This is a genomic window from Microcella sp. (assembly GCF_040286215.1).
GTDB lineage: Bacteria > Actinomycetota > Actinomycetes > Actinomycetales > Microbacteriaceae > Microcella.
On the sequence record NZ_JAVKCK010000008.1, the window covers coordinates 1 to 42,266 of the forward strand.

At 70.1% G+C, this 42,266-nt stretch carries 38 protein-coding genes and 1 riboswitch; of the genes, 19 read left to right on the forward strand and 19 right to left on the reverse strand.

Annotation, left to right across the window (positions count from 1 at the left end; translation table 11 throughout):
* Positions 1 to 179: 179 nt before the first annotated feature.
* The 5 genes from ribH to RJQ01_RS04155 all read right to left on the reverse strand — a co-directional run bounded on the left by ribH (position 180) and on the right by RJQ01_RS04155 (position 5,880).
* Positions 180 to 659 carry a 6,7-dimethyl-8-ribityllumazine synthase gene (ribH, locus tag RJQ01_RS04135; RefSeq protein ID WP_350475457.1) on the reverse strand — a complete coding sequence of 160 codons (480 nt, stop codon included), beginning with the start codon at positions 657 to 659 and terminating at the stop codon, positions 180 to 182.
* Positions 656 to 1,945, reverse strand: coding sequence for a 3,4-dihydroxy-2-butanone-4-phosphate synthase (gene ribB / locus RJQ01_RS04140; protein WP_350475458.1), 1,290 nt, complete (start codon positions 1,943 to 1,945; stop codon positions 656 to 658). The genes ribH and ribB overlap by 4 nt, the downstream gene beginning before the upstream one ends.
* Positions 1,942 to 2,562, reverse strand: a complete 621-nt coding sequence (locus RJQ01_RS04145) for a riboflavin synthase (RefSeq protein WP_350475459.1) — start codon at positions 2,560 to 2,562, stop codon at positions 1,942 to 1,944. The genes ribB and RJQ01_RS04145 overlap by 4 nt, the downstream gene beginning before the upstream one ends.
* A 4-nt stretch (positions 2,563 to 2,566) precedes the next feature.
* Positions 2,567 to 3,691, reverse strand: coding sequence for a bifunctional diaminohydroxyphosphoribosylaminopyrimidine deaminase/5-amino-6-(5-phosphoribosylamino)uracil reductase RibD (ribD, locus tag RJQ01_RS04150; protein WP_350475460.1), 1,125 nt, complete (start codon positions 3,689 to 3,691; stop codon positions 2,567 to 2,569).
* 83 nt (positions 3,692 to 3,774) lie between these two features.
* Positions 3,775 to 3,908, reverse strand: a riboswitch (FMN riboswitch).
* Positions 3,909 to 4,029: 121 nt separating this feature from the next.
* Positions 4,030 to 5,880 (reverse strand): alpha/beta hydrolase family protein, encoded by a 1,851-nt coding sequence (locus RJQ01_RS04155; RefSeq protein ID WP_350475461.1) that lies wholly within the window; start codon positions 5,878 to 5,880, stop codon positions 4,030 to 4,032.
* A 259-nt stretch (positions 5,881 to 6,139) separates the two neighbouring features.
* On the opposite strand from RJQ01_RS04155, the gene RJQ01_RS04160 reads away from it, so the two are divergent.
* The 4 genes from RJQ01_RS04160 to RJQ01_RS04175 all read left to right on the forward strand — a co-directional run bounded on the left by RJQ01_RS04160 (position 6,140) and on the right by RJQ01_RS04175 (position 11,649).
* Entirely contained in the window at positions 6,140 to 7,150 is a 1,011-nt protein-coding gene (locus RJQ01_RS04160) for a sugar-binding transcriptional regulator (protein ID WP_350475462.1), read from the forward strand.
* Positions 7,151 to 7,248: 98 nt separating this feature from the next.
* Positions 7,249 to 8,991, forward strand: coding sequence for a glycerol-3-phosphate dehydrogenase/oxidase (locus RJQ01_RS04165; RefSeq protein ID WP_350475463.1), 1,743 nt, complete (start codon positions 7,249 to 7,251; stop codon positions 8,989 to 8,991).
* A complete protein-coding gene (gene glpK / locus RJQ01_RS04170; RefSeq protein ID WP_350475464.1) occupies positions 8,988 to 10,502 on the forward strand; it encodes a glycerol kinase GlpK in 1,515 nt (504 codons plus the stop codon). Before RJQ01_RS04165 ends, glpK begins: the two co-directional genes overlap by 4 nt.
* A 277-nt stretch (positions 10,503 to 10,779) precedes the next feature.
* The gene (locus tag RJQ01_RS04175; RefSeq protein WP_350475465.1) at positions 10,780 to 11,649 is read left to right on the forward strand and encodes a DUF559 domain-containing protein; all 870 of its coding nucleotides are present in this window, start codon (positions 10,780 to 10,782) and stop codon (positions 11,647 to 11,649) included.
* 243 nt (positions 11,650 to 11,892) lie between these two features.
* Here the strand turns inward: RJQ01_RS04175 and RJQ01_RS04180 are convergent, their stop codons facing one another.
* The 9 genes from RJQ01_RS04180 to RJQ01_RS04220 form a co-directional block, all read right to left on the reverse strand.
* Positions 11,893 to 12,696 carry an HAD family hydrolase gene (locus RJQ01_RS04180; protein WP_350475466.1) on the reverse strand — a complete coding sequence of 268 codons (804 nt, stop codon included), beginning with the start codon at positions 12,694 to 12,696 and terminating at the stop codon, positions 11,893 to 11,895.
* Complete coding sequence (trpS, locus tag RJQ01_RS04185) at positions 12,693 to 13,697, reverse strand: tryptophan--tRNA ligase (RefSeq protein ID WP_350475467.1); 1,005 nt, start codon at positions 13,695 to 13,697, stop codon at positions 12,693 to 12,695. Before trpS ends, RJQ01_RS04180 begins: the two co-directional genes overlap by 4 nt.
* Before the next feature lie 184 nt (positions 13,698 to 13,881).
* Positions 13,882 to 14,727: an exodeoxyribonuclease III gene (locus RJQ01_RS04190; RefSeq protein ID WP_350475468.1), complete on the reverse strand. Its 846-nt coding sequence runs from the start codon at positions 14,725 to 14,727 to the stop codon at positions 13,882 to 13,884.
* 49 nt (positions 14,728 to 14,776) lie between these two features.
* Positions 14,777 to 15,844, reverse strand: coding sequence for a YihY/virulence factor BrkB family protein (locus RJQ01_RS04195; RefSeq protein WP_350475469.1), 1,068 nt, complete (start codon positions 15,842 to 15,844; stop codon positions 14,777 to 14,779).
* A gap of 76 nt (positions 15,845 to 15,920) precedes the next feature.
* The gene (locus tag RJQ01_RS04200; protein WP_350475470.1) at positions 15,921 to 16,676 is read right to left on the reverse strand and encodes a succinate dehydrogenase iron-sulfur subunit; all 756 of its coding nucleotides are present in this window, start codon (positions 16,674 to 16,676) and stop codon (positions 15,921 to 15,923) included.
* Positions 16,676 to 18,472, reverse strand: coding sequence for a succinate dehydrogenase flavoprotein subunit (gene sdhA, locus RJQ01_RS04205; protein WP_350475471.1), 1,797 nt, complete (start codon positions 18,470 to 18,472; stop codon positions 16,676 to 16,678). Before sdhA ends, RJQ01_RS04200 begins: the two co-directional genes overlap by 1 nt.
* On the reverse strand, positions 18,469 to 18,930 hold the full coding sequence (sdhD, locus tag RJQ01_RS04210; RefSeq protein ID WP_350475472.1) for a succinate dehydrogenase, hydrophobic membrane anchor protein: 462 nt from the start codon (positions 18,928 to 18,930) through the stop codon (positions 18,469 to 18,471). Before sdhD ends, sdhA begins: the two co-directional genes overlap by 4 nt.
* Before the next feature lies 1 nt (position 18,931).
* A complete protein-coding gene (gene sdhC, locus RJQ01_RS04215; RefSeq protein ID WP_502885224.1) occupies positions 18,932 to 19,393 on the reverse strand; it encodes a succinate dehydrogenase, cytochrome b556 subunit in 462 nt (153 codons plus the stop codon).
* Positions 19,394 to 19,499: 106 nt separating this feature from the next.
* Positions 19,500 to 20,651: a glycosyltransferase family 4 protein gene (locus RJQ01_RS04220; RefSeq protein WP_350475494.1), complete on the reverse strand. Its 1,152-nt coding sequence runs from the start codon at positions 20,649 to 20,651 to the stop codon at positions 19,500 to 19,502.
* 92 nt (positions 20,652 to 20,743) lie between these two features.
* Here RJQ01_RS04220 and RJQ01_RS04225 point away from each other — a divergent pair, with 92 nt between their 5' ends.
* The 9 genes from RJQ01_RS04225 (at position 20,744) to RJQ01_RS04265 (ending at position 32,374) form a co-directional block, all read left to right on the forward strand.
* A complete protein-coding gene (locus RJQ01_RS04225; protein WP_350475473.1) occupies positions 20,744 to 21,865 on the forward strand; it encodes a mannose-1-phosphate guanylyltransferase in 1,122 nt (373 codons plus the stop codon).
* Between the two features lie 222 nt (positions 21,866 to 22,087).
* Positions 22,088 to 23,215 carry a BMP family lipoprotein gene (locus RJQ01_RS04230; protein ID WP_350475474.1) on the forward strand — a complete coding sequence of 376 codons (1,128 nt, stop codon included), beginning with the start codon at positions 22,088 to 22,090 and terminating at the stop codon, positions 23,213 to 23,215.
* 262 nt (positions 23,216 to 23,477) lie between these two features.
* Positions 23,478 to 24,992: an ABC transporter ATP-binding protein gene (locus RJQ01_RS04235; RefSeq protein WP_350475475.1), complete on the forward strand. Its 1,515-nt coding sequence runs from the start codon at positions 23,478 to 23,480 to the stop codon at positions 24,990 to 24,992.
* A complete protein-coding gene (locus RJQ01_RS04240) occupies positions 24,989 to 26,362 on the forward strand; it encodes an ABC transporter permease (RefSeq protein WP_350475476.1) in 1,374 nt (457 codons plus the stop codon). The genes RJQ01_RS04235 and RJQ01_RS04240 overlap by 4 nt, the downstream gene beginning before the upstream one ends.
* The gene (locus tag RJQ01_RS04245; protein ID WP_350475477.1) at positions 26,359 to 27,639 is read left to right on the forward strand and encodes an ABC transporter permease; all 1,281 of its coding nucleotides are present in this window, start codon (positions 26,359 to 26,361) and stop codon (positions 27,637 to 27,639) included. Before RJQ01_RS04240 ends, RJQ01_RS04245 begins: the two co-directional genes overlap by 4 nt.
* A gap of 10 nt (positions 27,640 to 27,649) precedes the next feature.
* Positions 27,650 to 28,060, forward strand: coding sequence for a cytidine deaminase (locus RJQ01_RS04250; RefSeq protein ID WP_350475478.1), 411 nt, complete (start codon positions 27,650 to 27,652; stop codon positions 28,058 to 28,060).
* A 14-nt stretch (positions 28,061 to 28,074) separates the two neighbouring features.
* Positions 28,075 to 29,370, forward strand: a complete 1,296-nt coding sequence (locus RJQ01_RS04255) for a thymidine phosphorylase (protein ID WP_350475479.1) — start codon at positions 28,075 to 28,077, stop codon at positions 29,368 to 29,370.
* 80 nt (positions 29,371 to 29,450) lie between these two features.
* The gene (locus RJQ01_RS04260) at positions 29,451 to 30,872 is read left to right on the forward strand and encodes an MFS transporter (protein ID WP_350475480.1); all 1,422 of its coding nucleotides are present in this window, start codon (positions 29,451 to 29,453) and stop codon (positions 30,870 to 30,872) included.
* Positions 30,869 to 32,374 (forward strand): pyridoxal phosphate-dependent decarboxylase family protein, encoded by a 1,506-nt coding sequence (locus tag RJQ01_RS04265; RefSeq protein WP_350475481.1) that lies wholly within the window; start codon positions 30,869 to 30,871, stop codon positions 32,372 to 32,374. The genes RJQ01_RS04260 and RJQ01_RS04265 overlap by 4 nt, the downstream gene beginning before the upstream one ends.
* A 94-nt stretch (positions 32,375 to 32,468) precedes the next feature.
* Here RJQ01_RS04265 and uriH read toward each other — a convergent pair whose 3' ends face one another.
* Positions 32,469 to 33,416, reverse strand: a complete 948-nt coding sequence (gene uriH, locus RJQ01_RS04270; RefSeq protein ID WP_350475482.1) for a uridine-preferring nucleoside hydrolase UriH — start codon at positions 33,414 to 33,416, stop codon at positions 32,469 to 32,471.
* A 62-nt stretch (positions 33,417 to 33,478) separates the two neighbouring features.
* Here uriH and RJQ01_RS04275 point away from each other — a divergent pair, with 62 nt between their 5' ends.
* The 5 genes from RJQ01_RS04275 to RJQ01_RS04295 are packed head-to-tail and all read left to right on the forward strand — an operon-like array spanning position 33,479 to position 37,312.
* Positions 33,479 to 34,705: an adenosylhomocysteinase gene (locus tag RJQ01_RS04275; protein ID WP_350475483.1), complete on the forward strand. Its 1,227-nt coding sequence runs from the start codon at positions 33,479 to 33,481 to the stop codon at positions 34,703 to 34,705.
* Complete coding sequence (locus tag RJQ01_RS04280; RefSeq protein ID WP_350475484.1) at positions 34,702 to 35,421, forward strand: IclR family transcriptional regulator; 720 nt, start codon at positions 34,702 to 34,704, stop codon at positions 35,419 to 35,421. The genes RJQ01_RS04275 and RJQ01_RS04280 overlap by 4 nt, the downstream gene beginning before the upstream one ends.
* A gap of 19 nt (positions 35,422 to 35,440) precedes the next feature.
* Positions 35,441 to 36,565, forward strand: coding sequence for an adenosine deaminase (locus RJQ01_RS04285; protein ID WP_350475485.1), 1,125 nt, complete (start codon positions 35,441 to 35,443; stop codon positions 36,563 to 36,565).
* Positions 36,562 to 37,014: a PTS sugar transporter subunit IIA gene (locus RJQ01_RS04290; protein ID WP_350475486.1), complete on the forward strand. Its 453-nt coding sequence runs from the start codon at positions 36,562 to 36,564 to the stop codon at positions 37,012 to 37,014. Before RJQ01_RS04285 ends, RJQ01_RS04290 begins: the two co-directional genes overlap by 4 nt.
* Positions 37,015 to 37,039: 25 nt before the next feature.
* Entirely contained in the window at positions 37,040 to 37,312 is a 273-nt protein-coding gene (locus RJQ01_RS04295) for a PTS sugar transporter subunit IIB (RefSeq protein WP_350475487.1), read from the forward strand.
* Here the strand turns inward: RJQ01_RS04295 and RJQ01_RS04300 are convergent.
* From RJQ01_RS04300 to RJQ01_RS04315, 4 genes are read right to left on the reverse strand one after another with little or no spacing between them, the layout of a single operon-like run.
* Entirely contained in the window at positions 37,309 to 37,941 is a 633-nt protein-coding gene (locus RJQ01_RS04300; RefSeq protein WP_350475488.1) for a hypothetical protein, read from the reverse strand. The genes RJQ01_RS04295 and RJQ01_RS04300 overlap by 4 nt on opposite strands.
* Positions 37,938 to 39,092 (reverse strand): hypothetical protein, encoded by a 1,155-nt coding sequence (locus tag RJQ01_RS04305; RefSeq protein WP_350475489.1) that lies wholly within the window; start codon positions 39,090 to 39,092, stop codon positions 37,938 to 37,940. The genes RJQ01_RS04300 and RJQ01_RS04305 overlap by 4 nt, the downstream gene beginning before the upstream one ends.
* A 46-nt stretch (positions 39,093 to 39,138) precedes the next feature.
* Positions 39,139 to 40,875 (reverse strand): phospho-sugar mutase, encoded by a 1,737-nt coding sequence (locus RJQ01_RS04310; RefSeq protein WP_350475490.1) that lies wholly within the window; start codon positions 40,873 to 40,875, stop codon positions 39,139 to 39,141.
* A gap of 9 nt (positions 40,876 to 40,884) precedes the next feature.
* Positions 40,885 to 41,721 (reverse strand): purine-nucleoside phosphorylase, encoded by an 837-nt coding sequence (locus RJQ01_RS04315; protein ID WP_350475491.1) that lies wholly within the window; start codon positions 41,719 to 41,721, stop codon positions 40,885 to 40,887.
* 108 nt (positions 41,722 to 41,829) lie between these two features.
* Between RJQ01_RS04315 and RJQ01_RS04320 the strand changes: the two genes are divergently transcribed.
* Positions 41,830 to 42,266: FAD-dependent oxidoreductase (locus RJQ01_RS04320; protein ID WP_350475492.1), on the forward strand; the 437-nt coding region annotated here is incomplete at its 3' end.

A 42,266-nucleotide genomic window follows, 5' to 3' on the forward strand; every position in this document is an offset into this window, starting at 1 on the left:
GGACAAGTGGTGGGCTTCCAGCGGTCACCGTGCGTCGCTGTACAAGCCGGGCAACACGGGCAGCATGGCGGGTACGTGCATCCTGTTCGCGATGACGCACGGTGGTGTGCCGAACGAGCCGTACAGCTTCACGCGGGCGGCAGCGCGCTGGGTCAGCTGCTGACCGGCAGCCGGGGGCCCTACCCGCCCAGGCGGTGAGCGGCGCGCAGCGCGTGCACGGTGGCGACGGCGGCCTCGGCGGCCTCCGCCCCCTTGTCCTCCTGGGAGCCTGGCAAGCCGGCGCGATCGAGCCCCTGCTGCTCGTCGTCGAGGGTGAGCACGCCGAACCCGACTGGCTTGCCCGTGTCGAGGGCGACGCGGGTCAGACCATCGGTGGCGGCGGCGCTCACGTACTCGAAGTGGGGGGTGCCGCCGCGGATGATGACGCCGAGTGCGACGACCGCGTCGGCGCCGGCGTCGAGAACAGCCCTGCTCACGACGGGTAGCTCGAACGAGCCGGGCACGGCGTACTCGACGACTGTCGCGCCGGCGGCCTCGAGGGCTCGGCGGGCTCCAGCCCGCAGGCCGTCGGAGATCTCGGCGTGCCACTGCCCGGCCACGATCGCGATGGTCATGCCGGTGCCGTCGGTGGTGAGGGTGGGGGCTCCTGCGCCGCTCATGAGGTGGTTCCTTCCAGGGTGGAGAGCACGGGTGCGCTTGTGATGGTATCGGGCAGTCGGTGGCCCATGCGGTCGCGCTTCGCGCCGAGGTAGCCCTCGTTGTCGGTTCCCACGCCCACGACGAGCGGCACCAGCTCGGTCACCTCGATGCCGTACTGCACGAGCTGGCGCTGCTTCTCCGGATTGTTCGAGAGAAGCCGCACGCGCTGCACGCCGAGGTCGTGGAGGATGTCGCCAGCGGCCTCGTAGTCGCGGGAGTCGGCGGGGAGGCCGAGAGCAAGGTTCGCGTCGAGGGTGTCGTACCCCTCCTCCTGGAGGCGGTAGGCCCGCAGCTTGTTGATGAGGCCGATGCCGCGCCCCTCGTGACCGCGCAGGTAGAGCACGGCGCCGCCCTCGCGCTGAATCGTGTCCAGGGCGGCATCGAGCTGGGGGCCGCACTCGCACTTCAGGGAGCCGAAGGCCTCCCCGGTGAGGCACTCGGAGTGGACGCGCACGATCATGTTGTCCCGGGGCATCCCGCTGATGATGGCGACGTGGTCGGCGCCCGTCTTGCGGTCGCGGTAGGCGCGCATGGTGAAGGGGCCGTGACTGGTCGGCACCGTCGTCGCGACCTCGAAGCTCACGCTGCTGGGACGCGTGCTGCGCGGCCCGTCGGAGGCCGGCACGTACGTCGCACCCGACTCCAGGAAGGCGATGAGGTCGACGATCGTGATGACGACGAGGTCCTCTTCCTCGCCGAAGCGGATCAGCTCAGGCAGGCGCATCATGTCGCCGGTGTCGGCGATGACCTCGCCGATCGCGGCGACCGGGCGAAGACCGGCGAGCGCCATGAGGTCGACGGCGGCCTCGGTGTGACCGGCGCGTTCGAGAACCCCGCCCGGGCGGGCCCGAAGGGGCACAATGTGACCCGGGCGGTGCAGGCTCGCCGGCGTCGACGCGGCGTCGGCCAGCACCCTCAGTGTGCGCGCGCGGTCGCCGGCGCTGATACCCGTGGTGAGGCCCTCGGCGGCGTCGACAGTGACGGTGTAGGCGGTGTGACGGGGGTCCTCGCTCTCACTGTCGGGCACCATGAGGGGCAGGGCGAGCGAGTCGGCGATCTCCGCCGTCATTGGCGCGCACAGGAACCCGCTGGTGTGCCGGATCGACCACGCCACCCACTCTGCTGTCGCGAGCTCGGCCGAGATGATGACGTCGCCCTCGTTCTCCCGGTTCTCGTCATCAGCCACCAGGACGGGTCGGCCCAGGCGTAGCGCGTCCAGCGCTTCGGGAATCGTGCCGATGCTCATGACAGGCCCTCTCCGTCGTGCGCGGCTGACCCGAAACGGGCGAGGCGCGCGATGTGCCGCGCAAGGATGTCCGTCTCGAGGTTCGCGCGATCCCCGACGCCGAGGCGTCCGAGGGTCGTCGCGCTGAGCGTCTCGGGGATGAGCGACACCTCGAACCAGTCGTCGCCGACGGCGCTGACGGTGAGGCTGACCCCGTCGACGGCGATCGACCCCTTGTCGACCACGAGCGGCGCGTGCGCGGCGTCGAGGGAGAACCGCAGAACGCGCCACTGGCCCGCTTCGCCCACCTGCAGCACGGTCGTGGTGCCGTCGATGTGACCCTGCACGATGTGGCCGCCGAGACGGTCGCCGACGGCGGCGGCGCGCTCGAGGTTCACCGCATCGCCCGCGCTCCACGCGCCGATCGTCGACATGGCGAGGGTTTGACCCATGACGTCAGCCGTGAACCAGTCGCTGCCCTGCTCGACGACCGTCAGGCACACCCCCATGACGCTGAGGGAGTCGCCATGCGTTGCATCGCTCACGGCGAGGGGCCCACGCACTGTCAGCCGTGCGGCGTCGCCATGGGGAGCGAGCGCGACGATCTCGCCGAGCTCTTCGATCAGTCCGGTGAACATAGTGCTACCTCTCCTCGAGGGTCGAGCGGCCGCGGGCAGGAGCGCCGGGGGCAGGATGCGGGCGGGCGGTGACGAGCAGGTCGGCTCCGAGGGACTCGACGGAGCGGATGCTCAGCCGGAGCCCCTGCGCGATCGAGTCGATGCCCAGGTCGTCGAGGGCGAGTCGCGGCCCGCCGAGCAGCAGGGGGGCGAGGTATACGAGCACCTCGTCGACGAGCCCGGCGCGCAGGAACGCGCTCGCGAGGGTCGGGCCGCCTTCGACATACAGCCTGCGCACGCCCCGCTCTGCGAGTGCGCCCACCGCGGCGTGCAGGTCGCGATGGCCCAGCTCGATGAGGCCAGCGGGGTGCTCGCGCAGGCGCGCGCCCGCGGGCACGGGTGTCTCGCCGATGACCACGGGCACGGGCTGGTGCGGCAGCAGTTCGCCGCCATCGCCGCGGGCCGTGAGCGAGGGATCGTCGGCGAGCACCGTGCCGGTGCCGACCGCGATCGCGTCGTGCGCGGCGCGCTGCTCGTGCACGCGCAGCCGGGCCGCGGCGCCCGTGATCCACTGGCTCGACCCGTCGGCGGCGGCCGCTCGGCCGTCGAGGGTGGAGGCCCACTTGACGGTCACCCAGGGGCGCCCCTCGCGCACGCTCGTGAGCCAGGGGGTGAGCAGCGCGGTCGCCTCGTCCGCGAGCACGCCTCCGGTGACGGGGATGCCCGCCGCGCGCAGGCGCTGGGCCCCGCCGCCCGCGCGCGGGTCGGGGTCGTCGATCGCGTACACGACGCGCGCGACCCCGGCGTCGATGAGGGCCTGGGCGCACGGGCCGGTGCGCCCGGTGTGATTGCACGGCTCGAGCGTCACGACCGCGGTGAGGCCCTCGGCCGGTCGTGAGCCGGCGGCGAGGCCCTGGGCCGTCAACGCTCGAGCGGAGTCGAGCTGCGCGAGAGCATCCACCTCGGCGTGGGCGGTGCCCGCCCCCCGGTGCCAGCCCTCCGAGACGATCTCGCCGCGCGCGTCCAGCAGCACACAGCCGACCTGCGGGTTGCCTCCCGTGACAGGCCCGTGCAGCGCCAGGCTCAGGGCGCGCCGCATCGCCGTCGCGATGGTCGTCGCCTCGTCCTGCAGTGCGTCGGTGCTGGTCATCCGATGGTCTTCCCGGGTCCTCTGCGCATTCAGGGTCGTCGCGCGTTCAGGGTCGTCCGGGGTCGCGTCGGCAGGCTACCGCTCGCGTGCTCCTCCCATCCGGACTCTCACCGTCGGTACCGGAGTTCCACCGGTTCAACCGTCTGCGACTCGTCGTCGCTCGCGGGTCGCGGACTCTCACCGCCGGCTCGGACTTTCACCGACCCCGGAACACGTTTTCTCTGTTCAGGGTAGTCAACATCGAGAGCCCTGGAGTATTCCCGCACGTCGCCTGGGAACTCGCGGCACGACGACGGCCCCCGCGCGGTGCTGCGCGGGGGCCGTCGAGGGTGCGGACGCTAGTAGGTGATGACCAGCGTGTTCGACACCGAGATGAGCACCACGACCGTGGCGTTCAGGAACCCGGCGATGTACGGGTTGCCCGTCGCGCGGTACAGCTTGCGCGACACGATCGCCGTCACCGCGAGGATCAGAATCACCGGGAACAGCCAGATGCTGAAGATGCCCCCGAAGCCCGGGATCAGGTTGCCCGTGACCGCGAACGTCGTGTACTGCGCCACGACCAGGATGATCGGGCCGAGCGAGTTCGCCAGGGCGAGGATCGCCGTGTTGACCCACTCGCGGCCCGCGATCGTGACCCGGTTGAAGGCGTTGATCGCGATCGAGTTCGCCACGAAGTAGATCAGGAACAGCGGCAGCACGACGAGCGCGTAGCCGAACTTGTCCGGCGTGAACCACTTCACGCCGATCACCCAGAGGCGGAAATCGGTCTTGAAGAGGTAGTCGACCAGGAACACGACCGCGTACATGAGGAACACCGTCGTCAGGGCCAGCCCGATGCCGTGGAAGAAGTTCTTCCAGCCGGGGAGGACCCCCGAGGCGCGCAGGCTCATGCCCGACTTCCGCCCGAAGGCGAAGTACGCGCCGATCATGATGACCGCGGCCGCGAGACCGTTGATCGCCGCCCACACGCCGATGAAGAATACGGAGCCTGTGGGGATGAACGACGGCACGACGTTGAAGGTGATTCCGAGCACCGCGGGGGTCTGGCTGACGAGCACGTAGCTCCAGGCCGAGATGACGACCGAGACGGCGAGCCCCGCCCAGAACCAGATCTTCGGGATGCGCCCGGCCAGCGGCGCGATCTCGCCCGGCGCGACGGCGAGTCGGCGGAAGGCCGAGGTCGTCAGCAGCGCGCGCGGGATCGCGACGAGCATGATGCCGAAGCCGACGAGCCCGAGGGCGGTGAAGAACTCCTTGAGCTGCCAGAGCTGGTTGCCCGCGTCGAGCGGGGTCGGCGCCGGGAGGGTCTCCTCGAAGTAGTCGACCAGGTGCCCGACAGCCGTGCTGGACGTCGTGCTCCACGGGTGCGTCTGGGGCAGGGAGTAGATCACGCGGACCGCCTCGGTGCCGTCGATGTTCTCGGTGTAGATCGTGCTGCCCTCACGCTCCTCGGTGAGGGTGGCGGGGTCTGCTCCGAAGTTCAGGAACGACTGCGCGTTGGGCGTGCCGAGGTAGTCGCGCGGTGCGGTCAGTTGCACGCCGTTCTCGTCGTAGCTGCGGAAGAAGAACTCGTCGTACTGGGCCTGGATGAGGCCGACATCGCGCGAGCCGTAGACGTTCGTGTAGATGCCGTCTCCGTCGACGTAGAGCGGGTCGTTGTCGACGAGCAGGATGGAGGAGATCAGCGGGTCACCGGAGGCGTCGTCGATCGGCACGGAGAAGTTCGCGGCGCGGGCGCCATTGGAGTGGCCGGTGACGCCGATGGCGTCGCGATCCACGTAGGGGAGGTCGGCCAGCAGCAGGACGGCGTCGTACATGCCGGTGCCTCCGACGGCGAGCTCGTCGGCGGGGAGCGGGTCGGAGTTGCCGTGCCCGTACATGTCGATCGACATGACCACGTAGCCGCGGCGCGCGAGCTCGACGTAGTTGGGGGTCTGCATCTCGCGGTTGTTCCACCAGCCGTGGCTCACGACGATCGCGGGCGCCGGGTTCTCCGCCGTGGCGTTCGCCGGCGTGAACAGCAGAGCATTCAGCGATCGACCGGAGGCGGTCTCCCACTTCAGGTCATCGACCTTCACGCTGCCGCCGGAGGTCTGGACGAGCGAGGCGCCGATGCCGGAAATCAGGGCGAAGATGAGCGCGAGCACGAGCCAGAAGCCGTTGCGCTTCATCAGTGTTTGTCTCATGAGAGTTCAAACTCCTTCGTTGTGAACTGTCACGGCTCGGCGACCGCGGTGCTGTGCCACAGCGCCGTGACGGGGGTGGGGGACGAACGGTGCGGCTCGTCCTCTCAGGACACTAAGTTGACGGCCCACGCTCAGAGGCGCCGAACGCCAATTTTGCACAAACGTGCGTGCCAGTGGACTCCTCCGGGCACCCCCCGTAGTGTCCTTCCTGCATGTTCGACCAGCGCACGTGCACATACGTTCAGGAGGATTCGCGGCGATGCCCCAGACAGGTCCAGAGGCGTCCAAAGCGGCGACCGCGCTCAAGGCGGCCAAGATGTACTACCTGCAGGACCTCACGATGGGGGCGATCGCCACCGAGCTGCGCACATCGCGCTCCACGGTGTCGCGGCTGCTGAGCTTCGCGCGGGAGAGCGGGCTCGTCGACATCCGCATCACCTCGCCCTTCGACCGCGGTTCCGCACTCGAGCAGGAGATCCACGACCGGTTCGGGGTCACCGCGCACGTCGTCCCCATGCCCGAGTCGATTAGCGACGTGGATCGGCTCGAGCGGGTCGCGATGACGGCCGGGCGGATCCTCGGAGGCTTCGTCGACTCGAACATGATCGTCGGCGTCGCCTGGGGGTCCACGGTGGGTGCGATCAGTCGGCATCTCGTGGCCAAGCCGGTGCACAACACGGTGGTCGTGCAGCTCAACGGCGCGGGCAACACCCAGACGACGGGCATCGACTACGCGAGCGAGATCCTCCAGCGCTTCAGTGCGGCATACTCCGCGCAGATCCAGCAGTTCCCCGTGCCGGCCTTCTTCGACGACCCGCTCACGAAAGAGGGGCTGTGGCGGGAACGGAGCACCAAGCGACTGCTCGACATCCAGGCGCGGCTGGACCTCGCGATCTTCGGCCTCGGCTCCCCCTTCGCCGAGATACCGAGCCAGGTGTACATCGGCGGCTACCTCGACGCCGAGGACTACCGCAGTCTCAGCGACGACGGGGTAGCCGGCGACGTGGCCACCGTGTTCTACCGACCGGATGGCACCTCGAACGGCATCGCGCTGAACAGTCGTGCATCCGGACCCAGTCTCGATCGGCTGCGCAAGGTCGCCAGGCGCGTCTGCGTCGTCTCAGGCGTGCAGAAGCTCGCGAGTCTGCGCGGCGCTCTCGCGGCGGGGCTCATCACCGATCTCGTGCTCGATGAGAGCCTGGCCAGCCGCGTGGTGGAGCAGCAGGGGCGGGCGTCGGAGCCCGTGCGACGGGAGCGCACGCTCGCCTGACGGACTGCACGTTTGTGCATTCGCTTTGGGTGGATGTGTCGGTCTGGTCAAGATGGGAGCGACACCCACCCGCCTCGACCGATGGGCTCCCCGATCCGATGACCGCATCACCCGCGACCCTCTCACGTTCCGCACTCCTCGCCGACGCGCGCGAGAAGGCCACCTCCGTCGACGTACTCGTGATCGGAGCGGGCATCAACGGCATCGCCACCTTCCGTGATCTCGCGCTCAACGGGGTGAGAGTCGTGCTGGTCGATCGCGGCGACTTCTGCTCGGGGGCCTCGGCAGCGTCCTCGCACATGATCCACGGCGGCATCCGGTATCTCGAGAACGGCGAGTTTCGCCTCGTCAAGGAGTCCGTGCACGAGCGCAACGCGCTCCTGCGCCTCGCCCCGCACTACGTGCGCCCGCTCGCGACGACGATCCCCATCTTCTCGACCTTCTCCTCGATCATCCAGGCTCCCCTCAAGTTCCTCGGGCTGCGACCCACGAAGCGCCGCGAGCGCGGTGCGCTCATCATCAAGGCCGGGCTGACGATCTACGACCTGTTCTCGCGCGACGGGGGCAGGGTGCCCCGCCACCAGTTCCGCGGAGCGCGTGCCTCGAAGCAGCTCCTGCCCGAGTTGCGAGACGATGTGCGCTGGACCGCGACCTACTACGACGCCTCCATGCACGACCCCGAGCGCCTCGCGCTCGACGTGCTCACCGATGGGCTGGAGGCCGGCGCGCACGCGCAAGCGCTCAACTACGTCGAGGCCGTAGGAATGGATGCCGACGGCGCCGTGAGACTGCGCGACGTCATCGGCGGGCAGACCTGGCAGGTGCATCCCTCGGTCGTCGTCAACGCCTCAGGCCCCTGGACGGACCTCACCAACGCCGCCCTCGGCGACGCCTCCCACTACATGGGCGGCACGAAGGGCTCGCACATCGTCCTCGACCATCCAGAGCTGCTCGCCGCCTGCGCCGGTCGGGAAATCTTCTTCGAATTCACCGACGGCCGCATCGTGCTCATCTACCCGCTCAAGGGGCGCGTGCTCGTCGGCACCACCGACCTGCCGCACGATATGGGCGACCCCATCGTCTGCACGGAGGGCGAGGTCGACTACTTCTTCGGGCTCATCCGGCACGTCTTCCCGGCCATCGCCGTCGACCGCCAGCAGATCGTGTTCCGGTTCTCCGGCGTGCGCCCCCTGCCGCGGCAGGACGCCGCGTCGACCGGGCAGATCTCGCGCGACTACCGCGTGGAGTCGCGCCGCGTCGCGTCGACGACAGTACTGAGCCTCATCGGCGGCAAGTGGACCACCTTCCGTGCGCTCGGCGAGCAGCTGAGCGATCGTGTCCTCGAGCTTCTGCAGCGCGACCGTGCGGTCAGCACCGACGGGCGCCTCATCGGCGGCGCCGTCGGCTACCCCACGACCGCGGATGCTCGGCGCGAGTGGGCGGAACGCGTCGCGCCGGGCATCCCGCGAGACCGCGTCGAGACCCTCCTCGACCGCTACGGCACGAGCGCGGAGCAGATCGTGCAGCGCATCGCGACCGACGGGGATGCGCCGCTCGCCACCGCGCCCGGCTACTCCCGCGCCGAGATCATGCACCTGATCGAGGCCGAACGGGTCGCGCGGCTCAGCGACATCGTGCTGCGGCGCACCTCGATGGCGTTCATCGGCGAAGTCGGGTACAGCACCCTCGCCGAGCTCGCCGAGCTCGCCGCCACGCCGCTCGGATGGGATGCTGGACGCATCGCCGAGGAGATCGCCGAGTCAGCAGAACTGCTGCGGGAGAAGCACGGCGTCACCGGGATCGAGGCACCGTCGCCCGCCCCAGGAAGGAACCGAACGTGAGTCAGAACATCGTCGCCATCGACCAGGGCACCACGAGCACCCGCGCGATCATCATCGATCACGAGGGAGCGATCGTCTCCGTCGGCCAACTTGAGCACGAGCAGATCTTCCCGCACGCGGGCTGGGTCGAGCACGACGCGGCGGAGATCTGGAACAACACCCGCGAGGCGATCGGCCAGGCGCTCTCCAAGGCCAATCTCACGCGCCACGACATCGCCGCGATCGGCATCACCAACCAGCGTGAGACCGCCGTCGTGTGGGACCGCGCCACCGGGAAGCCCGTCTACAACGCCATCGTGTGGCAAGACACCCGCACGCAGCACCTCGTCGATCGCATCGCCGACGGAGACGTTCGCCGCTTCGCCGAGAAGACGGGCCTGCCGCTGGCCACCTACTTCAGTGCGAGCAAGATCGCGTGGATCCTCGAGAACGTGGACGGCGCACGCGAGCGTGCGGAGGCAGGCGAGCTGCTGTTCGGCACGACCGACACGTGGGTGCTGTGGAACCTCACCGGTGGCACCGAGGGCGGCGTGCACGCGACCGACGTGACCAACGCGAGCCGCACACTGCTCATGGACCTCCGGACGCTCGACTGGGACGACGCGCTGCTCGACGCGTTCGGCGTGCCCCGCTCGATGCTGCCCGAGATCCGCTCCTCGGCCGAGGTCTACGGCCATGCGTCGACGCACTCCCTGCTGCGCGAGGTGCCCGTGGCGGGCATCCTCGGGGATCAGCAGGCGGCCACCTTCGGTCAGGTCGCCTTCGACGCAGGTGAGTCGAAGAACACCTACGGCACCGGCAATTTCCTCATCGTCAACACGGGGGAGGAGATCGTGCGCAGCGAGCACGGTCTCATCACGACCGTCGCCTACCGGCTCGGCGACGAAGCGCCGCGCTACGCCCTCGAAGGCTCCATCGCCGTGACCGGCTCACTCGTGCAGTGGCTGCGTGACAACCTGGGTCTCATCTCCTCAGCGCCGGAGGTCGAGACGCTCGCGCGCTCGGTGGACGACAACGGCGGCGCGTACATCGTGCCAGCGTTCTCCGGCCTCTTCGCCCCGTACTGGCGGCCAGACGCCCGAGGCGCGATCGTGGGCCTCACCCGCTACGTGACGAAGGCCCACCTGGCCCGCGCGGCGCTCGAGTCGACCGCCTTCCAGTCGCGGGAGGTGCTCGACGCCGCCGACGCCGGCACAGATGTGCCCATCGCTGAGCTCAAGGTCGATGGCGGGATGACCGCCAACGAGCTGCTCATGCAGTTCCAGGCCGACATCCTTGGCATCCCCGTCGTGCGGCCGGCCGTCGCCGAGACGACCGCGTTGGGCGCCGCCTACGCCGCCGGTCTCGCCGTGGGCTTCTGGGAGTCCCGTGACGAGCTGCGGGCGCTCTGGCGCGAGGACGCGCGCTGGGAGCCTCGCATGGAGGAGGAGGAGCGCGAGCGCCGCCTGCGCCTCTGGAAGAAGGCAGTCACCCGCACCTTCGACTGGGTGGACGACGACAGCGAGGCGTAACCCGCGCCACTCCGCTCCCGCCGCCCCGCGCCCCCGCTGCCCCGCGCCCCCGCTGCCCCCGCCCCACGCACCCGCCCCGCGCACCTGTTGCGCGTTCAGGAAGCGGGATGACCTGCACCTGATTCGACGGCGCGTCGCGCGGCGAGACCGGGCCTGCGCGGCCACCATCCTGAACGGGCAACGGGGATGCTCGTCCCCCGCCGCGCGCGGCCGCCCGTTCTGCACACATCCTGGAGAGGTGCCGACTGACCGGTTGCCGCCGGGCACTCTCGTCGGCATGGACGCACTGCAGGCCTTCCGCGCGGCCGGGCAGTTCTCGCTGCGCACCCGCGAGCTCCGCGAGCGCGGCGTCACGACCCGGGGGATCGCCGCGGCCGTGCATCGCGGTGACCTCCTGCGGGTGCGTATCGGCCACTACGCGCTCCCCGGGGATCCGGCCCACCACCGCGCGGCCCTGCGAGTCGGCGGGGTAGCGGCCTGCGTCACGGCCGCATCGGGCCACGGTATGTGGCTTCCGCCGGATGCTCTGCCGCACGTCTGGCTGGAGAGCGGAGCATCGCGCCTGCGCGAGCTTCCGTCGAGGCGGATCGTGGCGCCGGACGACCCGACCCACGTACGGCACTGGTCGGCACTCGCGGAGCCACTCGACCTCGTGCGGGGCAGCGTATCCATCGTGGATGCGCTCGCGCAGGTCATCCGGTGCCAGCCTCGGTACGAGGCCATCGCGGTACTCGATTCCGCTGTGAGGCTGGGGCTGCTGGAGGCTCCGACTCGCGCTCGTCTGCAGGCCGTGCTGACACCAGACACGAGGGGACTGCTACACCACATCGACGGCGCCGCGGGGTCGGGAACAGAGTCGATCGTGAGGATGGTGCTGCGCGACGCGGGTCTCGCGGTGCGGACTCAAGCGCGCATCGAGGGTGTCGGGTTCGTCGACCTGGTGGTGGGTGCGCGGGTGATCGTCGAGGTGGACAGCACCCAGTGGCATGGTTCGGCCGATCAGCAGAGGCGCGACTACGATCGCGATCTCGAGCTCGTCGCGCGCGGCTACATCGTCGTGAGGGTGAACTACCACCAGGCGCTGCGCGACCACCCGGGTGTGCTGCGGGCAATTCGGCGCGCGCTGGCCACCGCCCGCGGTGAATAGTGCGCACGCGGGCCACCCGCGCCAAGCACGTTGCCCGCGCCCGGCCCGCCGAGGTGTTGCGCGTACAGGAAGGACGGGCGCGTCGGCGCCCCGGCGCGGCGTGTCGGGCGCGCCGTCCGGCTCGCGAGCGCTTCGTTCCTGAACGCGCAGCGAGAACGGCCGGGGTGGGGTTGGGCGGGCAAGGCGGGCAGGTCAGGGGGCGGGCAGGCCGGGCAGGTCAGGGGGCTGGCAGGCCGGGCAGGGTCAGCGGGAGAGCAGGGCGGGCAGATCGAGCAGGCTGCGGATGCTCGGCACGCCCGCCGGCAAGGTGACGTGCGCCTCGGCGGTTGTGTCGTTGCGCGCCTCGCCGCGGTCGAGCCAGATGCCGAGCATCCCGGCCTCGTGGGCACCCACCGCGTCGGTGCGCACCCGGTCGCCGATGTAGGCGCACGATGACGGGGCCACGTCGAGGGCGGCGGCTGCAGCGTCGAAGATGGCGGGATCCGGCTTGGGGGTGCCCAGCTCGCCCGAAGCGACGACGCGGCCGCGACGGGTGGCGTGGTCGACGCTGCCGTCGCGGCGCACGGCGGTGAGCTCAAGGCGCTCCCACAGTGCGATGCGTTCGAGCTTGTCGGTCTGGAAGGCCAGGTCGCCGTTCGTGATGATGCCGAACCGCACGCCGTCGATGGTCGCCTCGAGCTGGTGCAGAGCGGGCAGCACGTCATCGAAGAGAGTCCAGTTGTTGCGGTAGCCGTCCAGATACTCGGCGAACCAGCCGAGTGCCGCCTCGTCGTCGAGGTCTATGCCGTACGGAGCATGCAGGTCGCGCGCGCGGTGGATGCGTTGCCCGAGGTTGTCGAGCTCTCCGCTGAGGTATCGCGCGTAGTGCCGCTCTTCGAGCTCCCGCCAGCGGGATCGCACGGCTGCTCTGTCGTCCGCCGCGAATCCGCCCCCCGCGATCTCCTGCGCGCGCTCGATGGCGAGGTCGACGGCGCGCGTGTGCGCCATGAGCGTGTCATCCAGGTCGAACAGCACAACACGGATGGCCGACGAGCTCCGGGCCGTCACGCGCGGGGAAGGAACCCCACGGCGTCGTACACGCGCGCGAGGGTGGCGTCGGCGATGGTCTCGGCGCGCGATGCGTTGACGGCGAGGAGCCGATCGAGCTCTGCGGGGTCGTCGAGCAGGTCGAGGGTGCGCTCGCGGATCGGGCGGAACGCCTCCACCACGGCTTCCGCGACAGCGCCTTTCAGGGCTCCGTACTGCAGCCCGTCGAACTCCGCCTCGACATCGGCCACGGCGCGCCCGGTCACGATGGCGAGTATCGACAGCAGGTTCGAGACGCCGGGCTTCTCGGCCGGGTCGAAGCGCACAGCACCCTCGGAGTCGGTGACGGCCGACTTGATCTTCTTCGTGAGAGCAGTGTCGTCGTCCATCAGCCAGAGGATACCGGCGGGGCTCTCACCCGACTTCGACATCTTCGACCCAGGGTTCTGCAGGTCGTAGATCTTCGCGGTTTCCTTGAGGATGCGCACCTCCGGTGCGACGAGCGTGTCCCCGAACCGCGAGTTGAAGCGCCCCGCGAGGTCGCGCATGAGCTCGACGTGCTGCCGCTGGTCCTCCCCGACAGGCACGACCGCGGCGTTGTAGAGAAGCACATCGGCGGCCTGCAGGATCGGGTAGGTGAAGAGCCCGACCGAGGCCGAGTCGAGCCCGCCCCGCGCCGCCTTGTCTTTGAACTGGGTCATGCGCGAGGCTTCGCCGAAGCCCGTAATGGTGTTGAGCACCCAGGCGAGCTCGGCGTGCGCGCGCACGTGCGACTGCACGAACAGGGTCGAGTGCTCGGGGTCGATGCCCGCGGCGATGTACTGCGCGGCCGTGCGGCGGGTGCGCTCTCGCAACTCTGCCGGGTCCTGCGGCACGGTGATGGCGTGCAGGTCGACGACGCAGAACACGGCGTCGTGGGTCGCCTGCATGTCGCGCCATTGCAGCAGGGCACCGGCGTAGTTGCCGAGGTGCAGGCTGGCGGCGGAGGGCTGCATGCCCGAGAACAGGCGGGGGAGGCTCATGCTGTCGATTCTTCCAGGGATGCGCGCGACGCGATGCACCGGCATCGCCCGTGGGTCCTGTTCGCCGTTCAGGAACAGCGACCCTGCTTCGTTCGCCCAGCGGCGTGTCCAGGGCGAATCAGGATGCGCGTGCTGAGTCTTCCTGATCCGCGAACGCGCACAAGGGAAAGGGGGAGGGGAGGCGTCAGAGCGCGTAGTCCACCACGACGGGCGCGTGGTCGCTCCACCGCGTGTCCCACGACGCGGCGCGGTCGACGGTGTAGGACTGCACGGTCTCGGCGAGAGCTGGCGTGGCCACGTGGTAGTCGATGCGCCACCCGGTGTCGTTGTCGAAGGCTTGGCCGCGCTGTGACCACCACGTGTAGGGGCCGTCGACTTCGCCGGCCCAGCGACGGCCCACATCGACCCAGCCCAGACCGGGACCGGTCGAGCCGTCGACCCCTTCCACGGTCGTGCCCGCCGGCCCGAAGAGGCGGTCGAAGTAGGCGCGTTCGCGCGGCAGGAAGCCCGCGCGCGTGCGGTTGCCGCGCCAGTTCTTGATGTCGAGCTCGCGATGCCCGACGTTGAGGTCGCCGACGACGAGGGCGTAGGGGCTCTGGGTCGCAAGTTGGGGCAGGCGGCGCTCCATTGCGTCGAGGAACCGGTACTTCTCGACCTGTTTCGGGGTGTCGGCCTCGCCCGAGTGCACATAGGTCGACACCACGGTGAGGGTCGTGCCGTCGACATCGAGGTCGGCCTCGAGCCAGCGCCCGGCGCTGTCGAAGTCGTCGTCGCCGAGTGCGACGCGGTGGGCGACGAACGGTCGGCGGGCGGCGAGCGCGACGCCCGCTCGGCCCTTCGCCGTGGCGGCATCGTGCAGCACGTGCCAACCGTCGCCCAGCAGACCGGTCACGTCGTCGGTCGAGGCGCGCACCTCTTGGAGGGCGAGGATGTCGACCCCCCGGGCATCCAGCCAGTCGCCCATGCCTTTGCGGTACGCGGCGCGTACTCCGTTGACGTTGACGCTTGCGATGCGCAGAGGGGTGGTCATGCCTCCAGTCTAGGAAGGTCGACCGTCGTCGCCGACCGAGCGCCGTCGCTCACGAGCCCGTGACGCGGCGCTTGAGGCGCGTCCAGAATCCCGGTGGATCCTCCGGCTCGGGGTCGTAGTAGTCGAGCAGCTCGCGCGCCTGCTGCAGCCGTGTCGCCAGGTAGTCCTCGTCGAGCACGATGCGGTCGTCTTTGATGCCGACGGCGACCCAGGCGGCGGCCGCGAGCAGCACCTGGCACACCAGGTTGAACCAGATGAGGAGACCGATGAAGACGGCGAAGCTCGCGATGAGCGGGTTGTTGCTGGCTCCGCCCAGCAGGCTGTTTCCGAGCACCTTGAGGCCGCCCAGGGCGACGGCGCCGATCAGAGCCCCCTGCCGCAGGCGCCGCAGCGGGATGCGCACGCCCGCGAGCACGCGGTAGAGAGCCGCCAGTACCACGGCGTCCAGCAGGAACATCACGCCGAGGGTGATGAGGCGGCCGACGATTGTGCTGGTCGTCGAATCGCGGATGCCGATCCATTCCAGCACGGCATCGAACGCCAGCGTGCTCACGACGGAGAGCACCGCGGAGAGCACCAGCAGGGCTCCGAAGCCAATGGCGAGACCGAGGTCTTTGAGCTTCAGCAGGACGACGTTCTGCTCCAGGATCGGCAGGTCGAAGATGGAGCGCACCGCTTCGCGCGCCGAGGCGAGCCAGTTGAGCGCGGCGAGCAGCAGCACGACGGCCGCGATCGCTCCCTGCCAGCTGAAGGCGCCGACGCTGGCCGCGAGGAGGTCCTCAGGGTCGACGATTCCCTGCTGGCTGTCCGTCGTGATCAGCCCTGGCACGGTCTGGGCGAGCACGTCGATGAGAGAGTCGCGCAGACCAATGTTGGTGGCGATCACAAGGCCCGCGATCGCGAACCCGATCCACAGCGCGGCGAAGACCGCGAAGATCGCCTGGAAGGCGAGGCCTGATGCGAGGATCGGGCCTCGCTTCCCGGCGTAGTGCTGCACGACGCGGACGGGGCGCGAGGAGAGCACACGGGAGACGAGCGCTCCGGCACGCTCCGTCAGCGAGGCGGCCTCCGGCTCCGCGGTGTCGTGTCTCACGGGCGACGAGGACTGTCGAGGCATCCCGTCACCCTACCGAGACAGTCGTCGGCGACCCCGAGCTCTCACAGCGCACGTGGAGAGAGCGTCGCGAGCTCTCCTACGGGGTGCCGCGCAGTATCGCCTGCTTCACCTCGGCGATGGCCTTCGTCACCTCGATGCCGCGCGGGCACGCCTCCGAGCAGTTGAAGGTCGTGCGGCAGCGCCAGACCCCCTCCTTGTCGTTGAGGATGTCCAGGCGCACCTGGGCGGCCTCATCACGGCTGTCGAAGATGAAGCGGTGGGCGTTGACGATCGCGGCGGGGCCGAAGTACTGCCCGTCGGTCCAGAACACCGGGCACGACGAGGTGCACGCGGCGCACAGGATGCACTTCGTGGTGTCGTCGAAGCGGGCTCGCTCCTCGATGGACTGGATGCGCTCCTTCTCGGGCTTCGAACTCGCCACGAGGAACGGCTGCACCTGGCGGTACGACTCGAAGAAGGGCTCCATGTCGACGATGAGGTCCTTCTCGAGGGGAAGGCCCTTGATCGCCTCGACGTAGATCGGCTTCGAGATGTCGAGATCCTTGATGAGGGTCTTGCACGCGAGCCGGTTGCGACCGTTGATGCGCATGGCGTCAGAGCCGCAGATGCCGTGGGCGCACGATCGCCGGAAGGCGAGCGTGCCATCCTGGTCCCACTTGATCTTGTGAAGGGCGTCGAGAACGCGGTCGGTCGAGTACATCTCGACGTCGAAGTCCTCCCAGTACGGCTCCGTGTCCTGCTCCGGGTTGAAGCGGCGCACGATCAGCGTGACGGTGAAGGCTTGTACGGCGGTCGAGTCCGCTGCGGGAGCTTCGGGGGCGGCGGTCGCCATCAGTACTTCCTCTCCATGGGCTGGTAGTGGGTGATCGTGACCGGCTTCCAGTCCAGTCGGATGTGGTCTTCGGCGACGCCCGACCGCGGGTCGCCCGTGAGGTAGGCCATCGTGTGCTGCATGTACTCGGCGTCGTCCCGGTCGGGGAAGTCGTCGCGCATGTGACCGCCGCGGCTCTCCTTGCGGTTGCGGGCCGAGTAGACGACGACCTCGGCGATGTCGAGCAGGAAGCCGAGCTCGATCGCCTCGAGCAGGTCGGTGTTGAACCGCTTGCCGCGGTCCTGAATGCCGATGTTCTGGTACTTGTCGCGCAGCTGCGCGATGGTCTGCGTGACCTCGCTCAGCGACTCCTCCGTGCGGAACACCTGCGCGTTGCGGTCCATCTCCTCCTGCAGCTCGCGCCGCAGCGCGGCGATGCGCTCGGAGCCGTCGGCGGTGCGGATGCGTTCCACGAGTTCGCGCACATCCTTCGCGGGATCCTCGGGGAGCGGTGCGAAGTCGGCCTGGTTCGCGTACTCGACCGCGTAGGTGCCGGCGCGCTTGCCGAACACGTTGATGTCGAGAAGCGAGTTCGTGCCGAGTCGGTTGGAGCCGTGCACCGAGACGCACGCGCACTCTCCGGCGGCGTACAGACCGGGGATGACGGTGTCGTTGTCGGCCAGCACCTCCGCCTTGATGTTCGTGGGGATGCCTCCCATCGCGTAGTGCGCGGTCGGCATGACGGGCACGGGCTCGTGCACCGGGTCGACGCCGAGGTAGGTGCGCGCGAACTCGGTGATGTCGGGCAGCTTGGTCTCGAGCACCTCGGCTCCGAGGTGCGTGCAGTCGAGCAGCACGTAGTCCTTCTCCGGGCCCGCTCCGCGGCCCTCCGCGACCTCCTGCACCATGCAGCGCGAGATGATGTCGCGCGGCGCGAGGTCCTTGATGGTGGGCGCGTAGCGCTCCATGAAGCGCTCACCGCTCGCGTTGCGCAGGATCGCGCCCTCGCCGCGGGCGCCCTCGGTGAGGAGGATGCCGAGCCCGGCGAGCCCGGTGGGGTGGAACTGGAAGAACTCCATGTCCTCCAGCGGGATGCCCTTGCGCCAGATGATGCCGACGCCGTCGCCCGTGAGCGTGTGCGCGTTGGAGGTGGTCTTGTAGATCTTGCCGAAGCCGCCGGTGGCGAAGACGACGCTCTTCGCGTGGAAGACGTGCAGATCGCCGGTCGCGAGCTCGTAGGCCACCACGCCGGCCGCCCGACCCTCGCTCATGACGAGGTCGAGCACGTAGAACTCGTTGTAGAACTCGATGCCGAGCTTGACGCAGTTCTGGAACAGCGTCTGCAGGATCATGTGGCCCGTGCGATCGGCAGCGTAGCAGGCGCGGCGCACGGGAGCCTTGCCGTGATCGCGCGTGTGACCGCCGAAGCGGCGCTGGTCGATTTTGCCCTCCGGCGTGCGGTTGAAGGGCAGACCCATGTTCTCGAGATCGATGATCGCGTCGATGGCCTCCTTCGCGAGGATCTCCGCCGCGTCCTGGTCGACGAGGTAGTCGCCGCCCTTGACGGTGTCGAAGGTGTGCCACTCCCAGCTGTCCTCCTCGACGTTCGCCAGGGCAGCGGCCATGCCGCCCTGCGCGGCGCCCGTGTGGGAGCGCGTCGGGTACAGCTTCGAGATGACGGCGGTCTTGGCGTTCGGCCCGGCCTCGATGGCGGCGCGCATGCCCGCCCCGCCGGCGCCGACGATCACGACGTCGAACTGGTGCTGGTGCACCGTGGTCGGGGCGGGGGAGACGGTGCTGGCGGTGTCGGGGCTCACGAGAGTTCTCCACAGAAGGATGCGACGAGGGCGGGATCGGCGCCGGCTGGGCAGGGGTCGAAGGTGAAGATGACGAGCGTGCCGAGGATGAGCAGCACGGCGGCCGAGGAGGCGAGGGCCCCGAGGAGGATGGCACGCACGCGCGGCGCCGACACGTAGTCGTTGATGATCGTGCGCATGCCGTTCGACCCGTGGATGAGGGCGAACCAGAGCAGGAAGAAGTCGTACCACTGCCAGAACGGGTCGGCGAGCTTGCCGGCCACGAAGGCGAAGTCGATCTGACTGACGCCGTCGCCGAGCACGAGGTTGACGAAGAGGTGGCCGAAGATCAGGCCGACGAGGATGACGCCGGAGACGCGCATGTAGATCCAGCCCCACTTCTCTAGGTTCACGCCGCGCTTCGAGCGCGCGTGCGGGCTGCGCGGGGCATCCAGCTGGGAGACGTCTGCGGTAGTCATGTCAGCCTCCGAACACGCTGATGAGGTGGCGAGGAGTGAAGGCGAGCATCACGACGACGCTCAGGGCGATCACCACATAGAACATCGCCTTCTGGTGTCGGGTCCCGACGCCCCAGAAGTCGACGAGGATGATGCGCAGGCCGTTGAACGCGTGGAAGACGATCGCGGCCACGAGTCCGAGCTCGGCGATGCCCATGAGCGGGGTCTTGTAGGCGCCGATCACGGCGTTGTACGCCTCTGGGCTCACGCGGATCAGCGCTGTGTCGAGAATGTGGACGAGCAGGAAGAAGTAGATGGCCACACCGGTGATGCGGTGCAGCACCCACGACCACATTCCCTCGTTGCCGCGGTACAGGGTGCCGCCGGGGATCACCGATCGTCGCGGTGCGGGAACGGTGGTGGTCGCCGGTGAGCGGTTCGCTCCGGCACCCCCTGTTGTTGCGGGCATTGCCTTCGCTGGCACGAGAAACCCTCCTTGGGGAACGGTGACGACGAGCGCCTTCCGCGTCGGAGGGTGCTCGCGGGGTCCTGAGGACTCCGTTATCTCGACTGGTGGCCGCCGATAGGGGTCAGTCTACGTCGACTTTTCTGAGTGCCGGTGTCAGCACGGGCGTGCGTGCGCCGACGCTCTCGTAGTGCGCCAGGAGCTGGTCCCCGAGCGATTCCCAGGTGCGCCCGAGCACCGATCGGCGCCCCGCCTCGCCCAGACGAGCTCGGCGCCCGGGGTCGGCAGCGAGGGCGCCCACCGCGCGGGCGAGGGATCGAGGATCGTGCGGATCGGTGAGCAGACCGCTCACACCGTGCTCGATCAGGTCGATGGGACCGCCGGAGCGCGGAGCGATCACGGGTGTGCCGCTCGCCTGCGCCTCCTGAATGGTCTGACCGAACGTCTCCTCCGTGCCGGTGTGGGCGAACACGTCGAGGGCCGCGTAGGCGCGGGCGAGCTCGCGGCCGTGCAGAGGGCCGGTGAACGTGACGGGCATGCCGCCGAGCGCGCGGCGCACGCTGGTCTCGGAGGGGCCGCCGCCGACGATGATGATCCGGATGCCCGGCACGCCGCGCAGCGCTGAGAAGGCCTCGACCTGCTTCTCTGGCGCGAGTCGCCCGACGTACCCGACGAGCAGCTCGCCGTCCGGCGCCCACGCGCGTCTCAGTCGGGCGACCTCGGGCTCGAGCCGAGTGCGCGGGTGGTAGCCGTCGAGGTCGACTCCGCGGCCCCAGCGCGCGATGCGCTGTACTCCCGCCGCGGCAAGGTCGGCCATGGCCGCGCTGGACGGGGCGAGCGTGAGGTCTGCCTTGTCGTGCACGAGGTTCACAACGCGCCACGCGAACCCCTCGGCGAGGCTCAGTCGGTTGCGCCGCGCGTATCCGGCGACGTCGGTCTGGAAGACGGCGACGCTGGGGATTCCGAGCCGCGAGGCTTCGCCGATCGCGTGGGCGCCGAGCAGGAACGGCGAGGCGGCGTGCACGACGTCCGGTGCGAAGTCTGTCAGGGTGCGGTGCACGAGCGGCGTCGGGATACCGACCGGGAAGCGCCGGTACAGAACGGCGGGCACCTCGTGCACGGGCGCGCCAGCGTACTCGCTCGGAGACCCCGCGGCGGGGGCGATGACGATGGCCTCGTGGCCGCGGCGCTGCAGGTGCTCGAGCACCCGGGCGACGGAGGTCGTGACCCCGTTGACGGTGGGCAGGAAGCTCTCGCTCACCACGGCTACACGCATGTCGGGCATCCCTTCGCCAGCCTTCGCTGACCTCATGCTCCGTGCGTCAGGTGGCCCCTTCGTGAACGGGGGTTGCCGGTAGGGTGACGGGCATGCGAGCGACTACCACCGCGCTGACGGACTTCCACGCGGTGATCCCGGCGGGGGGCGTCGGCTCCCGGCTGTGGCCGCTCTCCCGGGCCGAGGCTCCGAAGTTCCTGCACGACCTGACGGGCAGCGGTCACACCCTGCTGCGCGACACCTGGAATCGCGTTCTGCCGCTCACGGGCACCGACGGCATCATGGTCGTCACGGGCCGCGCCCATCGCGCCGCCGTGGAGGCGCAGCTGCCCGATCTGACGGACGCCAACATCGTGCTCGAGAGCGAGCCGAAAGACTCCTCGGCCGCGATCGGTCTCGCCGCGGCGATCCTCGTGCGCCGCAATGCCGACGTCGTCATCGGCTCCTTCGCGGCCGATCACGTCATCGGCGACGCGGACGCCTTCCGCCGCGCCGTCAGCGAGGCGGTCGCGGTTGCGAGGAAGGGCTACATCACGACGATCGGGATGACCCCCACCGAGCCCTCCGTGGGCTTCGGCTACATCTGCTGCGGCGAGCCGCTCGCGGTCGAGGGTGCTCCGCGCGCCCAGCTCGTGACGCGCTTCGTCGAGAAGCCCGACCTCGCGACGGCGACCGAGTACGTCTCCTCGGGCGAGTACCTCTGGAACGGGGGGATGTTCATCGCCCGCGCCGACCGGCTGCTCGAGGAGATCGCCCGGTCGCAGCCCGAGCTCCACGCGGGCCTCGTGCGGATTGCGGCGGCGTGGGACACCTCCGAGCGCTCCCAGGTCATGGACGCGGCCTGGCCCGTGCTGCCGAAGATCGCGATCGACTACTCGGTGGCAGAGCCCGCGGCCGCGGCTGGTCGCCTCGCGGTCGTGCGCGGCGACTTCCCGTGGGACGACGTGGGCGATTTCTCGTCTCTCGCCAAGCTGCTCTCGAACGGCCGCACGGGCGACTTGGCGATCCTCGGCGAGGGCGCCCGCGTGCTCTCCGACTCCTCGAGCGGGGTCGTCGTGTCGCGTTCCTCGCGCCTCATCTCCCTCATTGGGGTGCAGGACATCGTGGTAGTCGACACGCCGGATGCCCTGCTCGTGACCACGCGCGAGCACGCTCAGCGCGTCAAGTCGGTCGTCGACGCGATCAAGCACTCCGGCCGCGACGACCTCCTGTAGGCGCCCGCACCGCGGGCGCCCGGCGACCGTCCGCGCTGAACCGCACCGAGTCCCGCCCCCGGCGATGCTCATTTGAGCAGCAGTGTACGCACGAGCGCAGCAGGAGCCGCGGAATGCCGCGGATTTCCGGCACATGACAGTCTCGTCGCGGATTCGTAACGCTTCGGTCACCAGGGCCCTTCGGCACTGCTGAGGAGGCTTCCCGTTCGCTAACGTGGCCCCATGAGCCCCGCCATCGGTAGCGGGGCGGCAACTTTGGAGGACACAGTGATCAACACCACCCGTAAGCGCGCGTTCAGCGGGCTCGCCCTGCTCGGCGCCAGCGCACTCGTGCTCGCCGGCTGCGCGGCCGCTCCCGAGCCGGAGGCGCCCGAGGAGACCGAGGCGCTCGACTTCTACCCCTGCATGGTGTCGGACGCCGGCGGCTTCGACGACCGCTCGTTCAACGAGGCGGCGTTCAACGGCCTCGAGGAGGCCGCCGCCGAGCTCGGCGTCGAGTTCAACGCCGTCGAGTCGGCTGACGAGAACGCCTACGAGCCCAACGTCGAGGGCCTTGTCGCCGAGGGTTGCGACATCATCATCACGGTCGGCTTCCTGCTCGCCGAGGCGACGGCCAACGCGTCGGCCGCGAACCCCGACATCAACTTCGCCATCATCGACGAGTTCGTCGAGGGCGACAACGTCAAGCCCATCCAGTTCGACACCGTCCAGGCGGCGTTCCTCGCCGGCTACGCGGCGGCGAGCTACTCGGAGACCGGCGTCGTCGGCACCTTCGGCGGCATCCAGATCCCGCCGGTGACGATCTTCATGGACGGCTTCGTCCAGGGCGTCGAGTACCACAACGAGGTCAAGGGCACCGACGTCCAGGCTCTCGGCTGGGACTTCGAGGGTCAGACCGGCGCCTTCACCGGTGGCTTCGCCCCCGGCACCGAGGCGCTCACGACGGCTCAGGGCCTCATCGATCAGAACGTCGACGTGCTGCTGCCCGTCGGTGGCCCGATCTACCAGAGCGCCGCAGAGGCGATCCGCGACTCCGGCCGCGACATCGCGCTCCTCGGCGTCGACTCCGACGTCTACGTCTCCGACCCCAGCGTGGCCGACCTGCTTCTCACCTCGGTGCTGAAGAACATCGCCAACGGTGTCTACGACGTCGTCATCGCTGCGGCGAACGGCAACTTCGACAACAGCCCCTACGTCGGCACGCTCGAGAACGACGGTGTCGGCCTGGCGTCGTTCCACGACTTCGAGTCGCTCGTCGACCCGGAGCTCGCGGGTGAGATCGATGCGGTCATCGCCGGCATCATCGACGGTTCGATCGAGGTCACCTCGCCCGCCACGCCGGGTCAGTAGTCGGCGCGGGGCCCTCGGCTCCGTCGTCGCATCTCATCGAGGGAGGTCAGCACTGCTGGCCTCCCTCGATGCGTTGCTGGGCATCCCGCGATCGCGTTGCCGCACAGCGCTCACATGAGCACAGAATCGCTCAGATTCGGGTAGCCCTGCTCCCCTACAGTGGAGACCGATAGGCACACCGGCGTCGCCCTGCGCGTCGCCAGCGGGCCTCACCGGTTGCACAGCAGCGCCGCATCTCGACGGCGCAGGAAGGCCGAGAGAGATGAAACTCGAGCTTCGGGGCATCACCAAGCGCTTCGGTGCGCTGGTCGCCAACGACCACATCGACCTCACGGTCGAGCCGGGCGAGATCCACGCGCTCCTCGGTGAGAACGGCGCAGGCAAGTCGACCCTCATGAACGTGCTCTACGGCCTCTACCAGGCCGAGGAGGGCGAGATCCTCCTCGACAACGAGGTGCAGCACTTCGCCGGCCCCGGCGATGCTATGGCCGCCGGCATCGGCATGGTGCACCAGCACTTCATGCTCATCCCGGTCTTCACGGTGGCCGAGAACGTCATGCTCGGCCACGAGGAGACGCAGTTCGGCGGCCGACTCGACCTCGAGGCCGCGCGCGCAACCGTGCGCGAGATCTCGCAGCGCTTCGGCTTCGACATCGATCCGGATGCCCGCATCGAAGACCTCCCCGTCGGTGTGCAGCAGCGGGTCGAGATCATCAAGGCGCTCTCCCGCAACGCGAACGTGCTCGTCTTCGACGAGCCGACGGCGGTGCTCACGCCTCAGGAAACCGATGAGCTCATGGAGATCATGCGCCAGCTCAAGAGCGAGGGCACCTCGATCGTCTTCATCACCCACAAGCTGCGCGAGGTGCGCGAGGTTGCCGACCGCATCACCGTCATCAGGCTGGGCAAGGTCGTCGGCGAGGCCGAGCCGACCGCGACCAACGCCGAACTCGCCTCGCTCATGGTGGGTCGCGCGGTCGACCTCACGGTCGACAAGGCGCCCGCCCAGACCGGAGGCGACGCCCTCGTGGTGAGTGGGCTCACGGTCACGGACGCCGTCGGGCACGTCCTCGTCAACGACGTCTCGTTCACGATCAAGAAGGGTGAGATCCTCGCCATCGCGGGGGTGCAGGGCAACGGGCAGACCGAGCTCACCGAGGCGATCATGGGCCTGCAGTCGCACGTGCGCGGCTCCGTCCAGCTCGACGGCACGGAGCTCATCGGCCGCAGCACGCGGGGCGTGCTCGATGCCGGCGTCGGGTTCGTGCCCGAGGACCGCACTGAAGACGGCCTCGTGGGCACTTTCACCATCGCGGAGAACCTCATGCTCGACCGCTCGACCGGCGCCCCCTTCGTCAAGCGCGGCACTCTGCAGCTCGCGCACCTCGCTGAGTTTGCGGTGGAGCGCGTCGAGGAGTTCGATGTGCGCACCCAGGGCATCACGTCGCCCGCCGGCAGCCTTTCGGGCGGCAACCAGCAGAAGGTCGTGCTCGCCCGCGAGCTCAGCCGCGAGCTCAGCTTGCTCATTGCGGCGCAGCCGACCCGCGGCCTGGACGTGGGGTCGATCGAGTTCGTGCACAAGCGCATCGTCGCAACTCGCGATGACGGCGTGCCCGTCATCGTCGTATCGACCGAGCTCGACGAGGTGACGGCCCTCGCCGATCGCATCGCGGTCATGTACCGCGGTCGCATCATCGGCATCGTTCCCGGCGATACTCCGCGCGACGTGCTCGGACTCATGATGGCCGGCGAGACCCCCGCGGAGGTGGCGGCGTGAGCAACACCAACGACCCGAAGGACGCAACGCCCGGCGGGGCCGCGGCATCCCCGGCGGCCAAGGGCAATCCTGCCGAGACGGTGGAATCCGAGCCTCTCGCCCCCGAGACCGCGGACCCGGCTGGCGCTCAGAGCGCCACGCACGACGTTCCGCCGCCCCCGCGCAGCACGCAGATCCTCAAGGAGATCTTCGGCGGCAGCGCCGCGATCTCCGTGCTCGCCGTGCTGCTCGCTCTCCTGGTGGGCGGCATCCTCATCGTCATGACCGATGAGGCCGTCCAGGAGGCCGCCGGGTACTTCTTCTCGCGGCCGGCCGACACCTTCCGCGCGATCGCCGACGCCGTCGGCGGAGCCTACGCGGCACTGTTCCGCGGTTCGGTATTCAACTACCTCCGACCCGACGACCTCGTCGCAGCCTTCCGACCCATCACGGAGACCCTGGCGAACGCGACCCCGCTCATCGCCGCCGGACTCGGCGTGGCGCTCGCCTTCCGGGTCGGCCTGTTCAACATCGGTGGGCGCGGCCAGATGCTCATCGCGGCAGCGGCGGCGGGCTACGTGGGCGCCTACATCCCCATGCCGCCCGTAATCCACCTCATCGTCGCGCTCGTCGTCGGCATCATCGGCGGCGCCCTGTGGGGCGGCATCGTGGGCCTTCTCAAGGCGCGAACCGGCGCTCACGAAGTGATCGTGACGATCATGCTCAACTACGTGGCGTTCTACCTCGTCTCCTACCTGCTGCGCACCGAGGGCGCACTGCAGGCACCCGGCCAGAACAACCCCAAGAGCGGTGCGATGCTCGAGACCGCGGTGTTCCCCGACCTTCTGGGCCCGCAGTACAACCTCAACCTGGGCTTCATCTTGGTCGTCCTCGCCACGATCTACGTGTGGTACCTGCTCAACCGCTCGGCGATGGGGTTCCAGTTCCGCGCAGTGGGCGAGAACCCGCACGCGGCACGCGTGGCCGGCATCAACGTGGGCAGCGTCTACGTCAAGGTCATGCTCATCGCGGGTGCCCTCGTCGGGCTCGCCGGCGTCTACCAGGTGCTCGGCAACTTCACGGGCGGCTTCGCCGCCGGCCTTGACGCCGGCATCGGGTTCGACGCCATCACGGTCGCGCTGCTGGGACGCTCGAAGCCCTGGGGAGTGTTCTTCGCGGGCATCCTCTTCGGCGCCCTCAAGGCGGGCAGCTACACGATGCAGGCGGCCGAGGGCATTCCCGTCGACATCGTCTTGGTCGTGCAGTCGTTCATCGTCCTCTTCATCGCCGCGCCGCCTCTCGTGCGCGCGATCTTCCGATTGCCGACGCCGGATTCCTCGTTCCGCTGGCGACTCCCCTCGAACTCGCGCACGAAGGAGGCGGCTCGATGAGCGCCGTGACCACGACATCCGCTCCGTCGACGGCGGCACCCGCCAACGTGACCGTGCGCAGCTGGAAAGCACCCATCGCGTTCGTGATCTTCACCGTCATCGGTGCCGCGCTCTTCCTCGGGCTCGGGCGAGGCGGAGACACCACCTACCGGCTCAGCGACGGGCGGGACGCGATCCAGCTGCCGGCGCTCGTACTGCCCTCCTACGCGACGGGCATCGTCACGGTCGCCCTCATGGCGGCGATCGCCGTCGGCGCTTTCCTCTTGGTGCGGTCCGCCCGCAAGGTGCCGCTGTGGCTCACGACGCTGTTCGCGCTCCTCTTCCTGCTCGGCTTCCTCACGTGGGCGGCGGCGGGGGCGACCGTTCCGCTCGTCGGACTGCTGGCCGGCGCCCTGACGGTGAGCACGCCGCTCATCTTCGGCGCCCTGGGCGGCGTGATCTCCGAACGCGTCGGAGTCGTCAACATCGCCATCGAGGCTCAGCTGCTTGCGGGCGCCTTCGTCGCGGCCATGATCGGCACGCTCACCGGTCAACCGCTGCTCGGCCTCCTCGGGGCCATGGTCTCCGGCGCGCTGGTCTCGGTGATCCTGGCATCGTTCGCCATCAAGTACCTCGTCGACCAGGTCATCGTCGGTGTGGTGCTCAACGTGCTCGTCATCGGACTCACCAGCTTCTTCTACTCGACCTACATGGTCGACAACCCGGAGCTCTTCAACTCGCCCGACAAGTTCGAGCGCGTCGCGATCCCGCTGCTGAGCGACATTCCTGTGCTCGGGCCGATCCTGTTCAACCAGACGCTCATCGTCTACATCATGTTCGTGCTCGTGCCGACCGTCTGGTTCGCGCTGTTCAAAACCCGCTGGGGCCTGCGCCTGCGCTCGGTCGGCGAGCACCCGAAGGCCGCCGACACCGTGGGCATCAACGTGAAGGCCACGCGGTTCTGGAACGTGCTGCTCGCGGGCGCGATCGCCGGTGGTGGCGGTGCGTTCTTCACCCTCGCGGCCGTCGGCTCCTTCGCCAAGGAGATGACGAACGGTGCGGGCTTCATCGCGCTCGCCGCCGTCATCTTCGGCCGCTGGGATCCGATTCGCGCCACGCTCGCGGCACTGCTGTTCGGTTTCGCGACGAACCTGCAGTCGACACTCTCGATCGTCGGTTCCCCGGTGCCGAGCGAGTTCATGCTCATGCTGCCGTACATCGTCACGATCTTCGCCGTCGCCGGGCTCGTCGGAATGTCGAGGCCGCCGGCGGCCTCGGGCAAGCCGTACATCAAATAGGGGAGGCTCCGTGGCTGAGATCGACTGGGATGCTCTGCGCGAGGTCGCCCTCGACGCCATGAGGAAGGCCTACGTTCCGTACTCGAACTTCCCCGTCGGCGTCGCAGCGATCGTCGACGACGGCCGCGTCATCGCGGGCTGCAACGTCGAGAACGCGTCGTACGGCCTCACGCTCTGCGCCGAGTGCGCGCTCGTCTCGAGCCTGCACATGACCGGGGGCGGTCGCCTGGTCGCGTTTACCTGCGTCGACGGCGACGGAGGCGCGCTCATGCCCTGCGGCCGATGCCGCCAGCTGCTGTTCGAGCACTCCGCGGACGGCATGCTGCTCGAGACCGTCTCCGGCATCAGGACCATCGACGAGGTGCTTCCCGACGCCTTCGGCCCCCGTACCCTCGAGACCTATCGATCGACGCACGACTGACAGGAGCATCACCCATGGCCATCGAGCCGTTCGACGTCGTCGACCTCATCCGCACCAAGCGCGACAGCGGCACCCTCACGACCGCCCAGATCGACTGGATGGTCGATGCGTACACCCGCGGCTACATCGCCGACGAGCAGATGTCGGCCATGACCATGGCGATCTTCCTCAACGGCATGGAGCGGGAGGAGATCACGGCGCTGACCCTGGCGATGGTCGCCTCGGGCACACGGCTCGACTTCTCGGGCCTCGACAAGCGCACGACCGACAAGCACTCCACGGGCGGAGTCGGCGACAAGATCACGTTGCCGCTCGCGCCGCTCGTCGCCTCATTCGGCGTAGCCGTACCGCAGCTCTCCGGCCGCGGGCTGGGCCACACCGGCGGAACGCTCGACAAGCTGGAGAGCATCCCGGGGTGGCGGGCGTCGATCAGCACCGACGAGATGATGCAGCAGCTGCGCGATGTTGGCGCGGTGGTGTGCGCCGCCGGCTCGGGCCTCGCGCCCGCCGACGGCAAGCTCTACTCTCTGCGCGACATCACCGGCACGGTCGAGTGCATTCCCCTGATCGCCTCATCCATCATGTCGAAGAAGATTGCGGAGGGCACGGCGGCGCTCGTGCTCGACGTGAAGTTCGGCTCGGGTGCGTTCCTGCAGGACATCGAGCGCTCGCGCGAACTCGCGCAGGTCATGGTGCGGCTCGGGGAGGACGCCGGCGTCGCGACGCGCGCCGTGCTCACCAACATGAACGTGCCGCTCGGGCTCGCGATCGGCAACGCCAACGAGGTGCGCGAGTCGGTCGAGGTGCTGGCCGGCGGCGGCCCCGCTGACGTGGTCGAGCTCACGGTCACCCTCGCCCGGCACATGCTCGAGCTCGCCGGCGTCACCGACCCCGATGTCGAGGCGGCGCTGCAGGACGGCCGTGCGATGGATGCCTGGCGCGGCATGATCGCAGCGCAGGGCGGCGACCCAGATGCCCCGCTGCCGGTCGCGCCGGAAACCCACACCGTGCACGCCGAGACCTCCGGGGTGCTCGTCGAGCAGGAAGCGCTTCCCTTTGGCATCGCCGCCTGGCGCCTGGGCGCGGGGCGCGCCCGCAAGGAGGACCCCGTCGATCACGGCGCCGGTATCGATCTGCACGTCAAGCCGGGCGAGCACGTCGAGGCCGGGCAGCCGCTGTTCACGATGCTCACGAGCGACGAAGGTCGGTTCGCGCGCGCGATGGAGGCGCTCGAGGGCGCCTACCGCATCGGCTCGGTCGACGACGAGGTGCGCACGGGCGGCCCTCTCATCGCAGGCGTCATCGAGTAGCGCGAGTGGAGCATCCCCCGGTGAGTCGCGGGCGGCGCGCGAGGCGTCGGCGGTGGGAGGGACGCCGGTAGGCTCGCGACATGGCTCAGAGCACCGCAGCGCCGCGCCCGATTCCCCACCCGTCGCCGCTCAGACGGCGCACGGTCGCCGGCTACGCGATCGGTTCACTCGGCACGGGAGGGTTCGGCACCCTGCCCGGCCTCGTTCTGCTCTACTACATGACCGACTCGCTCGGCATCACGGCGCTGGTCGCCGGGCTCATCGTCACCGTGGCCAAGCTGTGGGACGTCGTCATCGACCCGGTGATCGGGGCCCTCAGCGACCGCATGCGCCAGCGCTCCGGCACGCGCCGCACACTCATGCTCGTCGGCGCCCTGAGCCTTCCGCTCTTCTTCGCGGCGACCTTTGCCGTGCCCGCGGAGCTGACCGGAAGCCTCGCGGCGCTGTGGGTGCTCATCGCCTTCGTGCTCTCCACCACGGCATTCAGCCTGTTCCAGGTGCCCTACATCGCCCTCCCGGTCGAGATCGCCGGCGACTACGACGGTCGAACCCGCCTCCTCACCTGGCGCGTCGTCGTGCTGACGGTCGCGATCCTGGTGTTCGGGGCGGGCGGCCCCGTGCTGCGCGGGCTCGGCGACGATCCGCGACTGGGCTACCTGCTGATGGGCGTGGTGGCGGGGCTCGTCATCTCAATCGGCCTTAGCGCCTCGTCGTTCACCGCGCCGCGCGGCCTCGCGGCGGGCGGCGGTGCGCCGTCGAGAGTCGCCGACGCCTACCGGCAGGCGCTCGTCGTGCTGCGCGAGAGCCGGCCGCTGCGACGGCTGCTCGGCGGCTTCGTGCTGCAGGCGCTCGCGACCGGGCTCATGCTCGCGGCCGCGCAGTACGTCGCCACCTGGGTGCTCGTGAGCGAGGACTCGGTAACGCTGCTCTTCCTCGCGCTCATCGCCCCTGCCGTGCTGGTCACCCCGGTGTGGGGGCGTCTCGCGAGGCGCTACGGAAAAGAGCGGATGTACCTGCTCGCCTCGGTGCTGTTCGGCGTCGCGGCCCTCAGCATCGTCATCGCCGTCATCGCGCCCGGAGCGTGGATCTACCTTCCCGTGGGGGTCGCCGGAGCCGCGTACGCCGGCATGCAGGCTCTTCCGCTCGCGATGCTGCCCGACGTGATCGCCCACGACGGTCGGCGGCGTGGCCGGGAGCGCGCCGGAGTGGTGAGCGGCGTGTGGACCGCGGGGGAGACAGCGGGGATGGCGCTCGGCGCGACGCTCCTCGCCCTCGTGCTCAGCATCGCGGGGTACGTGGAGTCGACAGCCGAGGTCGTCGTGGTGCAGCCGGCGAGCGCCACGCTCGCCATCGTGCTGGCGTTCAGCGTCATCCCTGCCGCACTCGTCGCGGCGAGCATTCTGGTGCTGCGCGGCTACGGTCTGAGCCGCCGGGATATCGACACCCCGGCACCGGTCGGAGCCCCCGTCAGCGACGACCAGCCAGCGGGAGACGATCGGTGACGGGGTCGGGGCCCGCGCCGGCGCAGATCCTCGCCGAGCTCGAGCGCCTGCGCGCCGGCGATGCGCCCACCCACGGCGGTCACGTGCTCTCGTATGTCTACGACTCCGGCTCGGCCGAGCTCGATGAGCTCGCCGCCTCCGCGATCCGCCTGTTCCAATCGGTCAACGGGCTCGACCCGACCGTCTTTCCCTCGGTGGCGCGTCTGGAGAGCGACCTCGTCGCCTTCGGCCGCGGCGTCCTCCACGGGGGCGACGACGTCGTCGGCACGGTGACGACGGGCGGCACCGAGAGCTGCTTGCTCGCCGTGAAGACGGCGCGGGACCTCTGGCACCGCGAGCACGGCAGGAGGGCTCAGCCTCGGGTTGTCGCGCCGACGACCGTGCATCCGGCGTTCCACAAGGCCGCGCACTACCTCGACCTGCAGCTCGACCTCGTGCCCGTGGACGTCGGCACGGGAGCCGTGCGAGCGGAGGACCTCATCGCGAGGCTCGACGACGACGTGGCACTCGTCGTGGTCTCGGCGCCGTCGTATCCGCATGCCGCGCTGGACCCGGTCGCCGAGGTCGCCGCAGCCGCCGAGAGGCTCGGCCTCTCCTGCCACGTCGATGCGTGCATCGGGGGGCTGGCGCTGCCGTGGTGGCCCGGTCTTGCTGCCTGGGACTTCAGCGTTGCGGGCGTGACGAGCATCTCCGCCGACCTGCACAAGTACGGCTACGTGCCCAAGGGCGCGAGCCTGCTCCTGCACCGGGGGCGACGTCGCCGCGACGCGCAGTACTTCGCGACGACCTCGTGGCCCGGGTACCCCGTCGTCAATCCCACGATGCTCGGCTCGCGCTCGGCCGGCGTCCTCGCGGCCGCGTGGGCGATCACGACGCGGCTGGGCGAGGCGGGATACGCCGATCTCGTCGCGCGCACGCGCGAGGCCACCGAGGCTCTGATCCGGGCAGTCGGGTCGATCGACGGCCTCGCTGTTCTCGGTCGGCCCGCCGGGCCCCTCTTCGCGGTCGTCACCGACAGCAGTCGCCCCGAGCGGCAGCAGGTCGATCCGCACCGCTGGGCGGACGCGGTGCGGCGGCACGGTTGGCTGCTGCAGCAGCAGCCCGGCTTCGCGCAGGCAGACGGCTCCGTGCTGCCGCGCAGCACGCACGTGACCGTCACGCCGGTAACGCTCGGTGTGCTCGGGCCCCTCGTGACGGCACTGCAGGAGGCGGCCGAGGAGGTGCGGGGTCTGCCCCCGGCGAGTGCGGCCGGTGTGCTCGACGCGCTGCCCGCCGGGCTGCTCGCGAGCCTGTCGGCCAGCGGTTCGACCGCCGCCGATCTCGACCAGGGGGCGCTCGCGGGTGTGCTCGAGCAGGCGGGTATCGGCCCGAGCGGCACGCTGCCCGACGATGCCGCCGAGCTCACGGCGCTCATCGAGGCGCTACCGCCCGCGCTCGTCGAGCAAGCGCTAATCGGGCTGCTCGGCTCGCTCATCGACCCGCAACCCCGCGCGTCGAGATGAGCCTTCGCGTCGAGTCGCCTCGACGACGCGCGCATCTCGGCCGACAGCCGCATCTCGACGGCGGTGCGGGGGCCAGGGCGCTCGGGCGTGGAGCCTAGACGGGGTGATCGCCGATGCGCTCGAGCGCATCGACCACGAGATCCCAGAACCGGTCGGCGTCGAGGTCCATCGCCACACTCGTCGGGCAGTCGTCGGGGGCGGGGGCGCGCAGGTCGGCGACCGTCATGCCGAGGGTGAGGGTGCCCGTGAGCTCGACGTTGAGCGGGGCTCGCACGGTGCGCATGATGCTCGGGTCGATGACGTACGCCACGGCGCACGGGTCGTGCACGGGCGGGTGGTCGAAGCCCTGTGCATCCTGGTAGGAGTGCGCGAAGAACTCCAGCAGCTCGCCCGTGAAGCGGGCAGGCCCGGTGCCGATCGCGGCGATGCGCGCGCAGACCTCGTCGGTCGCGAGCGCCTGGTGCGTGACATCCAGCCCCACCATCGTGAGCGGCCAGCCGGCGGTGAACACGATGTGCGCGGCCTCCGGGTCGATGACGATGTTGAACTCGCTCGTGGCGCTCCAGTTGCCGACGTGGACGCCGCCGCCCATGAGCACGACCTGCTTGACCCGCTCGACGATGCGCGGCTCGCGGCGCACGGCGAGGGCGATGTTGGTGAGGGCGCCGGTCGGCACGAGCGTGACGGTGCCGGGCTCGTGGGCCATCACGGTCTCTACGATGAGGTCGACCGCGTGCCGGCCGTCGAGCTCGATCACGGGCTCCGGCAGCACGGGACCGTCGAGCCCCGACTCCCCGTGGATGTCGGGAGCCGTCTCGACCTCGCGCACGAGGGGGCGCTCCGACCCGCGCGCGATGGGCACGGAGTCGAGACCGATGACACGCGCGACCGCGAGCGCATTGCGGGTCACCTTCTCGATCGTCTGATTGCCCATGACGGTCGTGACGGCGAGCAGCTCGATCTCGGGTGATCCGTGAGCAAGCATGAGGGCGACCGCGTCGTCGTGGCCAGGGTCGCAGTCCAGGATGATCTTCTCGGGCATGGGACGAGCCTAGCGATAACTGACACATATGAAAGCAGCTTGCATCTGTGTAGAGTGCGCCCATGAGCACCGACCTCGACCCCGAGACCCTCGCCGCCCGCGGCGCCGCCCGTATCGACTGGATCCGCTCACGCATGCCCCTGCTGGCCGAGGCGCGCGATGCCCTCGCGGCGACACGACCTTTCCAGGGCCACCGCATCGGCATGAGCCTGCATCTCGAGCCCAAGACCGCCGTGCTGCTCGAGGCGCTGCAGGCGGGCGGCGCCGACATCGTGGCCACCGGCAACCACGGTTCGACTCAGGACGACGTGGTCGCCTACCTGCGCACCCTCGGCATGACCGTGCACGGCCGGCGCGTCGACACCCTCGACGACCATCGCGCGAACGTCGCCGCCGTCGATGCGGCGCGGCCGAGCATCCTGCTCGACAACGGTGCCGACCTTGCCGCGCTCGCGGCGGCGCGCGTCGACCCGGCAGCCGTCAGCGCGGGCGACCGCACGGGCGGCACGGGCATCGTCGGCGGAACGGAGGAGACCACGAGCGGCGGGCTACGGCTGCGCGCAGAGCTCGCGCAGGGCATCCCGTTCCCGATCCTCGTGATCAACGACTCGCGTCTCAAGGCCATCGGCGAGAACAAGCACTCCGTCGGGCAGTCCGTCGTCGAGAGCCTCATGCGCATCACGAACCTGCGTCTCGCCGGCCGTCGCTTCCTGGTCGCCGGATACGGCTGGTGCGGGCGCGGCATCGCCCAGTACCTGCGCGCCATGGGCGGCAAGGTCGCGGTCGCCGAGATCGACGAGCTCGTCGCCTTCGAAGCCGCCTGGGACGGCTACCGGGTCGGGCCCATCGAGGAGCTCGCCGAGTGGGCGGAGGTGGTCATCACGGCCACCGGGCACCCCGACGTCGTCACCCCCGCAGTGCTCGAGCGCCTCGCCGACGGCGCGGTGCTCGCCAACGCCGGTCATGTGCCGTGGGAGATCGACGTCGCCGCGCTCTACCACCAGTCCACCGCGCGCACGCTGCTCGACGACGCTATCGAGCGCATCGACCTGCCGGGCGGGCGCCACGTGATCCTGCTCGCCGAAGGGCGCATGGTCAACCTCGCCGGCCGCGAGCCGAAAGGCAACTCGCTGGAGGCGATGGATCTCGGCTTCCTGCTGCAGGCGCTCTCGCTCGAGCGCGTGGCGACGAGCGCCGAGTCCCTCGCGACCGGCGCGCAGCCGGTGCCCGACGACATCGACCGCGACATCGCCAGACGGATGCTCGCCGTCATGGGCGCGGAGCGGTGACCGCGCAGAGCCAGCCCCCTCGCGATCCAGGATCGCGCGCGACGTCGACGCCGCAGCCCGACTACGCGGTGCCGGCTCTCGACAAAGCGCTCGACATCCTCGAGCTGCTCGCCGACGAGCCAGGGGGTCTTTCGCAGTCGGAGATCGCCGATGCCACGGGGCGCAGCGTCGGGCAGATCTACCGCGTACTCGTCTCGCTCGAGAGGCGCGGCTACCTCGTGCGCGAGCGCGCCGGCCGCTACCTGCTCGGCACACGATTGTTCGACCTCGCCCACCGGCACGCGCCCGTGCGGGGCCTCGAGGCCGCCGCGCTGCCGATCATGCGCGAACTCGCAGAGAGTGTGCGGCAGTCGTGCAATCTCGCCGTGCTCGAGGGCGACCGCGTGCGCGTCGTCGCGCAGGTGGAGTCTCCCGCCGACTTCGGCTATCGGGTGCGCGTGGGCGCCCTGTTCGACGTCGCGGGCACCGCGACCGGCGACGTGCTCGCCGGCAACGGCGACGAGCTCGTGCGGGCGGACGCTCTGCAGCCCGGCATCACCGACGTCGTGGCCGCCGTGCGTGGCGCCGCCGGGGCCACGATCGCTGCGCTCACGGTGCCCTATGTGAGCACGAGCTTCAGCACGGTCGCCCACACCCAGGTCGTGCAGCGGGCTCGCAGCGCGGCCTATGAGATCTCGCAGGCGCTCGGGTGGAGAGCCGGGGTCACGGGCGGGTAACGACCGGTAGGTTGGGACCATGACGACGGCGACGCAGAACCTCCTTCCCGGCACCGAACTCGCCCTGGAGGCTCTGCCGAAGGTGTCGCTGCACGACCACCTCGACGGCGGCCTGCGCCCCGCCACGATCGTCGAGCTCGCGGCCGAGATCGGCTACGAGCTGCCGGCAGGCGCCACCGACGCCGAGTCGCTCGGCCAGTGGTTCGCCACCCAGGCCAATTCTGGTTCGCTCGTGCAGTACCTCACGACGTTCGACGTGACGATCGCGGTCATGCAGACCCGCGACGCGCTCGTGCGCGTCGCCCGCGAGTTCGTGCACGACCTCGCGGCAGACGGCGTCGTGTGGGGCGAGATCCGCTGGGCGCCCGAGCAGCACCTGCAGAAAGGCCTGAGCCTCGACGAGGCCGTCGAGGCCGTGCAGCAGGGCCTGGACGACGGAGTCGAGGCGGCGCGCGCAGCCGGCACGAGCATCCGCGTCGGTCAGCTCGTCAGCGCCATGCGCCATGCCGATCGCGGCCTCGAGATCGCCCGGCTCGCCCTCCGCCACCGCGACACGGGCACCGTCGGCTTCGACATCGCGGGTGCCGAAGCAGGGTTCCCGCCCGCCCGGATGCGCGACGCGTTCGAGCTGCTCGCCGACGAGTTCTTCCCCGTGACCATCCACGCCGGCGAGGCGGACGGCATCGAGAGCATCCGCGGGGCGCTGCGCGATGGGCACGCCCTGCGCCTCGGCCACGGTGTGCGCCTACTGGAGGACATCACGCTGGTCGACGAGGGCGAGATGACGCGCGCGAGCCTCGGCCGCATCGCCGAGTGGGTCAAAGACCGCGGCATCGCCCTCGAGACGAGCCCCAGCTCGAACCTGCAGACCGGCGCCATCGCCGCGTGGGGCGACGCCATGGAGGATCACCCGCTCGACCTCTTCACGCAGCTCGGGTTCCGCGCGACCGTCAACACCGACAACCGCCTCATGAGCGCGACGACGCTCAGCCGCGAACTGCGCCTCGTGGCCGAGGCGTTCGACTACGACCTCGACGACATTCTCGCCCTCCAGCTGAATGCTGCGCAGGCGGCCTTCCTGCCCGTCGAGGACCGCGAGGCGCTCATGGACACCATCATCGCCGGCTTCGAGGAGCACGCATGAGTCTGCCCGCCCTCGCCGACCGCGCCATCGTGCTGCAGGCGCACGCCGCCGACTGGCGCGCCGCCGTGCGCCTCGCCGGCGACGCCCTCGTCGACAGCGGCTGCACGACCGCCGAGTACACGGAGGCGATGCTGCGCCTCGTCGAGACCCACGGCCCGTACATCGTCATCGCCCCGGGCCTGGCGCTCGCGCATGCGCGCCCCGGCCCCGAGGTGCGCCACGACGGGCTCTCGGTCGTGACGCTCGCCGAGCCGGTGGAGTTCGGGCACGCCCACAACGATCCGGTCTCCGTCGTCATCGGCCTCGCGGGTGTCGCGGCCGACGCCCACCTGAGCGCCGTCGCCGACCTCGCGAACGCGTTCAATGACTCGTCGGCCATCCAGGCGCTCTCCCGGGCGACGAATCGTGAGGATGCCCGCGCCATCCTCGAGGGGCGCCGAGTGCCATGACGGTGCCGCGTGAGGGGGCCTCCGCATGAAGATCGTCGCCATCTGCGGTGCCGGCATCGGGTCGAGCGGCATCCTCAAGGTCAACGCCGAACGCGTGCTGCAGCGGCTTGGCGTGACGGCCACCGTCATCGCCGCCGACATCGACTCGGTGGCACGCGTCGCCGCCGACGCGCAGGTGATCCTCACGAGCGAAGAGTTCGTGGAGGCGATCGGGCGCACGCACGCCGACGTCATCGTCGTGCGCAACTACTTCGACACCGACGAGCTCACGCAGAAGCTGACCGACGCCGTCGGCTAGGCGACCCGCTCCTCCCAAGGGTCGGGCGGCAGAGGTGGCTTGCGCAGCGATAGCGCCACCGCGATACCGAGCGCGGTGAGCGGCGCGACGTACGGCGCGAACGCGAAGAGCGTGAGGGCGACGAAGAATCCGGTGCCGACCCCGATGACGACGGACCGCAACGGACCGCCCACCGTCTCGCCACGGGCATCGTGCGTCGGCTGCAGAGAGACCGCGGCGAGACCCGCGGCGACCCCCGTCGTACCCAGGAGGGCGTAGAAGAACGCCAGGCCGCCGAAGACCGCCGTCGGGGCGGTAGCGATCTCGATCGTGAGAACGAGCGGGCGGATGAGCAACACCAGGTAGGCGCCGACGAGCAGCCATTCGGCCCGTGCTGCGCGACCCGTCACCGCGTGCACGGCGCGCAGAAGGGGAAGGAAGCCGAGCAGGGCGACCGCGTTGAGGCCCAGGAAGATCTGCACAGCGACGACCGGGTCGGTGCTCTCGCTGAGCAGCACGAGCTCGAGAACGGGCACCATGAGCATCACGACGGCGACGACGGCGGCGACAATGCCAGCCCTGCGACCGGGGGCGCGTGAGAGCCGCTCGAGCATGCTCGAGGTGGGTGAGCTCGGGGAGGGCTCGGTCATGAACGCACCTTTCTGCGCAGGGAGAGCAGCACCGTCACCACGGCGACGAAGGCCAGCAGGATTCCGCCCGTGCTCGCGATGGCGATCCACCAGGCGATCGCCGCGGTCGTCGCCACCATGGCCGCTCCGGCAGGGCCGGAACCGCGCACAGCGTGGTGCAGCCGCCCCACGACGAGGGCGACCGCGACCGACTGCAGCGCGAGCGCCGAGAAGTACACGGCGTCGGCGGGGGAGGCGACGATCGCGGCCGAGGCGGCGCCGAGCATCCCGAGGCAGGCCCAGGTGACGATGCGCAGCTCGGGCCAACAGCGCAGGAGCAGTACCGCCTGCGCGAGGAGGGCCGCAGCGCCGAGCGAGGCGACCGCGAAGCCCTGGCCCTGCCGCAGCACGCCCTGCTCGGCCAGCAGGATGCCGGCTGTCCACGCGACGACGACGATCGTGAGCGCCGCGATGCCGAGCGCGATCGTCGTTCGACGGTGCCGGCGCGACCACGGCCTCGTGTCGGTGGGTGCGGTCACGAACAGGGGCAGGCCGGGCAGGCCGGAGACGCCGATGTTGCGCCCCTGCGCCTGGCCGCGCTCGATCATCTCCCGCTCGATCTGCGCGCGGATCTCCAGCTCGCGGGCGACCCGCGCGTAGTGCGCACGATCGGCGATGCCGAGCCCCACTGCGGCCGCCATGATGAACGTCGGGGAGACGCCCGCGACCATGAGCGGTACGCCGAGACCGACCCCGCCGATGCCCGCCCAGATGTGGGCGGCGAACGCGTCGACGTAGGGGCGGATGAGCACCGAGGTGGATGCGGCGGCCGCGGCCGCCGTCACGGTCACCGTCGCCGCCGAGACCACGTCGAGAGTGCCGATGGGCCGATCGGGGCCGACGACGATGAGGGCGATCACCCCCATCGTGGCGAGCGCGCTCGCCGTCGAGATGATGATCGTCGCGACCGCCGCCGTGCGGTCCAGCCGATCAGCACCTCGGCGGTTGTAGAGCGCGGCGAGCCCGACCGCGCCGAGCCCGATCGCGACGGACGTGAGGCTCGAGCCACCGGGCAGCGCAAGAGCCGAGACCCCGAGGCCGGCCGACCACAGTAGCAGAGCCGCGAACCACAGCCCCGCGACGGCGGGCGGCAGCAGCGGGGCGCGGGTCACCCCTCCACCCTAGGCTCTGCGCGCACGACGACCGCGGCGCGGCGGCTCAGGTGACGAGCGCGCGCATGCCGGCCTCGAGGGCGGCCACCTCGGCCTGCGCGGCCGCCCGGCGCTCGCTCACCGAGCCTTGCTCGCTCGACGCGTCGATGTAGACCTTCACCTTCGGCTCGGTGCCGCTCGGCCGCACGATCACGCGGGCGCCGCCGTGCATCCAGAATCGCAGGATGTCACCGGGCGGGTAGTCGCCGAAGCCGCGGATGAAGTCGTCGACCTGGCGCACCCGCAGCCCGCCGATCTCCGCAGGAGCCTGCTCGCGCAATCCCGACATGATCTTTCCGATGCGGCTCAGGTCGGTCACCCGCAGCGACACCTGCGCGCTTGCGAACGCCCCGAACAGAGCATCGAACTCGCTCTGCCGGTCGGCGAGGGTGCGACCCGCCGCTGCGAGCTCGCCCACCATCGTGAGGAACTCGACCGACGCGGAGATGCCGTCCTTGTCGCGCACGGTGGCCGGGTTGACGAGGTACCCGAGAGCCTCCTCGTAGCCGAAGCGCAGCCGGGGGGTGCGCGAGATCCACTTGAAGCCGGTGAGCGTGTCGCGGTAGTCGAGACCGTAGTGGCGGGCGATGACGCCCAGGGCGGGGGACGAGACGAGCGATGCCGCAAGTGCGCCATCCTGGCCCTCGCGCTGCAGACGCTCCGCAGCCCGCCACCCCAGCAGCGCACCGACCTCGTTGCCGCTCAGGCGCCGCCAGCCGGCGCTATCCGCCGTCGCCGACTCCGGCCGGGGCACCGCGACCGCGAGGCGGTCGGCATCCGGGTCGTGCGCGATGATGAGCTCGGCGCCCGCACGGTTCGCCGTCGCGATCGCGAGATCCAGCGCTCCCGGCTCCTCGGGGTTCGGGAACGACACGGTGGGGAAAGCGCCATCCGGTTCCCCCTGCTCGGCGACAACCGTCGGCTCGCCCAGACCCGCGGCGGCGAAGACGCGCTGGGAGACCTCCCACCCGACTCCGTGCATCGGCGTGTAGACGAACGGCACGGGCACGAAGGGCACGGTCTCGTTCGCGTCGTCGCCGACGGCGCCGCGGAGGTTCGCGATCGCGGCGGTGCGCTCGACGTATGCGTCGACGACATCCTCGCCCGCCACCTCGAACTCTGTCGACCGGGGCAGGTCGCCCACGGCGACACCGCGCGCCACCTGCAGGATCGCCTCGTGGATGAGCCCATCGCTGGGCGGCACGATCTGCGCACCCTCATCGTCATCGCCGAGGTACACCTTGTAACCGTTGTCGCGCGGCGGGTTGTGGCTCGCCGTCACCATGACGCCGGCGCTCACGTCGAGGTGGCGCACCGCGAAGGCGAGCACGGGGGTCGGCAGCATGCGCGGCAGCAGCGTGACCCGCACGCCGGCACCGGCCATGATCTCGGCGCTGTCGCGCGCGAACACGTCGCTGTTGGTGCGGCCGTCGTAGCCGATCACGACGCTCGGCGCCGGGCCGTCCAGGCCGCCGGGGCGCTCGGGTCGATCGAGCAGGAACCGCGCGAGGCCCGCCGCCGCCTGCGCGACGAGCACGCGGTTCATGCGGTTCGGCCCAGCGCCGAGCTCGCCGCGCAGCCCAGCCGTGCCGAACGCGAGACGCGAGCCGAATCGGTCGCGCAACCCCGCGATCGCGGTGGCCTCGCCCCGCTCGGCGCCGTCGATGAGCGTCGCGAGCTCGTCGCTCGTGACCGGGTCGGGGTCTTGTGCGAGCCAGTTCTTGGCGTCGTCGAGATGCGTCATGCCGCGCCCCTACAGCTCGGCCACGATGCGCGCGAGCAGGGCGCTGATCACCGGTTCAGCATCCCGACCGGCTTCGATGACCTCGTCGTGGCTGAGCGGGTTCGGTGAGATACCGGCCGCGAGGTTCGTGATGAGCGAGAGGCCCAGCACCTCCATGCCGGCCTGCCGTGCCGCGATCGCCTCGAGCGCCGTCGACATGCCCACGATGTGACCGCCGAGGGTCTTGGCCATCTGCACTTCGGCAGGAGTCTCGTAGTGCGGGCCGCGGTTCTGCACGTACACGCCCTCGTCGAGCGAGGGGTCGACGGTGTGCGCGAGGTCGCGCAGCCGCTGTGAGTACAGGTCGGTCAGGTCGATGAACGTCGCGCCCTCGAGAGGCGAATCGCCCGTCAGGTTCAGGTGGTCGCTGATGAGCACGGGCGTGCCGGGGCTCCAGTGCGGCTTGATGCCGCCGGCGCCGTTGGTGAGGATCATCGTGGTGGCCCCCGCGGCGGCCGCGGTGCGCACCGAGTGCACGACGCGCCGCACGCCGTGGCCCTCGTAGTAGTGGGTGCGGGCGCCGATGACGAGCGCGCGCTTGCCGCTCGGCAGCAGGATCGAACGCAGCGTGCCGACGTGGCCTTCGAGGGCGGGCGTCGAGAAGCCGGCGATGTCGGGGGCGGCGATCGTGTGCGTGGTCTCGCCGATGAGGTCGGCGGCTTTCGCCCAGCCCGAGCCGAGCGTGAGCGCGATGTCGTGGCGCTCGACGCCGGTCGCGTCGGCGAGCTGCGCAGCAGCCTGGGCGGCGACCGCGAACGGGTCGGCAGCGGGGTCGTCGAGAGGGTTGTGCGGTGCGTGGTGGGACATGCCCTCATGGTAGTGATGCGCGGGTGAGCGGCGGCGTGCGCAGGCGCGCGCGTTCGCGCGGGCCCTGCGGGAGGTCGAGCGCCCGATGCTCGGTGCAACAATGGAGCAATGGCTACTTCCTTCGACCGAACGCAGCGCCTCGTCGTCCTCGGCGGGGGTCCCGGCGGCTACGAGGCGGCCCTCACCGGTGCCCAGCTGGGTGCCGATGTCACGCTCGTCGAGAGCGTCGGGGTCGGCGGCTCTGCCGTGCTCACCGACGTCGTCCCCTCGAAGACGCTCATCGCCACGGCTGACGCCGCCACGGCGATCTCCGACGCGGGCGACCTCGGCGTGCAGTTCTTCGCGCGCGGCGAGTCGGGTCGGGCGTCCAAGCCGGAGGTCGCCGTCAACCTGACGCAGGTCAACCAGCGGCTGCTACGGCTCGCGCGCGACCAGTCGGACGACATGCGCGAGCAGCTCGAGGCTGCGGGCGTGCGCATCATCATCGGTGACGGTCGCCTCGAGGGGCCGCAGCGGGTCGTCGTCTCTGCGGGCAGCGGCAGCAA

Excerpts from the sequence above, each read along its gene's own strand:
- ribH (WP_350475457.1), bottom strand. The coding sequence starts at position 659 with ATGAGCGGCGCAGGAGCCCCCACCCTCACCACCGACGGCACCGGCATG.
- ribB (WP_350475458.1), bottom strand. The coding sequence starts at position 1,945 with ATGAGCATCGGCACGATTCCCGAAGCGCTGGACGCGCTACGCCTGGGC.
- RJQ01_RS04145 (WP_350475459.1), bottom strand. The coding sequence starts at position 2,562 with ATGTTCACCGGACTGATCGAAGAGCTCGGCGAGATCGTCGCGCTCGCT.
- ribD (WP_350475460.1), bottom strand. The coding sequence starts at position 3,691 with ATGACCAGCACCGACGCACTGCAGGACGAGGCGACGACCATCGCGACG.
- RJQ01_RS04155 (WP_350475461.1), bottom strand. The coding sequence starts at position 5,880 with ATGAGACAAACACTGATGAAGCGCAACGGCTTCTGGCTCGTGCTCGCG.
- RJQ01_RS04160 (WP_350475462.1), top strand. The coding sequence starts at position 6,140 with ATGCCCCAGACAGGTCCAGAGGCGTCCAAAGCGGCGACCGCGCTCAAG.
- RJQ01_RS04165 (WP_350475463.1), top strand. The coding sequence starts at position 7,249 with ATGACCGCATCACCCGCGACCCTCTCACGTTCCGCACTCCTCGCCGAC.
- RJQ01_RS04175 (WP_350475465.1), top strand. The coding sequence starts at position 10,780 with ATGGACGCACTGCAGGCCTTCCGCGCGGCCGGGCAGTTCTCGCTGCGC.
- trpS (WP_350475467.1), bottom strand. The coding sequence starts at position 13,697 with ATGAGCCTCCCCCGCCTGTTCTCGGGCATGCAGCCCTCCGCCGCCAGC.
- RJQ01_RS04190 (WP_350475468.1), bottom strand. The coding sequence starts at position 14,727 with ATGACCACCCCTCTGCGCATCGCAAGCGTCAACGTCAACGGAGTACGC.
- RJQ01_RS04195 (WP_350475469.1), bottom strand. The coding sequence starts at position 15,844 with ATGCCTCGACAGTCCTCGTCGCCCGTGAGACACGACACCGCGGAGCCG.
- RJQ01_RS04200 (WP_350475470.1), bottom strand. The coding sequence starts at position 16,676 with ATGGCGACCGCCGCCCCCGAAGCTCCCGCAGCGGACTCGACCGCCGTA.
- sdhD (WP_350475472.1), bottom strand. The coding sequence starts at position 18,930 with ATGACTACCGCAGACGTCTCCCAGCTGGATGCCCCGCGCAGCCCGCAC.
- RJQ01_RS04220 (WP_350475494.1), bottom strand. The coding sequence starts at position 20,651 with ATGCGTGTAGCCGTGGTGAGCGAGAGCTTCCTGCCCACCGTCAACGGG.
- RJQ01_RS04225 (WP_350475473.1), top strand. The coding sequence starts at position 20,744 with ATGCGAGCGACTACCACCGCGCTGACGGACTTCCACGCGGTGATCCCG.
- RJQ01_RS04230 (WP_350475474.1), top strand. The coding sequence starts at position 22,088 with ATGAGCCCCGCCATCGGTAGCGGGGCGGCAACTTTGGAGGACACAGTG.
- RJQ01_RS04235 (WP_350475475.1), top strand. The coding sequence starts at position 23,478 with ATGAAACTCGAGCTTCGGGGCATCACCAAGCGCTTCGGTGCGCTGGTC.
- RJQ01_RS04245 (WP_350475477.1), top strand. The coding sequence starts at position 26,359 with ATGAGCGCCGTGACCACGACATCCGCTCCGTCGACGGCGGCACCCGCC.
- RJQ01_RS04255 (WP_350475479.1), top strand. The coding sequence starts at position 28,075 with ATGGCCATCGAGCCGTTCGACGTCGTCGACCTCATCCGCACCAAGCGC.
- RJQ01_RS04260 (WP_350475480.1), top strand. The coding sequence starts at position 29,451 with ATGGCTCAGAGCACCGCAGCGCCGCGCCCGATTCCCCACCCGTCGCCG.
- uriH (WP_350475482.1), bottom strand. The coding sequence starts at position 33,416 with ATGCCCGAGAAGATCATCCTGGACTGCGACCCTGGCCACGACGACGCG.
- RJQ01_RS04275 (WP_350475483.1), top strand. The coding sequence starts at position 33,479 with ATGAGCACCGACCTCGACCCCGAGACCCTCGCCGCCCGCGGCGCCGCC.
- RJQ01_RS04285 (WP_350475485.1), top strand. The coding sequence starts at position 35,441 with ATGACGACGGCGACGCAGAACCTCCTTCCCGGCACCGAACTCGCCCTG.
- RJQ01_RS04290 (WP_350475486.1), top strand. The coding sequence starts at position 36,562 with ATGAGTCTGCCCGCCCTCGCCGACCGCGCCATCGTGCTGCAGGCGCAC.
- RJQ01_RS04295 (WP_350475487.1), top strand. The coding sequence starts at position 37,040 with ATGAAGATCGTCGCCATCTGCGGTGCCGGCATCGGGTCGAGCGGCATC.
- RJQ01_RS04300 (WP_350475488.1), bottom strand. The coding sequence starts at position 37,941 with ATGACCGAGCCCTCCCCGAGCTCACCCACCTCGAGCATGCTCGAGCGG.
- RJQ01_RS04310 (WP_350475490.1), bottom strand. The coding sequence starts at position 40,875 with ATGACGCATCTCGACGACGCCAAGAACTGGCTCGCACAAGACCCCGAC.
- RJQ01_RS04315 (WP_350475491.1), bottom strand. The coding sequence starts at position 41,721 with ATGTCCCACCACGCACCGCACAACCCTCTCGACGACCCCGCTGCCGAC.